Source organism: Streptomyces sp. NRRL WC-3742 (assembly GCF_000720635.1).
Taxonomy (GTDB): Bacteria; Actinomycetota; Actinomycetes; order Streptomycetales; family Streptomycetaceae; genus Kitasatospora.
In genome coordinates, this window is sequence record NZ_JOCF01000067.1 from 1 (window position 1) to 55,121 (window position 55,121).

General features: G+C 72.8%; 59 protein-coding genes and 3 pseudogenes (1 of these 62 running past the window's edge). 23 read left to right on the top strand and 39 right to left on the bottom strand.

Features of this window, described 5'->3' with window-relative positions; translation table 11 throughout:
• Positions 1-705 (bottom strand): annotated as a pseudogene (locus IH61_RS0130550) (alpha/beta hydrolase); the annotation flags it as partial.
• 199 nt (positions 706-904) lie between these two features.
• Positions 905-1,438, bottom strand: coding sequence for a winged helix-turn-helix transcriptional regulator (locus IH61_RS41730; protein ID WP_031075753.1), 534 nt, complete (start codon positions 1,436-1,438; stop codon positions 905-907).
• Between the two features lie 118 nt (positions 1,439-1,556).
• Between IH61_RS41730 and IH61_RS0130560 the strand changes: the two genes are divergently transcribed.
• Entirely contained in the window at positions 1,557-1,916 is a 360-nt protein-coding gene (locus IH61_RS0130560) for a nuclear transport factor 2 family protein (RefSeq protein WP_031075755.1), read from the top strand.
• A gap of 56 nt (positions 1,917-1,972) precedes the next feature.
• A complete protein-coding gene (locus IH61_RS0130565; RefSeq protein WP_031075756.1) occupies positions 1,973-2,815 on the top strand; it encodes an SDR family NAD(P)-dependent oxidoreductase in 843 nt (280 codons plus the stop codon).
• On the opposite strand, the gene IH61_RS49055 is transcribed toward IH61_RS0130565, so the two are convergent.
• From IH61_RS49055 to IH61_RS0130605, 9 genes and pseudogenes are all read right to left on the bottom strand, one after another.
• Positions 2,719-3,132 (bottom strand): Scr1 family TA system antitoxin-like transcriptional regulator, encoded by a 414-nt coding sequence (locus tag IH61_RS49055; RefSeq protein WP_234327406.1) that lies wholly within the window; start codon positions 3,130-3,132, stop codon positions 2,719-2,721. The two genes, IH61_RS0130565 and IH61_RS49055, sit on opposite strands and share 97 nt — an antisense overlap.
• A pseudogene (locus tag IH61_RS49060) lies at positions 3,054-3,365 on the bottom strand (DUF6879 family protein); the annotation flags it as partial. The gene IH61_RS49055 and the pseudogene IH61_RS49060, both read right to left, overlap by 79 nt.
• Before the next feature lie 364 nt (positions 3,366-3,729).
• The gene (locus IH61_RS0130575; RefSeq protein ID WP_031075758.1) at positions 3,730-4,200 is read right to left on the bottom strand and encodes a tetratricopeptide repeat protein; all 471 of its coding nucleotides are present in this window, start codon (positions 4,198-4,200) and stop codon (positions 3,730-3,732) included.
• On the bottom strand, positions 4,127-4,888 hold the full coding sequence (locus IH61_RS0130580; RefSeq protein ID WP_031075760.1) for a hypothetical protein: 762 nt from the start codon (positions 4,886-4,888) through the stop codon (positions 4,127-4,129). Before IH61_RS0130580 ends, IH61_RS0130575 begins: the two co-directional genes overlap by 74 nt.
• Positions 4,889-5,251: 363 nt before the next feature.
• On the bottom strand, positions 5,252-6,640 hold the full coding sequence (locus IH61_RS43380) for a serine/threonine-protein kinase (RefSeq protein WP_158845434.1): 1,389 nt from the start codon (positions 6,638-6,640) through the stop codon (positions 5,252-5,254).
• A 278-nt stretch (positions 6,641-6,918) separates the two neighbouring features.
• On the bottom strand, positions 6,919-7,518 hold the full coding sequence (locus tag IH61_RS0130590) for a hypothetical protein (RefSeq protein WP_234327407.1): 600 nt from the start codon (positions 7,516-7,518) through the stop codon (positions 6,919-6,921).
• Positions 7,519-7,655: 137 nt separating this feature from the next.
• Positions 7,656-7,928 (bottom strand): lactococcin 972 family bacteriocin, encoded by a 273-nt coding sequence (locus IH61_RS41745; RefSeq protein WP_051838379.1) that lies wholly within the window; start codon positions 7,926-7,928, stop codon positions 7,656-7,658.
• Between the two features lie 415 nt (positions 7,929-8,343).
• On the bottom strand, positions 8,344-8,526 hold the full coding sequence (gene dmpI, locus IH61_RS0130600; RefSeq protein WP_031075768.1) for a 4-oxalocrotonate tautomerase DmpI: 183 nt from the start codon (positions 8,524-8,526) through the stop codon (positions 8,344-8,346).
• A 100-nt stretch (positions 8,527-8,626) separates the two neighbouring features.
• Positions 8,627-9,526: a LysR family transcriptional regulator gene (locus IH61_RS0130605; protein WP_031075770.1), complete on the bottom strand. Its 900-nt coding sequence runs from the start codon at positions 9,524-9,526 to the stop codon at positions 8,627-8,629.
• A gap of 289 nt (positions 9,527-9,815) precedes the next feature.
• On the opposite strand from IH61_RS0130605, the pseudogene IH61_RS49070 reads away from it, so the two are divergent.
• Positions 9,816-9,911 (top strand): annotated as a pseudogene (locus IH61_RS49070) (GNAT family N-acetyltransferase); the annotation flags it as partial.
• A 148-nt stretch (positions 9,912-10,059) separates the two neighbouring features.
• Here the strand turns inward: IH61_RS49070 and IH61_RS0130610 are convergent.
• From IH61_RS0130610 to IH61_RS0130620, 3 genes are all read right to left on the bottom strand, one after another.
• On the bottom strand, positions 10,060-10,836 hold the full coding sequence (locus tag IH61_RS0130610; protein WP_031075772.1) for a MerR family transcriptional regulator: 777 nt from the start codon (positions 10,834-10,836) through the stop codon (positions 10,060-10,062).
• A 98-nt stretch (positions 10,837-10,934) separates the two neighbouring features.
• Positions 10,935-12,026, bottom strand: coding sequence for a serine hydrolase domain-containing protein (locus IH61_RS0130615; RefSeq protein ID WP_031075774.1), 1,092 nt, complete (start codon positions 12,024-12,026; stop codon positions 10,935-10,937).
• A 151-nt stretch (positions 12,027-12,177) separates the two neighbouring features.
• Entirely contained in the window at positions 12,178-12,813 is a 636-nt protein-coding gene (locus tag IH61_RS0130620) for a dihydrofolate reductase family protein (protein WP_031075776.1), read from the bottom strand.
• A gap of 339 nt (positions 12,814-13,152) precedes the next feature.
• On the opposite strand from IH61_RS0130620, the gene IH61_RS0130625 reads away from it, so the two are divergent.
• Positions 13,153-13,602, top strand: a complete 450-nt coding sequence (locus IH61_RS0130625) for a nitroreductase family deazaflavin-dependent oxidoreductase (protein WP_031075777.1) — start codon at positions 13,153-13,155, stop codon at positions 13,600-13,602.
• A 55-nt stretch (positions 13,603-13,657) separates the two neighbouring features.
• On the opposite strand, the gene IH61_RS0130630 is transcribed toward IH61_RS0130625, so the two are convergent.
• Positions 13,658-13,999, bottom strand: a complete 342-nt coding sequence (locus IH61_RS0130630) for a transcriptional regulator (protein WP_031075778.1) — start codon at positions 13,997-13,999, stop codon at positions 13,658-13,660.
• Positions 13,996-14,745: a hypothetical protein gene (locus IH61_RS43385; RefSeq protein WP_158845437.1), complete on the bottom strand. Its 750-nt coding sequence runs from the start codon at positions 14,743-14,745 to the stop codon at positions 13,996-13,998. Before IH61_RS43385 ends, IH61_RS0130630 begins: the two co-directional genes overlap by 4 nt.
• 97 nt (positions 14,746-14,842) lie before the next feature.
• Between IH61_RS43385 and IH61_RS0130640 the strand changes: the two genes are divergently transcribed.
• From IH61_RS0130640 to IH61_RS0130650, 3 genes are all read left to right on the top strand, one after another.
• Positions 14,843-15,301: a MarR family winged helix-turn-helix transcriptional regulator gene (locus tag IH61_RS0130640; RefSeq protein WP_234327408.1), complete on the top strand. Its 459-nt coding sequence runs from the start codon at positions 14,843-14,845 to the stop codon at positions 15,299-15,301.
• Positions 15,298-16,797, top strand: coding sequence for an MFS transporter (locus IH61_RS0130645; protein ID WP_031075781.1), 1,500 nt, complete (start codon positions 15,298-15,300; stop codon positions 16,795-16,797). The genes IH61_RS0130640 and IH61_RS0130645 overlap by 4 nt, the downstream gene beginning before the upstream one ends.
• An 86-nt stretch (positions 16,798-16,883) precedes the next feature.
• Positions 16,884-17,495, top strand: a complete 612-nt coding sequence (locus tag IH61_RS0130650) for a hypothetical protein (RefSeq protein ID WP_031075783.1) — start codon at positions 16,884-16,886, stop codon at positions 17,493-17,495.
• Positions 17,496-17,544: 49 nt separating this feature from the next.
• On the opposite strand, the gene IH61_RS0130655 is transcribed toward IH61_RS0130650, so the two are convergent.
• The 3 genes from IH61_RS0130655 to IH61_RS0130665 form a co-directional block, all read right to left on the bottom strand.
• Positions 17,545-18,783: an epoxide hydrolase family protein gene (locus tag IH61_RS0130655; RefSeq protein WP_031075785.1), complete on the bottom strand. Its 1,239-nt coding sequence runs from the start codon at positions 18,781-18,783 to the stop codon at positions 17,545-17,547.
• A 109-nt stretch (positions 18,784-18,892) separates the two neighbouring features.
• On the bottom strand, positions 18,893-19,807 hold the full coding sequence (locus IH61_RS0130660; protein WP_031075787.1) for a ketopantoate reductase family protein: 915 nt from the start codon (positions 19,805-19,807) through the stop codon (positions 18,893-18,895).
• A gap of 227 nt (positions 19,808-20,034) precedes the next feature.
• A complete protein-coding gene (locus IH61_RS0130665; RefSeq protein ID WP_031075789.1) occupies positions 20,035-21,876 on the bottom strand; it encodes a hypothetical protein in 1,842 nt (613 codons plus the stop codon).
• A gap of 305 nt (positions 21,877-22,181) precedes the next feature.
• Here IH61_RS0130665 and IH61_RS0130670 point away from each other — a divergent pair, with 305 nt between their 5' ends.
• From IH61_RS0130670 to IH61_RS0130700, 6 genes are all read left to right on the top strand, one after another.
• Positions 22,182-23,150, top strand: coding sequence for an AraC family transcriptional regulator (locus tag IH61_RS0130670; RefSeq protein WP_051838381.1), 969 nt, complete (start codon positions 22,182-22,184; stop codon positions 23,148-23,150).
• Between the two features lie 117 nt (positions 23,151-23,267).
• Complete coding sequence (locus tag IH61_RS0130675; protein WP_158845440.1) at positions 23,268-23,480, top strand: hypothetical protein; 213 nt, start codon at positions 23,268-23,270, stop codon at positions 23,478-23,480.
• A 166-nt stretch (positions 23,481-23,646) separates the two neighbouring features.
• Positions 23,647-24,342, top strand: coding sequence for a DUF1062 domain-containing protein (locus IH61_RS0130680; protein WP_031075794.1), 696 nt, complete (start codon positions 23,647-23,649; stop codon positions 24,340-24,342).
• A 205-nt stretch (positions 24,343-24,547) separates the two neighbouring features.
• On the top strand, positions 24,548-25,063 hold the full coding sequence (locus tag IH61_RS0130685; protein ID WP_031075797.1) for an RICIN domain-containing protein: 516 nt from the start codon (positions 24,548-24,550) through the stop codon (positions 25,061-25,063).
• Positions 25,064-25,235: 172 nt separating this feature from the next.
• Complete coding sequence (locus tag IH61_RS0130690) at positions 25,236-25,964, top strand: GNAT family N-acetyltransferase (RefSeq protein WP_078911517.1); 729 nt, start codon at positions 25,236-25,238, stop codon at positions 25,962-25,964.
• A 192-nt stretch (positions 25,965-26,156) separates the two neighbouring features.
• Positions 26,157-26,732: a hypothetical protein gene (locus IH61_RS0130700; RefSeq protein WP_051838382.1), complete on the top strand. Its 576-nt coding sequence runs from the start codon at positions 26,157-26,159 to the stop codon at positions 26,730-26,732.
• 17 nt (positions 26,733-26,749) lie between these two features.
• Here the strand turns inward: IH61_RS0130700 and IH61_RS0130705 are convergent, their stop codons facing one another.
• Positions 26,750-27,376, bottom strand: coding sequence for a helix-turn-helix domain-containing protein (locus IH61_RS0130705; RefSeq protein WP_031075803.1), 627 nt, complete (start codon positions 27,374-27,376; stop codon positions 26,750-26,752).
• Positions 27,377-27,514: 138 nt separating this feature from the next.
• Between IH61_RS0130705 and IH61_RS0130710 the strand changes: the two genes are divergently transcribed.
• Entirely contained in the window at positions 27,515-28,957 is a 1,443-nt protein-coding gene (locus IH61_RS0130710; RefSeq protein WP_031075805.1) for an aminopeptidase P family protein, read from the top strand.
• A 43-nt stretch (positions 28,958-29,000) separates the two neighbouring features.
• Here the strand turns inward: IH61_RS0130710 and IH61_RS0130715 are convergent, their stop codons facing one another.
• The 3 genes from IH61_RS0130715 to paaK all read right to left on the bottom strand — a co-directional run bounded on the left by IH61_RS0130715 (position 29,001) and on the right by paaK (position 31,708).
• The gene (locus IH61_RS0130715) at positions 29,001-29,438 is read right to left on the bottom strand and encodes a GNAT family N-acetyltransferase (protein ID WP_031075807.1); all 438 of its coding nucleotides are present in this window, start codon (positions 29,436-29,438) and stop codon (positions 29,001-29,003) included.
• Positions 29,439-29,494: 56 nt separating this feature from the next.
• Positions 29,495-30,157 carry a class I SAM-dependent methyltransferase gene (locus tag IH61_RS0130720; RefSeq protein WP_031075809.1) on the bottom strand — a complete coding sequence of 221 codons (663 nt, stop codon included), beginning with the start codon at positions 30,155-30,157 and terminating at the stop codon, positions 29,495-29,497.
• Between the two features lie 240 nt (positions 30,158-30,397).
• Positions 30,398-31,708, bottom strand: coding sequence for a phenylacetate--CoA ligase PaaK (paaK, locus tag IH61_RS0130725; RefSeq protein ID WP_031075810.1), 1,311 nt, complete (start codon positions 31,706-31,708; stop codon positions 30,398-30,400).
• Positions 31,709-32,013: 305 nt separating this feature from the next.
• Here paaK and IH61_RS0130730 point away from each other — a divergent pair, with 305 nt between their 5' ends.
• Together IH61_RS0130730 and IH61_RS0130735 are read left to right on the top strand one after the other, a co-directional pair.
• Positions 32,014-33,555, top strand: a complete 1,542-nt coding sequence (locus IH61_RS0130730; RefSeq protein WP_031075812.1) for a hypothetical protein — start codon at positions 32,014-32,016, stop codon at positions 33,553-33,555.
• A gap of 376 nt (positions 33,556-33,931) precedes the next feature.
• Complete coding sequence (locus IH61_RS0130735; RefSeq protein WP_031075813.1) at positions 33,932-35,098, top strand: ROK family transcriptional regulator; 1,167 nt, start codon at positions 33,932-33,934, stop codon at positions 35,096-35,098.
• 114 nt (positions 35,099-35,212) lie between these two features.
• Here the strand turns inward: IH61_RS0130735 and IH61_RS0130740 are convergent, their stop codons facing one another.
• Entirely contained in the window at positions 35,213-35,986 is a 774-nt protein-coding gene (locus tag IH61_RS0130740) for a GntR family transcriptional regulator (RefSeq protein WP_031075815.1), read from the bottom strand.
• 286 nt (positions 35,987-36,272) lie between these two features.
• Between IH61_RS0130740 and IH61_RS0130745 the strand changes: the two genes are divergently transcribed.
• The 4 genes from IH61_RS0130745 (at position 36,273) to IH61_RS0130755 (ending at position 38,986) form a co-directional block, all read left to right on the top strand.
• A complete protein-coding gene (locus IH61_RS0130745; protein WP_107057277.1) occupies positions 36,273-37,088 on the top strand; it encodes an exodeoxyribonuclease III in 816 nt (271 codons plus the stop codon).
• A gap of 226 nt (positions 37,089-37,314) precedes the next feature.
• Positions 37,315-37,809 carry a hypothetical protein gene (locus tag IH61_RS41750; protein WP_051838383.1) on the top strand — a complete coding sequence of 165 codons (495 nt, stop codon included), beginning with the start codon at positions 37,315-37,317 and terminating at the stop codon, positions 37,807-37,809.
• Positions 37,797-37,943, top strand: a complete 147-nt coding sequence (locus IH61_RS47335) for a hypothetical protein (RefSeq protein WP_158845443.1) — start codon at positions 37,797-37,799, stop codon at positions 37,941-37,943. Before IH61_RS41750 ends, IH61_RS47335 begins: the two co-directional genes overlap by 13 nt.
• Positions 37,944-38,353: 410 nt before the next feature.
• Complete coding sequence (locus tag IH61_RS0130755) at positions 38,354-38,986, top strand: RNA polymerase sigma factor (RefSeq protein WP_063763300.1); 633 nt, start codon at positions 38,354-38,356, stop codon at positions 38,984-38,986.
• Here the strand turns inward: IH61_RS0130755 and IH61_RS0130760 are convergent.
• The 13 genes from IH61_RS0130760 to acpS form a co-directional block, all read right to left on the bottom strand.
• Positions 38,983-39,171: a hypothetical protein gene (locus tag IH61_RS0130760; RefSeq protein ID WP_158845446.1), complete on the bottom strand. Its 189-nt coding sequence runs from the start codon at positions 39,169-39,171 to the stop codon at positions 38,983-38,985. The two genes, IH61_RS0130755 and IH61_RS0130760, sit on opposite strands and share 4 nt — an antisense overlap.
• A 77-nt stretch (positions 39,172-39,248) precedes the next feature.
• A complete protein-coding gene (gene fabD / locus IH61_RS0130765; RefSeq protein WP_031075822.1) occupies positions 39,249-40,220 on the bottom strand; it encodes an ACP S-malonyltransferase in 972 nt (323 codons plus the stop codon).
• Positions 40,221-40,302: 82 nt separating this feature from the next.
• Entirely contained in the window at positions 40,303-40,842 is a 540-nt protein-coding gene (locus IH61_RS0130770) for a flavin reductase family protein (protein WP_051838384.1), read from the bottom strand.
• Complete coding sequence (locus IH61_RS0130775; protein ID WP_031075826.1) at positions 40,842-41,924, bottom strand: 3-oxoacyl-ACP synthase III family protein; 1,083 nt, start codon at positions 41,922-41,924, stop codon at positions 40,842-40,844. The genes IH61_RS0130770 and IH61_RS0130775 overlap by 1 nt, the downstream gene beginning before the upstream one ends.
• Positions 41,925-42,004: 80 nt before the next feature.
• Positions 42,005-42,403, bottom strand: a complete 399-nt coding sequence (locus tag IH61_RS0130780; protein WP_031075828.1) for an acyl carrier protein — start codon at positions 42,401-42,403, stop codon at positions 42,005-42,007.
• A 252-nt stretch (positions 42,404-42,655) separates the two neighbouring features.
• On the bottom strand, positions 42,656-43,423 hold the full coding sequence (gene fabG, locus IH61_RS0130785; RefSeq protein WP_031075829.1) for a 3-oxoacyl-ACP reductase FabG: 768 nt from the start codon (positions 43,421-43,423) through the stop codon (positions 42,656-42,658).
• Positions 43,420-45,882 (bottom strand): beta-ketoacyl-[acyl-carrier-protein] synthase family protein, encoded by a 2,463-nt coding sequence (locus IH61_RS0130790; RefSeq protein ID WP_051838385.1) that lies wholly within the window; start codon positions 45,880-45,882, stop codon positions 43,420-43,422. Before IH61_RS0130790 ends, fabG begins: the two co-directional genes overlap by 4 nt.
• Positions 45,882-46,172: a hypothetical protein gene (locus tag IH61_RS0130795; protein WP_031075833.1), complete on the bottom strand. Its 291-nt coding sequence runs from the start codon at positions 46,170-46,172 to the stop codon at positions 45,882-45,884. Before IH61_RS0130795 ends, IH61_RS0130790 begins: the two co-directional genes overlap by 1 nt.
• Positions 46,169-47,488 (bottom strand): beta-ketoacyl-[acyl-carrier-protein] synthase family protein, encoded by a 1,320-nt coding sequence (locus IH61_RS0130800; protein ID WP_031075835.1) that lies wholly within the window; start codon positions 47,486-47,488, stop codon positions 46,169-46,171. Before IH61_RS0130800 ends, IH61_RS0130795 begins: the two co-directional genes overlap by 4 nt.
• On the bottom strand, positions 47,485-47,931 hold the full coding sequence (locus tag IH61_RS0130805) for a 3-hydroxyacyl-ACP dehydratase FabZ family protein (RefSeq protein WP_051838386.1): 447 nt from the start codon (positions 47,929-47,931) through the stop codon (positions 47,485-47,487). Before IH61_RS0130805 ends, IH61_RS0130800 begins: the two co-directional genes overlap by 4 nt.
• Positions 47,928-49,217 carry a beta-ketoacyl-[acyl-carrier-protein] synthase family protein gene (locus IH61_RS0130810; RefSeq protein WP_031075838.1) on the bottom strand — a complete coding sequence of 430 codons (1,290 nt, stop codon included), beginning with the start codon at positions 49,215-49,217 and terminating at the stop codon, positions 47,928-47,930. The genes IH61_RS0130805 and IH61_RS0130810 overlap by 4 nt, the downstream gene beginning before the upstream one ends.
• A complete protein-coding gene (locus IH61_RS0130815; protein WP_031075840.1) occupies positions 49,214-49,678 on the bottom strand; it encodes a hotdog domain-containing protein in 465 nt (154 codons plus the stop codon). The genes IH61_RS0130810 and IH61_RS0130815 overlap by 4 nt, the downstream gene beginning before the upstream one ends.
• Positions 49,679-49,680: 2 nt before the next feature.
• Positions 49,681-50,190: a holo-ACP synthase gene (gene acpS / locus IH61_RS0130820; protein WP_078911518.1), complete on the bottom strand. Its 510-nt coding sequence runs from the start codon at positions 50,188-50,190 to the stop codon at positions 49,681-49,683.
• 191 nt (positions 50,191-50,381) lie between these two features.
• On the opposite strand from acpS, the gene IH61_RS0130825 reads away from it, so the two are divergent.
• From IH61_RS0130825 to IH61_RS43390, 3 genes are read left to right on the top strand one after another with little or no spacing between them, the layout of a single operon-like run.
• Entirely contained in the window at positions 50,382-51,764 is a 1,383-nt protein-coding gene (locus IH61_RS0130825; protein WP_051838387.1) for an ABC1 kinase family protein, read from the top strand.
• A 50-nt stretch (positions 51,765-51,814) separates the two neighbouring features.
• Positions 51,815-52,558 (top strand): TetR/AcrR family transcriptional regulator, encoded by a 744-nt coding sequence (locus IH61_RS0130830; RefSeq protein WP_031075846.1) that lies wholly within the window; start codon positions 51,815-51,817, stop codon positions 52,556-52,558.
• A gap of 34 nt (positions 52,559-52,592) precedes the next feature.
• Positions 52,593-53,150: a hypothetical protein gene (locus tag IH61_RS43390; RefSeq protein WP_051838388.1), complete on the top strand. Its 558-nt coding sequence runs from the start codon at positions 52,593-52,595 to the stop codon at positions 53,148-53,150.
• A 67-nt stretch (positions 53,151-53,217) separates the two neighbouring features.
• Here IH61_RS43390 and IH61_RS0130840 read toward each other — a convergent pair whose 3' ends face one another.
• Positions 53,218-54,735 carry a cytochrome P450 gene (locus IH61_RS0130840; protein WP_051838389.1) on the bottom strand — a complete coding sequence of 506 codons (1,518 nt, stop codon included), beginning with the start codon at positions 54,733-54,735 and terminating at the stop codon, positions 53,218-53,220.
• A protein-coding gene (locus IH61_RS0130845; protein ID WP_031075852.1) for a cytochrome P450 crosses the window boundary here: on the bottom strand, positions 54,735-55,121 show its 3' end. Its footprint extends 996 nt past the window's final position; only the last 387 of its 1,383 coding nucleotides appear in the window; the start codon falls outside the window, past its right edge; the stop codon is at positions 54,735-54,737. Before IH61_RS0130845 ends, IH61_RS0130840 begins: the two co-directional genes overlap by 1 nt.

The following is a 55,121-nucleotide window of genomic DNA, read 5'->3' on the forward strand; positions in this document are numbered from 1 at the left end:
GCGCCACGCGGTATTGCCGTGCGTCAACTGGTCGATCACGAAGGACACGTCCGTCGCGCGGCTGGCGGTTTCGAAGTTGAAGTCGATCTGCTCCGGGTGGTCGCAGATCGCGCAAGGCGGCGTCCGACCGTTCGCCAGCGTCTCGCCGGTGTCCTCGTAGGTGTGGCCGACGAGCGCGACGACGTAGCCGTGGCTGGCCAGGTCGGTCGCGAGCGAGGTGAGCGTCATGCGGGGGTTCTCGGCCGCGGCCGAGAGGACCACCAGCGGGTACTTGCCGTGCTGCGGCCGTGCGCCGTCGAAGGCGTGGGTGGTGACGCTGGAAAGGGTCTGCGGGGTGATGCCGGAGCTCGCCGGTATCTTCGCGTGATCGAGGATTCCGGCTGCCTCGCCGAGGGTCATGTAGGGGGCGGGAGTTCCGGTCCCGGCGACGGCCGGGTAGATCATCGTGACGGCCAGCTGGCGGGGGCCGGACGACGGCACCCACGGGTCGATCCGGTTCGTGTCGGTGAGGTGGATGATCTCCTCACCTGCGGCGTAGGGCCCGGTCGGCGCGGGGAGCACGCCCTGGAAGGCCCGCGCGGGCGCGGCGGCCGTGGCCGGTGCGGCCACCGGCGTGGTCGTGGCGGCGAACCCGGTGCCGGTTCCGGCGATGACGGCGGCGAGCGCCAGGGCTGCGACGGCGCTGATTCGGCGGTTGCGATTCATGAGGGTGACGCTAGGTTCTGCGGCCCCTGCATCGAATCAACCCACGGTCCGGTGTCGTCCGTAGCCCCCGCGAGCTACCGGAGTCATACGCCGGGACTACGTCGTGCGGCTCCCTTTGCCGCCAGCCACAACGGCCGTCCACCGTACGCCCCCTGACGAACCGCCCGCCCCCCGACAGGCCCGGGGGCGGGCGGAGCGCTTACGGGCTGCCCGGCTCAGAGCCGGCGCTTCGCGATCGCCGCTGCCGATCGAGTTCGGCGTAGCGCGCGCGCATCGCCGCGCTGGCCGCCGGGCCGGCGCTGAACACGTACGCGTCATGGTCGTCGAGGCGCTTCCCGGTGCGGGCGTCGACCACGACCGGTTCCGCTTCCTCGCCGGTCTCGGCGTCGACGAGGATCATGGACCGCTCTTGCGGGGCCAGGTGCCGGTTTCCCCAGGCGGCCAGGGCGACGATCACGGGGCGCAGGGAGTGCCCGCGCTCGGTGAGGACGTACTCGTGGCGGACCGGGTTCGTCCGGTAGGGCCGCCGCTCCAGCAGGCCGTCGGCGACCAGGGTCTTCAACCGTGCCGTGAGCATGCTGGTGGAGATGCCCAGGCTCTGCTGGAACTGGTCGAAGCGCGTGTAGCCGTCGAAGGCGTCGTGGAGGATCAGCAGCGTCCACCACTCGCCGACGTGCTGGACCGTGGTCGACAGTGGGCACTCGCGATCCTCCAGCCGGATCCGGCTCGGCATGGCACCCTCCCTAGTTACTGCTAAAGTGAAAGTTACTGGCTTCTATTCTAGCAGTCGCCAGGGGCGTGCCCTTCCTGCGGCCCGGCCCGCCGGCATCCATCGCATCTGTGAGGCACCCATGACCGAACGCACCGACCCCGTCGAGGTCGCCGACCTGCCGGAGGTCGTCACCCGCTACCTACGGGCCCACGACGCGAAGGACGTCGCCACCGCCGTGGCGACGTTCGCGCCCGAGGCCACCGTCACCGACGACGGCCGTACCTACCACGGCGCGGCCGCCATCCGCGGCTGGCTGGAGCAGAGCAGCACCCAGTTCACCTACACCGCCACGCTCGTCGGAGCCGAGCGCCATGGTCCCGACCGGTACACCGCGGTCCAGCACCTCGAAGGCGACTTCCCCGGCGGGCAGGTCGACCTGCGCTACCGCTTCGTCCTCGACGAGCAGAGCCGGATCAGCGAGCTCGTCATCGCCCCCTGACGACCCCGGCCCGTCACGGAGTCCGTCGCGCCGCCACCCAAGGATCGCGAGGAAGAATGAAGACCTGGTTCATCACCGGCGGCACTCCAGGCGGCTTCGGCCCGGCCTACGCCGAGGTCGCACTGGAGCACGGCGACAACGTCGCCCTGACCGCCCGCCGCCCGCACCTGCTCGACGCCTGGGCCGCCCGCCACGGCGACAGGGCACTCGTCCTCCCGCTCGACGTCACCGACACGAGGCAGATCCACGATGCCGTCCGCGCCGCCGAGGAACGCTTCGGAGGCATCGACGTCCTGGTCAACAACGCGGGCCGGGGCTGGTACGGCTCCGTCGAAGGCACGGCCGACACCGACCTCCGGCACTCCTTCGAACTGAACTTCTTCTCCGTCACCGCACTCCTGCGCGCAGTCCTGCCGGGCATGCGAGCCCGTGGCGCCGGATGGATCATCAACATGTCCTCGGTCGCCGGCCTGCGGGGCGTGCCCGGCTTCGGCTACTACAGCGCCGCGAAGTTCGCCGTCGAGGGCCTCACCGAGGTGCTGCGGCACGAAATAGCCCCCTTCGGCATCAACGTCCTGGCCGTCGAACCCGGCGCCTTCCGCACCCGCGCGTACTCCGCCTTCGCCGACGAACCCGTGTCCGAGACAGTCGACGCCTACCTCCCGCTCGTCGAGTCGGTCCGCGCCTCCATGGTCGACCAGGACGGCCGCCAGCCCGGCGACCCCCACCGAGGAGTACGCGCCGTCGTCAGCGCCATGGAACAGGACACCCCTCCCCACCGCCTGGTCCTCGGCGCATCCGGCTACGACACCGTCCACGACCACCTGGAACACATGCTCGAAGAGCTCCGCGCCCACGAAACCAGGTCCCGCAGCGCGGACTTCCCTCCCCTGCCGTAACTCCCTCCTGCTCCACCGCACCGCCTCTCCGGCCTCCGCCGGCGCTCCCCGAAGCCTTCGAATATCCAGAAGCCCTCGACCGGCCACATCGCCCGCTGCGTGTCCTGACCGATGATGCCGAGGCTAACCCTCGGCAGCTTGGACACCTCCAGCAGATGCGCGAGTTGCTCGCGCATCGCCCCAACACCCGCCACCCGACTCCGCAGAGCCGCCTCCTCCAGTACGAACGCAAACGTGTGATCACCACGCTTCCGTCGAAGACCCAGAAGTCGTTCCCGGGAAGCGCGAGATCCGTCGTTCGCCGCCTCGGCAACCACCGGACCTGCTCCCCTGCCGCCTCGTTGTGCGGGCTGGTGGCCTCGTACTCGAACCGCGTGTACTCACTCAACGGCTCCGAGACCACACGAGCCCGCCTGACCTCCACCCCACGACTGACCGTCGAGCGAACGAGGTTCCGCCACCAAACGCTCTCCTCGTCCTCGATCACCAGCCGACCGTCCTGCTGTCAGAGCTGGAACGCCGGATCGTCGAGCATGTAGCCGTCCCGCATCTCCAGGTGCACCGCGGATTGCCGCGCGCCACGCAGCAGTTCCTCAAACGTTGCTTCCGACGCCACCGTTCACCCCCGGGAAGAACTGCAGCATGCGCTCGGGGATCTCGACCACCGTCTCGTGCCCCGGGAGCTCCAGCTGAGACAACCGCTTCTCGTCCAGCACCTTCCAGCCCTGGACGAGGTAGTTCCCCGACTCGTCGTCGAAGTACAGGGTCGGCGACCCGTTGTTCCTGCTCGGGGTCCTTGCCGAGCATGTGCAGCGCCATGACGCGCTTCCTCTCCGAAGTGGACGACCACTGAAACTGATCCTCCATCAGGCCACCCGGATCACACATCGAACGTGCGCGAACTTGCGTGGCGGCTAGCTCGGCGCGCCCAGCGCGCGAAAGCCGAAGCTGACGAGGAGCACGCTCTCCCCGGCCCCGAGGGGCGTCCGACCGTGCGGCGTGAACGCCCCATCGAACACGAGGCAGTCTCCCGACACGAGCTCGCACTCGGTATAACCGTCCGGGCCGATCAGGACGGTCGCGCTCCGGTCGACGCGGTCGAGCGCGGCCTGGGTGGATTCGATCAGCTCCATGTCCCCCTTGGCGATCCGAAGCCTGCTCGCTTCCTGCAAGTGGGCTCGGGCCGACGAGAGATCGCCGAGCTCCATGAGGTGCTTGGCCGGGTGCTGAAGCGCGAAGTCGACGAGCTCAGGATGACCGCTTCGCGCGTCATCCAGCGCCTCTCGGTAGTACGACTCCGCCTTCTCCAGCTCACCGGCGTACCGGTGCGCGTCGCCGAGGTTGACCTCGGTGGCAACGACGGCCCGGGTGTTGCCGACGCTCATGGCAAGGTCGAGCGCCTGCCGAAGGAACCCGGATGCGCCGTCGGAGGTAGCGGACCGCCGGCATGCCCTCGTCGTACGCGCGCTGGATGCATGTGCGCTCGTTGGCGCTCAGGTCATCCCGGTCGAGTTCGATCCGGCGGAACCGCAGCAGCTGGTTGTACACGCAGGTCGCGTGGAAAGCCCGGTCGACTTCCCAGTACTGGTTGCGGGCCACCCCCTGGGCAGCACGCCACGCGATCTCGATCTTGGGTGACGTTCTGGAGGAGTAGCCGTCGACGAACACCTGGTTCTGCAGGATGTGAAAGCTGACCGACTGGTGGACTCCCTCGTGCAGGATGTTCTCCGCGAGGAACAGGTGGGACGGCTCCACGCTCACCGTGTTCGGAGGAATGTGGTGCCGCGCCTTCTCGGAGAACACGATGACGAACGGCAGCGCCGGGTCACTGGAGCTGGTCAGCGACGACGAAGACACGCCCGGCTTGAGGTCCGCCCACAGCAGTCCTCGGACGAACTCTCGCACGCGGGCGAAGCCTTCGGGATGGACCGAGGCCAGCCGCTCGAGCGTCTGACTCAATGCGGCTCGGCGCACATCGGTGTGCTCGACGATCGCGTAGTCCGTCAGGTTGATCTCGTCGGCGATCTGCCGAGGCAGCTCGCCGACGAACCAACCGAACTTCGCCCCGGACACGCTCAGGGCCTCGGTGCGGAGGGCGATGACAGAGACCGTCGCGGGTCGGCTCGGCGCCCCGTGCCGAGCCGACCCGCCATGCCGTCGACCCCCCGGCATCAGTTCCGCGCCGAGATCAGATCTCGACGCTCTTGTCGTTGAGCATGGGATGGCCCTTCCTCTCACGCAAAGCCGGCCACCGCACCGCTGCGGCGGCACCGGGAATCCGCTGCCAGGGAGCCCTGGTGGTCCACGACCTGGCGGCATCAACGACGGTACGGAGTAGTGAATCGGCTACTCAACGTGCTTGCGGCTTCTTGCGGAATCTCATCCCAGGGCATCGAGCGCAGTGGTGATCAGCTGCCGGGCCGCCGACACCTACGCCTACGACGAGGGTTGTGAACCCGCCGGCGGCCGTACGTCCGTCGTCAGGTTGCCGTCGTCGCGGGGGTGGACGGTGCAGTAGGCGTAGTGGCCGGCGCCCGAGAGCCAGTCCGCCTTGGTCGGGCCGAGCACCGCGCGGGAGAGGCTCAGCGAGGGGTGGGCGGAGGTGACGGACGTGACGGCCGTGAAGCAGTCGCTGCTCAGGAGGGCCAGGGCGGTGGGCCACTTCGCGGCGAACTCCGGATCGGTGAGGGTGAGCACCTTGACGACCTGCGCCTGGTGCGGGCGCGCGCAGTCGAGCCGCGTCCAGCCGAAGCCCGCGTCCAGGTTCGTGTCCAGGTACGCGTCCGGCGCACCGGTCGGCCTGGTGTAGGAGAGGCACTCGCCGGGCTGCAGCTGCGCCGGGAGTGCGGTGGCGGTCGGGTGGTTGGGCTCCCACCCCGGGGTCACCGAGCTGTCGGAGGTGGCGTACGGCAGGTCGATGACCTTCACGGCGGCCAGGGCGAAGAGGAGTGAGGCCACGCCGCCGAGGGCGGCCCGGCGCGCCCGCTGCTTCCGGACCTGGGCCTTCCTCGGATCGCGGGCCGTGGGAATCTGCCGCACCGTCTTCGGGGCCCTGCGGCCGCCGTGGCGCTCGGCCAGGCGTCGCAACTGCTCCGCCACGGGCGCGGCCTCGGCCGGGCGCTGCGCCGGGTCGGGCCGGAGGAGGTCGGTGATCAGCTGCGCCAGGTCCTTGGGGACGTCCGGGCGGAGCTCCCGCAGCGGCGGGCCTTCGGTGGTCGGCGGCGATCCGGTCAGCAGGGCGTGCAGGGTGCCGCCCAGCGCGTACAGGTCGGCCCGGGCGTCGACGCTGCGGCCCGTGTACTGCTCGGGCGCCATGTAGGCGAGGGTGCCGACGGCCGTGGTGCGGTCGGTGAACCCGGGGTCGTCGACGACCTGCGGGCGCTCGTGGACGAGGCCGAAGTCCAGTAGTTTGACGGCGCCGTCCTCGGTGAGGAAGAGGTTGCTCGGCTTGACGTCCCGGTGCACCAGCCCGGCGGCGTGGGCCACCGTCAGGGCCTGCGCCACCTGCGCGCCCACCTCGGCGGCCCACCCCACGGCGACCGGGCCGTCGCCCCGGCGGGGCTCCAGCGAACGTCCGGCCAGCAGTTCCATGACCAGGTACGACATGTCGTCGACCTCGCCGAAGTCGTGCACCACGACGATCCCCGGGTGCTGGAGCCCGGCGACGGCCCGCGCCTCGCGCAGGAAGCGCTCCCGGGACGTGGCGTCGGTCTCGTGCAGCAGCTTCACCGCCACGCGCCGACCGAGCAACCGGTCCTCGGCGGCCCAGACCTCGCCCATCCCGCCGGCGCCCATCGGACGGTCCATCACGTACCGTTCTGCCACGACCGCGCCGCTCTGCACCGGGCCCGCCTTCCGCTCTTGTGATCATCGGAGAGCGGTCCAGCATAGAGCCCCGGCACCAACCACCGCCGACGCGGCCGGGCGGCCGGGCGGGCCGGCGGAGACATCGGCGATCGAGGTGCCACGGAGTGGGAAGTCGGCCGGGCCGACTTCCCACTTCGGGGCACGGGGCGGGTGGTTGCGCGTCGCCCAGGTGCGGGGACAGCCGGCCGACATCACCCTGACCGCCGTCACCAGCTCGACGCATTGCGGATCACGACCTACAACTGCCGTGACTCTCCGGCCGGCCGCGACCTCCGTGCGAGCAGCGCCCATCCCGTCACGACGACGACCGCCACCACCGCCACGATCCGGACCACCTCCCAGGTGGCCCTGGCGACCGACCCTTGCAGCGTTCCTTCGAACTGCAGCCGCTGCGACGTGTCCACGATCGCGATCAGCGGCACCACCAGCCGGAACACGACCCCGAGAAGACCACCGCGCCGTGCCAGGTTCCCGCACAGACCCAGCAGGGAGCCCAGCAGGCAGGCGGCCACGGACCACACGACCATCTTCGGCAGGACCCCCGCCCAGTCGGTGTGTGTCGTCGCGCCGGACGGATCGCTCAGGTCGGCTCGCAGGAAATCCCCATGATTCAGTTTCACCGCGTAGTAGGCGATCACACCGGCGATCAGGGACGCGGACGCCAGAACTGCGGAACCGGTCTTGGACTTCTGGGCGAGACCGACGAAGAAGGCCAGTGCCGCCCACGTCCATTCGGCGGACAGGACAAGACTCGCCGCGTGTGTTGCCGATCCGTCCGCCGCCCCGGTGACAGGGCCGAGAACCCCGAGGAGCGCACCGGCCGTCAGGGCGGCCACGGGTGCCAGGACATTGGATCGCGAGAAATTCATGGAGCTCGGGGCTTCCTTTCCGATAACGGGGAAAGGTCCCGGTCATTTCTCCGGCGAGCCGAAGGAATGACCGGGACCTCATAGAACTGAAGAGCTAGGGGACTTTAGTACGTTCCCCAGTACACGTTGCACGTGTACGCCCAGCCGGCCGTGGCGTAGGCGTACGACCAGCTGCCCGCGTTCGCGTACCCCTTGTCGTTCGAGGACGCGATGATCGCCGTGGACGAGTGGTACTTACTCGGGTGCGTGTACTGCGAGTAGCACCCCTTGAACCCGCCGTTCGGCTCGGTGCCGTAGTTCCACGTACCGCCGCCGACGTTGACGGTGGACGCGAGGGACGGCGTCTTGGCGGACGGGTCGATGGTGAGGGTCACCATCCCCCACGCCTTGGGGTGCCCCAGCGCAGCTGGCGCCGCCGCCTGGTTCACCCCATGACCAATAGATGACCCTTCGGAGTATCACCAGCGAGGCATGAGCGACAGTTTCTGCCCATACAGACCGTTTTATACCCCGGCCATCCGTCAACCCATCGGTCACGGCAGATGCAGGTTGTGATTTATGGCGGCTGCAGTGGTTGTTGCGTTCCGCCCGGGTGCGGGGGTGGCCGTCGGTGAGCGGGGAAGCAGTGACGCGGCGATCTCGCCATCCGCCCCACCTGCACCGGACCGGTCAACGGCACGGTCCCGCCCGGCGAGATGGGCTCCTTCGACTTCGGGTCCAGCGTCTCCGTGCCGTGACGGCTCGTTGACGCCCGGGGCCGCCACCGGTCGGTGGCGGCCCGCGATGTGGGGGCTACTTGTCGGCGGTGAGGGTGCCGGCGGCGCCCCAGTTCTCGGGCTGGTGCTCCTGGACGAAGACGATCACGCTCTCGGCGGGGACCTCCAGGGCCTCCACGAACGCGTCGGTGACCTTCTTGACCAGCTCGCGCTTCTGCTCGACCGTGCGCGGGCCCTGCTGGATGGTGACGACGGGCATGTTCGGCTCCTCACCGGGTAGTTGTGCCGGTTCCTCCGGCTGGAACCAGTTCACCGCGTGGAGGGGTCCCGCACCCAGAACCGAATCGCTCTGGCAGCGATCACGAATCCTGATCGTCACTGGTCATAGCCGGGTCGCGGCGGCAGGCGTCCAGGAGGAGGCGAGGGACCGGTGCGGAGCGGCGCACGGCGAGGGAGGTCGGCAGGGCCAGCGGGGTGCGGCAGGGCCGGAACGCGATCCGGGTGGTGCTGGTCATCCGGGCGGTGGCGGCGTACAGCACCGTCCAGGTCGGGGTGCCGGTGCCGATCGCGGCCAGGGTGTCCTGGAGGCTGCCCTGCAGGGGGCTCCGGGTCGGCTCGAAGCCGGCCCGCGCGCAGGCGTCCAGGACCAGGTCCACCAGGGCGGGGTGGTTCTGGCGCTCGGTCATCCGCAGGGGCAGTCCGGCGAGGTCCGCGAGGTCGATCTCGGGCCGGTCCGCGAGCGGGTGCCGGGCGGGCAGGGCCACCACCAACTCGTCCTGCCAGACCGGCAGGAAGCGCAGCTCGGGGCTCTGCTCAGCGACGGCGCTGCGGACGAAGGCGGCGTCGAGCCGTCCGTCCGCGAGCCGGGCGAGCCGCTCCCGGACGGGGATGGACTGCATCTCGACCCGGACCTCCGGGGCGCCGCGCTGGTAGGCGTCCAGGATCGCGTCGAGCCGCTCGCCGAGCCCGGTGATGGTGCCGAGCCGCAGAACGGCGGGGGCTGCCAGGTCCGCGGCGAGCGCCCGGGCGGTGGCCTCGGCGGCCAGGACGTCCAGGGCGGCGGGCAGGAAGCGCTCCCCGGCCGGAGTCAGCCGGACGTGCCGGGGCGAGCGGTCGAACAGCTCGACCTTCAACTGCCGCTCCAGCAACCGGACCTGCTGACTCACGGCGGGCTGCCCCAGCATCAGCCGCTCAGCGGCCCGCCCGAAGTGCAACTCCTCCGCGACAGCGACGAAGCAGCGCAACTGGCGCAGCTCCATAGACCTTTTCTCCTCACTCCGCTCGCACAGTCGGCTCCCGTGCCGAGCTACTCGGCTTCGGTCGTGCCCGCCTCGGGAAATCCCCCCGGATTGCCCACCCGTGCCTCCTCGTTGGCCGCGTCTCGGGGCAATCCTATGGACCGCCGGACGGGCGGGCAGACGGTTCCCGGCCTCCCTGCCCCGCCGTCCCCGCTGGTTCGGCGAAGGTCGGATCTCCCTCACGCCCCGGGTCGTGGCCTGACCTCATCCTGTCCGCCCTCGCTGGGAGCGTGAGCTCGCGAGGCGTTCGGACGTCCCGGACGAGGCCCTGACGGCCCTCGCCCTCGACGCCGGTCACCCGCTGCCCGGCGGGACCGTCCGGCACGCGGCGCCGTTCGGCATCTGACCCACCCGCGGTGCGGGGCCCGGCTCGCTCGGGCCCCGCACCGGCTCGCTCGGGCCCCGCACCGGCTCGCTCGGGCCCCGCACCGGCTCGCTCGGGCCCCGCAACGGCTCGCTCGGGCCCCGCAACGGTTCGGGCAGACCGAGGAGCCCTACTGGCGGGGGATGGGGACGCCGGCAGCGCGGAGTTTGGCTTCGGTGAGGGCGGTCAGGCGGGCCGAGACGGGGGCCTGGTCGCCGCGGTGGGTGTTGATGAGGCGGTACTGGGTGGAGGCTCTGGCCCAGGCCCGCTGGCTGGTGGGGGTGCCGAGGAGGGTGGGGTTGGCGAGGTAGTGGTCGGCCATGGCGGTGGCGAGTTCCTCGATCCGGGGGTCGTCCGGGTCCCAGGTCTCGGCTTCTTGGCCGCGCTTGGCCAGGTCGACGAACTCGGGGTCCTGCATTCGGTGTTCGAGTTGGGCGAGGAATCCGTCGAAGCCGTCCGGCACCAGGACGCGGGCGAGGACCAGGGCTTCGCGCTGTGCGGCGACGTAGTCGGGGGCGAAGCCGAGGGCGGGCATGCGGTCCAGGACGGCGCAGGCGCGGTCGGGGAGCAGGGCGCGGTCTCCCTCGGCGAGGCGGTGGAGTTGGTCGAGGCGGGCGGTCAGGTCGGCGATGCGGTCGGTGAGTTGTCGGGCGACGTCGGCGAGGGTGTCGGTGAAGCGGTCGGTGTCGGCGTCGAGCAGGGGCCCGGTCTCGGCCAGCGGGACCCCGGCGGCGGCGAGGGTGCGGACCTGGACGAGCCGCAGCAACTCCTCTGACCCGTACCGGCGGTAGCCGGAAGTGTCGCGCTGCGGCTCCTCGACGAGCCCGAGCCGGTGGTAGTGCCGCACCGTCTTCACCGTGACGCCGGCGAAGGCCGCCGCCTGCCCGATCGTGACCCCGCTCGTCATCCGCTGTGCCTGCTTCGTGTTCGGGCTCGGCCACGGCGCTTCGACGTGGCCGAGCGGGTGGCCTGGCGTACGACCGAAAGCGTAAGGGCCGAGGACGTTCAGCCGGTCGGCTGCCCCGCGCCGAACACCTCGCTGACGAGCCGCTGTTGGGCGGCCTGGAAGGCCGGTGCCAGCGACATGTCGGCGTCGTCCACGTACGTCAGCCCGGCGGTCATGGTCGTACGGCCGTCGGGCGTGCCGTACATGAGCGCCGCCGAGCCGATGGTGGCGCCGTTGTGGTGGTAGACGGTGCCGCCGTCCGGGCCGAGGTCCTGGGCGAACAGGCCGAGGCCGTAGCCGATCGTGGCCTCCGGGGTGCGCATCTCGGCCAGCAGGTCGGCGGGCAGGAGCCTGCCGCCCATGAGTGCGGAGAAGTAGGTGTGCAGGTCCTCGGTGGTGGAGATCATGTCGCCGCCGGCCGCGACCCAGGAGGGGTTGTGGCGGGTGACGTCGACCGTCGTCTCCTGCCCGGCGTCCTCGTAGCGGTAGTAGCCGTGGTTGTGGGGCGCGGGGACCTCCGGCGAGGCACCCGGCGCCACGGTGCCGGTCATCCCCAGCGGCCCCAGGACCAGCCGCTGCAGCTCCTCGGCGAACGACCGGCCGGTGACGCTCTCGATCACCAGCCGGGCCAGCACGTAGTTGGTGTTGGAGTAGCTCCAGCCCTCCCCCGGCGCGAACCGCGCCGGCCTGGACAGCGACAGCCGCACCAGCTCCTCGGGCGGGTAGGTGTGGAACCGCTTCTCCACCCACTCCTTGCCGCGCCAGGGGATGCCAGGCACGATCGTCCCGTCCTCGTACAGCTCGCCGGTGTGGCTGAAGATCCCGCTGGTGTGCTGCAGGAGCATTCGTACGGTGATCCGCCGGTCCAGGCCGAACCCGGGCAGGTGGTCGTCTGCCGGAGCGTCCAGGCCGAGGCGGCCCTCGGCGACCAGCGCGAGCACCGTGGTCGCGACGAAGCTCTTGGTGCTGCTGCCGATCCGGAAGTGCCCGTCGGTCAGCGCCTCGCCGCTGCGGCCGAGTTCGCACGCCCCGGCGCTGCCGACCCACTCGCCCTGCGCGTCGTTCACCCGCAGCTGTACCGCGAGGACGCCGGACTCGACGATCTCCTCGATCGCCTGGCGGAGCTGCGGGCGGTCCTGGTTGACGAACATGGTTGTTGCTCCCTCGGAGACGCTTGGCCCGCGTCGGTGTCGGGCCGTTGCGACGAGCCTCCACCCTGACCCGAGGTCAACCTCAACAGTGATCCGGCTCACATGCGAAGCCGTGGTGCCCCCGCCCGGAGACGGGGGCACCACGGTCTCGTCACTGCTCCGGCCCGCCGTTGCGCAGCAGCTCGTCCATGTCGCCGGTGCCGGGCGTGCCCTCCGCCAGGCCGTACCGGAGGTGGACGGTGCCCTTCGGGGTGGCGGCGGGCGGCTCGAGGAGGGTGAGGTTGGTGGGGACGGCGCCGTCGGCGAAGACCTTCTTGCCGGTGCCGAGGAGGATCGGGTGGACCCAGAGGTCCAGGTGGTCGAACAGCTTCTCGCGCAGGAGGGTCTGGAACAGGTCGAGGCTGCCGACGACCTTCACGTGCTGGTGCCGGTCGCGGATCTCCCGCACCGCGGCGGGCAGGTCCGGGCCGAGGTGCGTGGAGCCCTCCCAGGTGAGGTCGGGCTCGCTGCGGGAGGCCACGTACTTCGGGATGCTGTTGAAGAGCGCGGCGAAGGGGCTGTGCTCGGCCTTCGGCCAGTAGCCGGCGAAGATCTCGTACGTCCGCCGGCCGAGAAGGAGCGCGTCGACGCCCTGGTAGGCGGCGTCGACCTGCGCGCCTGCGGCCTCGTCCAGCAGGGGGACCTGCCAGCCCCCGAAGGGGAAGCCCTCCGGGTCCTCGTCGGGGCCGCCGGGGGCCTGTGCGACGAGGTCGAGGGTGGTGAACAGGGCGACGTGGATTCGGCCCATGGTGTGCTCCCGAGGAGAGTCGGTGGTTGGCCTGTCGGGAAGGTAGACCGGTCGGGACCGCCGAACTCATCGCTGCGCCGCGACCCGGTTTCCCACCTCGATGATCCCTCGATCATCCGTCGGCGACCCCCGGGGAGCGGCTCGGGGCGCGCCGCGTGCCCGGTACGGAAAGCCGCACCGGGCACGCGGGGAACGGCGGTGGGGCGCCGACGGTGAGCGGGGCCCGGTTGGTGCGTCTCCGGCGCGAGCGACGTGACCGGGCCCCGTCAGTGGTCCACGCTAGGCTGCGGGAGCGGGCGGGGAGTCAACGGAAACGCACACGGGAACAGGGTGAACGCGATGGCTCTTGAGGGCGAGTACCAGCCGAGTCCGGCGCAGTGGGTGCGTGAGCAGGTCGAGTTGTACGAGAGCTCGGGCGGCACGAAGGGCACCACGCTCCGGGACACGGGGCTGCCGGTCGTGATCGTCACGATGCGCGGCGCGAAGAGCGGGAAGATCCACAAGGCGCCGGTGATGCGCGTGGAGCACGAGGGCCGCTACGCGGCGGTGGCCTCCAAGGGCGGCCATCCGCAGCACCCGGTCTGGTACTTCAACCTCAAGGCCAACCCGCAGGTGGACCTCCAGGACGGGCCCGAGCGCCGGAGCATGGTCGCCCGCGAGATCAGCGGGGACGAGCGGGCGCAGTGGTGGGAGCGCGCGGTCGCCGCGTTCCCGCCGTACGCCGAGTACCAGGAGAAGACCGACCGCCTGATCCCGGTCTTCGTCCTCGAACCCGAGGACCTGGGCTGAACAGGTGCCGCAGGACCGCCGCCCGGCGGTCCTGCGGCAACTCGTACGACACCTCCTACGCCTCCGAACCGCCCTGCTCGATCTGCTCGATCTGCTCGATGAGCCGCTTGAGCTGGGTGACCTCGTCGCGCAGGGCGCGGCCACCCGCCGGGGTGAGGGAGAGCCAGGTGCGGGCGCGCTTGCCCTCGTAGCCCTTCTCGACGGCGACCAGTCCGGCCTTCTCCAGGACGGCCAGGTGCTGGCTGAGGTTTCCGGCGGTGAGGCCGAGGGCGGTGCGCAGGAAGCCGAACTCGACGCGGCGCGCCTGGTGGGCGACGGTGAGGATGCCGAGGCGGACGCGCTGGTGGACGACGTCGTCGAGGCTGTTGACGGGGTGCCGGCCGGGCTCGATGCTCATCGGGCGTCGCGCCGCCGAAGGGGCCGCTCGGCCAGGGCGAGGCCGAGGGCGCCGACCAGGAGCAGCAGGCCGGGCACGGCCAGCCCGGGCAGGGCCGACCAGGGCGAGGTGGCGGAGATCCCCGCCCAGCCGGTGCCGAACGGCACCAGCACCACGGCCAGGTACGTCACCGCGAGGAGCAGCAGACCCCGGCTGCGTTCCACCCGGGCCAGCACCAGCAGCGGCACCCCGACGGAGGTGGCGCTCCCGGCGAGGCGCTCCAGGAACCGCGTCGCCCCGGAGGCGGGGTCGAGGTGCAGGCCCCAGAGGTCCAGCGAGGCTCCGGGCTCCGGCATGCCGTCGCGCAGGGCCCACAGGGCGGGGGCGGCGCCCAGGCCCACCAGGACGATCCCGGTGACGATGTACGGCCGCACCGGCGTGCCGACTCCCCGGCTGCGGGCGCGGCGGATGTAGAAGACCGCCGTCGCGACGTAGGCGAGCGCCAGCCCGAGGGGCCAGTACAGCGGCGCCCCCTGGCTGACCAGGGCGCAGTCGGCGGCGACCCCGGGCGGGGCCCCCGGGCAGCGAACGTGCTGGATCTCGAAGGTGAGCCGGCCGACCAGGATGCCGCCCAGGGTGAGCACCCCCAGCAGCAGGAGGGGGAACCAGGCACCGCGCTGGGCGGCGCGCACTCGACGGGTCAAGTCGTCGAGCCCGGCGAGGAGTTCGCGAGGGGTGCCCGGAGACGGCACCGATGCATCTGTCATGCCATCAGCTTTGCATCACAAACCAGTTGTGACAAGAGACCTCTCCATCGAGCGAGAGATGTATAAAGCATTCATATAAATCTCGTATGCTTCTCGCATGAGCCGTCAAGACGCTACTCATGGCGCTTCCGCCGCGATCGGTTCGGCCCTCTACGGGCTGGCCACCAGCGCGGTGAGACGCCTTCCGCGCGACATGAGCATCACGTCCGCCGCCACCCTGGCCACCCTGCACAGGACCGGCCCGCGACGCATCACCGATCTGGCCGCGATCGAGGGTGTCACCCAGCCCGCGATGACCGTCCTGGTCCGGGTGTTGGAGGAGTCCGGACTGGTCGAGCGCAGGGGCGACGCCTCCGACAAGCGGGTCACGCTGGTGTCCCTGACCGAGGCCGGCGCGTCGTACGTTCGGACCCGGCGCCGGACGGGCGTCGACGCGTTCGCGCGGCTGATCGGCGAACTCGCCGACGACGAGGTCGAGGCCCTGGTGGCGGCGCTTCCGGCGCTGGCGCACCTGGCAGAGCTCGAAAGCCAGGACCGCGAAGGGCCGAAGCGGTGACGGGGCGCACCCCGGAGCGCTCCGAGGCGCCGCTGCTGGTCCCCGCCCTGATCTTCATCGCCCTGGTCGTGGCGGCGGTCGCCAGCCTCGGTACGCCGCTGATCACCAGTGTGGCGACCACGTTCCACGTCTCGCTCGACAGCGCGCAGTGGACGCTGACCGTCGCACTGCTGAGCGGCGCCGTCGCCACGCCCGTCCTCGGCCGGCTCGGAGCCGGCCCGCACCGGCGGGCCACGATCCTCGCCACGCTGGCGATCGTCGTCGTCGGCAGTGCGCTGACCGTGCTGCCGCTGCCGTTCGCGGGGCTGCTCGTCGGCAGGGCGGCCCAAGGCGTCGGGCTCGGTCTGACGGCGCTGATGATGGGCGTGGCCCGGGACCACCTCCCCGAGGAGCGCAGCACGGCGACGATCGCCCTGATCTCGGTGGTCTCGGTCATCGGCGCCGGCGTCGGCTACCCGCTCACCGCACTGCTCACCGAGATCGGCGGCGTACGGGCCGCCTACGGCTTCGGCCTGCTCGTCACCGCTCTCGCCCTCCTGACCGCGTGGCGTTCCGTGCCCGCGGCTCCCGAGGGGCGCTCCGCCCACGTGAGCGTGGCGGGCGCGCTCGTCCTCGCGGGTGGACTGTTCCTCGTCCTGTTCCTGGCCGGCCAGCGGAGCCTGTGGAGCCGTCACCTCGCCGTGGCGGTGATCCTCGCCGTCCTCGCCGTGCTCCTGCTGTGCGTCTGGACCTTCTCCGAGCTGCGCAGCAGGACGCCCCTGGTCGATGTCCGGGCGGTACGGCACCCGGCGGTCGCCGGAGCGAACATCGCCATGTTCGTCGGCGGGAGCGGCATGTACCTCCTGCTCACGCTCATCACGCGGTACGCGCAGACGCCGCACAGCGCCGGCTACGGCTTCGGGTTGACCACCTTCGTCGCCGGGCTGGTCCTCGTCCCGTTCTCGGTGCTGGGGTTCGTCGCCGGCAGACTCACGCCCCGGATCCGGACGCTGATCGACGCACCCGTGCTCCTGGCCGGCAGCGCCGTCATCGTCGGCGGCGGGTTCGTCCTCTTCGCCACGGCCCGTTCGAACCTGGCCGAACTGCTCGTCGCGATGGGTGTGCTGGGCTTCGGCGTCGGCAGCTTCTCAGCCGCCGTGCCCGGCGTCATTCTGGCCGTCACGCCCAAGAGCGAGACGTCGAGCGCGATGAGCTTCAACTACGTCGTGCGCAGCGTCGGGTACTCCCTGGGCAGCGCGACAGGCGGCCTGTTCCTGGCCACCGGCACCGGCACCGGCACCGGCCACCTCTTCCCGGACGACCACGCCTACACCACCGCCGCACTGGTCGGCATCGCCGCGATGGCACTCACCGCCCTGACCGCCATCACTCTCGCCCGCCGACACCCGCCCGAGACCAACCCCGCCGCGGCGATCGACCCCACCGCGGCCACGGGACACCCCGGTGGCGGTCCGTCTCAGCGCCGGTCACGGCCCGGGGCCCGCAATACCCCTTGATTCCACCGTGGTTGGGTGACGGAGATCGCACGGAAGCTCGGGGGATCGGGCGCGAACGCGCCCCGGTGCGTGGGAAAGTCGTGGGCATGCCCATCACCTCCCCCGGGCGCGCCCGCCACCGCACCCTGGTGTCCGTCGCCCTCCTCCTCGCCGCCGCGACGGCGCTCACCGCCTGCGGTGAGCGCCGCGCCGACACGACCGCCGGCGCCGCCGGGCCGTCTGTCGTCCCCGCCGAGACCGCCGGCTCCACCGAGGCCACCCCGTACGTCGACCCCGGCATCGCGGACGGCGCCCCGCACAACCGGGACAACCTCGCCTACCGCCGCGCCCGCGAGATCTCCCCGGCCTCCACGGCGGACGCCAAGCGCGAGGCCGACCGGATCGAGCCCGTGCTCAAGCGGCTCTGGGAGCAGGGCTCCTGGACGCCCGAGGCCGTACGGGCGGCGATGCTCGGCCTCGGGTACCAGCTGGAGCAGACCGGTCCGAACGGCGAGATCCTCGGCGGCACCCTCGACGTCAGGGCCATGGACTCCCGCTTCGAGACCGACCACTACGTCATTCCGCCCGGCGCCCGGATCGGCCTGCGGGTGCACCCCGACACCTGTGTGTCGGCGTCCGTCGAGCCCTCCAGCTACTCGGTCTCGGTCAACGGCACCTACCCGGAGACCGGCTGCTTCCAGCCGCCGTACGGCCACTGAGTCGCGGCCAGTGAGGCGCGGCCGATGGGTCGCGGCCGCTGAGACCCGGTCACCGAGGCCGACGCCCCCGGAACGTGCGGCGCAGGTCGCCCACCCAGGCGTCGGGGTTCTCCCAGGGGATAAAGTGGCCGCCCTTCTCATGGGCGTTGACGTTGACGTGGTTGAACCAGGCCGCCTGCGGGCCGGCCCTGAACGCCTCGACGCGCGCGGCGGCGCCGTGGATTCCGGGCGGGTTCTCGTAGGTGACCAGGGTGACGCCCACCGGGGCCTCCACGACCGGGGTGCGGTCGTGGGAGGGGGTCCAGGGGTAGCGGTTGGCGTTGGCGTAGTAACGCATCGACGTGGCAATGGAGTTGTTCACCCAGTAGATCGTGGCGTGGGTGAGCAGGTCGTCCTTGCCGAAGACGGACTCGACGTCTCCCCCGTTGTCGCTCCACGCACTCCAGCGCTCCAGCATCCAGGCGAGCAGCCCGGCGGGCGAGTCGCTCAGCCCGTGGGCCAGGGTCGCACCGTCGAGCATGTGGACGGCGAGGTGGACGGCGAAGGCGCGGTCCAACTCCTGGATGCGGTCGCGGACTTCGGCGGGCTGATCGTCGGTGAGGGGCCGGTTGCGGGCGAAGTCCCAGGCGCGGGGGCCGTTGAAGAAGTCGAGCGGCAGGCCGGAGCCGATGTGGATGCCGTAGAGCTCGTCGGCGTACTTGTGTCCGAGCTGGCTGGTGATCACCCCGCCGATGTCGCAGCCGCCCGCGGCGTACTTCTCGTAGCCCAGGGTCTCGGTCATCAGGGTGTGCCAAAGTTCGGACACCTTCCAGAAGTTGACGTCCGGGAAGCCGCTGAGCGGCCCGGGGAAGCCGAAGCCGGGCAGCGAGGGCACGATGACGTCGAACGCGTCGGCCGCGTCGCCTCCGAAGGCCGCCGGGTCGGCGAGCGGGTCGATGACCTTCGACCAGTGCCAGAACGTCCACGGCCAGCCGTGGGAGAGGATCAGCGGAATCGGACGCGGCCCCCGCCCCGCCCTGCGCATGAAGTGCACGGGCACGCCGGAGACGGTGACCCGGTAGTGCTCGTAGGCGTTGATCGCGGCCTCGGCCCCGCGCCAGTCGAAGCCGTCCCGCCAGTACGCGACCAGCTCCCCCAGGTAGCCCGCCGGAACCCCGTACGACCAGTCCTCGTTCCCCTCGTCCACCGCCGCCCGCGTCCGCCCGAGCCGCTCCCGCAGATCGTCGAGCACCTCGTCCGGCACATGGATCGGGCTCGGTTCCAGGGGGAAGGCGTGCGGGGCGGCCATGGCGTGACTTCCTTCCGGCGTACGGGCGGTGCGGATCACCCCCACCCTGCCACGCGGGCGGCCGGAGGGCAGGACAGCAGCGGGCGACCGAGGAGTGGAAGTCGGCGGCTCAACTCCGGGCGTTGTGGACCCGCACGCGGACGGCCACCGCGCCAAGGAGCGGCACCGGCACGTTCAGCGCCTCGGCCCGTGCCACCAGGTCGCCGAAGATCTGCTCCGCCTCGACCGGGAGGCCCGCGCTCAGGTCCCGGAACAGCGAGGAGGTGTCGTCGGAGCCCTGCTTGGTGACCATCGCGCGCGTCCGCGCCAGGTCCGCCTCGGGGATGGGGTACCCGGCCGCCGCCGCGACGGAGGCGGCCTCCGCGACCACGGCCTCGGCGAGTTCCGCGCCGCCCGGCGCGGCCGCGACCTCGCCGACCGTGCCGTTGCCCAGCACGTTGACGGCGCCGAGGCTGGCGATGAAGGCCCACTTCGACCACATCGCGGCGTCGATCGACTCGGAGAGCGCCGTCCTGAACCCGGCGCCGGACAGCGCCTCGTGGACCTCCTCGACCCGCGCGTCCGTACGGCCGCCGCGCACGCCGTGGACGAGGCTGCCCATGTCCGCCAGCATCGCGACGTCGCCGTTCTCGTCGAGCTTGGCCATCACCAGCGCGACCCCGCCGAGCACCGCCTCCTCGCCGAACCTCTCGACCAGGACGTCGATCTGGTGCAGCCCGTTGAGCACGGGCACGATCCGCGTCCGCGGCCCGACCGCCGGCGCGATGTCCTCGACCGCCCCCGCCAGGCCCGCCTCCTTGACCGTCAGCAGCACCAGGTCGTAGGGGCCCTCGATCCCGCCCGCCGTCACCAGCTGCGGCTCGATCACCGTCTCCTCGCCGAGCCCGACGATCCTCAGCCCCCGCTCCCGCAGCACCCGGGCCCGCCCCTCGCGGACCAGGAACGTGACGTCCCGCCCGGCCTGCGCCAGCCGCCCACCGAAGAACCCGCCCGTGGCTCCGGCCCCGACGATCAGAATCCGCATCGTGCCCCTTCCATGGCCGCACCTTCCCAGTGGTCAACCGCACCGGGGCCCAGATCATTCCAGCTGGAAGCTTTCTGAAAATCGCGACCCCGGCCACGCCCGGACCGGGCCGAGGTCCTCCTCGCCCGGCTCTCCGACGCGGCCCGCTACGGCCGAAAGCCCCGGGAACTACGCAAGTAGTGGCACTACTTGCGTAGTTCCCGGGGCCCGGCGCCGTACGAAGGAGGTCAGTCCTTCGAACGTCCGCACACGATGTCCCGCTGGCTCCAGGCGTCGCCGCACCAGAGCTTCTTCTCGTCCGGCCCGGTGACGTACTGGGACAGCCCCCGGTTGGCCGGGCTGCACGCCGCCTTGCCCTTGAGCGGCGAGTACTCCGGGCACTCCCCGTTCTCCAGTGCCAGCAGGTGCGCGCGCAGCGCGTCCAGGCCCATGTCCTCGACGCCCGGGTTGGTGGACGGCATGAACCGGTTGGCGGACCAGGAGCCGCCCATGGCCCCGAACAGGGCGATCGCGCACACCAGTCCGGCCGCCAGCTGGGCCGTCGCCCGCGGTGCGATGATCCGAGCGGTCCGCTCCGGGGCCACCTCGCCCAACACGCCCCGCAGCCAGCCGAATCCGCGTTCGTAGGCGAGCATCGCGCCGAGGACGGCCAGGACGAGCAGGCAGTAGAAGATGATCCAGGTCGTGCGCGGGTACAGCTGGACGGCCTGGTTCTCCTCCATGTGGGAGGCGAACCAGAAGCGCAGCAGCCAGGCGCCCGCGAGGACGAAGCCGACGGTCCGTACGACGATGTGGCGCAGGCCCAGGCCCACCGCGACGCCCGCACCCAGGAGCAGCAGCACCCCGAAGCCCGTCTGGCCGGCCAGCTCCCCGGACTCCGGCCAGTTGTGGTAGTCCTGCAGGCCGGCGCGGTCGGAGGCCCAGCCCATGACGTAGGCCGGGTCGATGTAGGTGTTGATGTAGGCGTAGCGGTCCGTGGTCGTGGCTCCGAGGCGCACCAGCTGGTAGAGCAGCGGCGAGCCGATCACCCCGGCGGTGACGAGCACCGTCCCCGCGAAGAGCGCGGCACGCTTGAGGACGGCCCCGCCCCGGCGCCACGGGAAGAGCAGCAGGGCGAGGACGAAGGCGCCGGGCGCCGCCCAGATGAACCAGCCCGAGTACCAGAGGAACAGCACACCGAACGCGGCGCCGAAGCCGAGCCCGCGCCGAACCGCCGTGCGGGCCGGGAGTTCGCCGGAGCGACGGATCTCCCGGAAGCAGGCGGCCAGCAGGGGCAGCAGCACCAGCATGGCGCCGTGGCTGTAGGGGCGGATCGGGTCGAGGAAGACGATCGACGTCGGTACGGCGACGGCCATCGCCCAGAACGGGCGCAGCATCAGACGCCAGGCGGCGTACGTCATGGGCCCGACCAGGGCGCTGAGCAGGAGTTGCAGGTCCTTGAGCGCGTGGCCCGTGCCGACGCTGCCGTGGTGGAAGAGCTTGGCCCAGACGGCGAGCAGGGCCGGGAACAGCGGCGGGTAGACGCCCGGCAGGCCCTTGCCGCGCATCATGTCGATGGCCATGCCGATGAGGTTGCCGGGGTCGCCCTCCTGCCCGCCGAGGCCCCACGGGGTACCGTTCAGGGCCACGGCGATGCCGCCGGCCACGACGCCGGTGCCCAGGCCCGCGACGGCGGCGCAGACCAGCCGCTGGGCGGTGCGGTAGTGGCGCAGCTGGCCCCGGTAGGCGAGCAGGAGCAGCACGGCGAGGAGGGGGATACCGAGGACCGCCGCGTACTGCTGGACCTTGGCGAGGCCGCTCACCTGGCCGATCCGGATGATCGGATTGACGCTGATCTGCGTGCACAGGAGCATGAATCCGACACCGACCCCGGCGCTGACCGCGATCTCGGCCAGCGGCGGGACGTAGCGCTTCGCCGCCCAGCGGGCGACCCGGCCACGGGGCCCGCCGGTCGCCGGTCCGCCGGTCCCCGGATCGGCGGACGACCGATCCGCGGACGACGGTACGGGCCGCGCGTCGGGGGACGCCTCGACAAGGCCGCCGGCTGCGTACGGAGCCGTATCTGTCATGTCAATTCGCTTTCGTGAAACGGCGCGGGTCGTTACAGGATGACGGCAGGAACGGGCCGCTGTGAACGGCCCGGGATGCCGTGGGCCGGGGGTGTCACGGATACGCGCTCGCGCATCTCCCCCGAAAGAGCGTTGTTCTGATGATGTGTTGACGAAGGAGTGAGTCCGCCGCCCTCATCTGATGAGACGTCCGGCCCCGGCCGAGGTTGCAGGTGGATCGGCTACGACCCTATCCGGCCGGGTAGCGTGCTCCCGCACCCGCTGCGCCCGGCAGCGGACCGGGAGACGGGCAGGGGCGAGGCGCCATGGCGACGGTGCTCTTCAGCGGCGGCGACGTACGGGACCTGCACGACGCGGTGGCCGCGGAGTTCGCGCCGCACAAGCTGCGGGTGCGCCGCGGTGACGGCTCCGGCGGGCGGCTCGTGCGGCACTGGCGCGGCGAGGTGTCGGTGTACGAGCTCGGCTGGGGCGCGGACGTGGACGTCGTGCCGGGCGAACTGCCCGACCTGTACAGCCTGCAGGTGCCGCTGACCGGGACGGGTCTGGTCACGGTGGACGGCCGCCCGCTCTCCACCCGGCTGAGCATCGCCGGGCCGGGCCAGCACCTCGCCATGTCCTACGACCGGGGGTGCGTGAACCACGTGCTGCTGATCTCCCGCCAGGTGGTGGACGAGGCGGTGACCGCGCGCCGGGGCGAGCCGAGCAGCGCGGCCGTGCGGTTCGACCCGTCGCTGGACCAGGACGGCGACGCGATGGCCGCCTGGCTGGAGCTCGCCCGCGCGTACGTGCGCGCGACGGGCAGCGGCCTGTTCACCCGTTCACCGCTGGCCGGGCGGCACCACGAGCGGCTGCTCGTCCACGGCCTGCTCGACCTCCAGCCGCACGACCTGGTGCGCCCCTCCGCCCTGGGCGCCGCTCCGGCCGCGGCGCCCGCCGCCGTACGCCGGGCCGTCGCCTTCTGCGCCGAGCACGCCCACGAGCCGATCATGGTCGCGGACATCGCCCGCGCGGCCCGGGTCAGCGTGTCGAGCCTGCGTCAGGGGTTCCGGACGCACCTGGACACCACGCCCATGGCCTACCTGCGCCGCCTGCGCCTGGACCGCGTCCACCACGACCTGCTCGCGGCCGCCCGCGGCGGCACCGAGGAGACGGTGACCCAGATCGCCCTGCGCTGGGGCTTCACCCACCTGGGCCGCTTCTCCCAGGAGTACCGCCGCGCCTACGGCCGCCTGCCCTCCCAGGTCCGCGGGGGCGCCTCGGGGTCATCGGGGTAAAGTGCTGCCGATCTTGCGCGTGACCGGCGAAGCACCGGGATGACGGCCAGCAGCAGGCCGGACAGCGGGACGTCCTGGTTGAGGACCGGCCCGTGGGCGGCGGCGACGAGGATGCCGATGCTCCACCAGGTGCTCGGCTTCGACGAGACGGCCACGGGCCCGGGCATTTTCCCCGTCTACGTCGCGATCGGCGCCCTGCTGCGGACCCCCGCGCGGCAGCCGGCTCCCGAGAAGGTCGCGGCCCAGGACGCGACCGCCGGCCGAGAGCACGGGGAAATTCGGTTGTCGCGGGTCGCCGTTTCGATCATGATCGCCCGCATGGACTTTTGATGACTGCCACGTAGTACGCGCCTGTCGCGCGACCCATCGCCCCGGAGCCTGACGACCCGGCCCCGGGGCGATGTGTCGCGCCCCTCGTGAGCATCCGTCAGAGAGCGGGAGCCGCCGAGCGAGTTCGGCATGCCCTCCTGCTGAGTCCTGAAAGCACCGAACACACATGAATACCGACCGCAAGGCCCTGTGGGCCGTGCGTCAGTGCGCCCTGCCCACCGTCATCCGGTCCTGCCCGGACTGTCCCGGCATGCGGCACCGCGCCTCGGGGAACATCCGCGTCAACGCGAGCGGCAAGCTGCTCGACGTCTGGCTGCTGTTGAGCTGCGCGTCCTGCGACCGCACCTCGAAGGTGCCCGTCCACGAACGCGTCCACGTCTCGGCGCTGGACCCGGCCCGACTGGTGGCGTACGAGATCAACAGCCAGGCATCGGTAAGGGAGTTGGTGACGAGCGCGTCGCTCGCGGCGAAGAACCGCTACCGGCTCGACTGGACCGGGACGTGGGAGCTGGAGACCCGGATGCCGCTGTACGCGCTCGACGACCCGAACCCGCTCTCGGTGCAGGTGCGCTTCGAGCTGCCCGCGCCGGTCCGGGTGGAGCGGCTGCTCCAGCTCGGTCTCGGCCTGAGCCGGGCCGAGGTCCGCCGTCTGGTCGCGGACGGGCGGATCCGCCTGCCGCTCGCTCCGGACGCCAAGGCGCACCAGGACTTCGAACTCACCATCCACGGACCCGGTTCCGTCGATGCGGCCAAGCACGCGAAGTCCCCCGGCGCACCCGTCGCCGAACGCACCGACCTGGCTCGGATCGGGCTGCCGCCCGCACCCGGCCGGGAGCTCCCACGCCGGGCCACGGCGCGATAGGAGCCGCCCGCTGTCCCCGGTCGTCACGCCGGGGCAGCGGGCGGACTGCACCCAGTTCGGGCCGGTCCTGGCCGTGACGTAGCCCCGGGCCGTAGACGGATCGTCAACGCGGGCGTCGATCGTACGTCCACGCCCGTCCCCCAGAGTCCTCCTCAGCGCCGCGAAGGACACCGGCGGCACACACCTGAGAGAGGACGGGACGACCATGAGGAACCTCGTACGCAAGCGCCACGTGCTGGGCGCGCTGGCGGCGGCCGCGATCGCGATCACCGCGATGCCGGGTACGGCGAGCGCCAACACCAGCGGCACGGTCAGCGTGGGCGGCACGAGCAAGTGCCTGGACGTGCAGGCGAGCAACTCGGCCAACGGCACCCCGGTGCAGATCTGGGACTGCAACGCCTCGGGCGCCCAGAACTGGTCGGGCACCGACCAGGCGGACGGGATGGGCATGACCCTCTCCGCGCTCGACAAGTGTCTGGACGTCAGCGGCAGCGGCACCGCGGACGGCACCCGGGTCCAGCTGTGGGACTGCAACGGCAGCGGGGCCCAGCGCTGGGTGCGCTACGAGGGCAACGTCCTCATCAACCCGCAGTCCGGCAAGTGCCTGGACGTCCCCGGCGGCAACTTCTCGAACGGCAACCAGCTGCAGCTCTTCACCTGCAACTACACCGCCTCCCAGCAGTGGTACTTCGCCCCGCCGCGTATCCCGCACGCCGGCTGACACCACCGAGCCGACGCGGCGGCGGCCCGGCACTCCCCCGTCCCGACCGCCCCCGCGTCACCCGGGGCCCGACTTCGCCCACCCCGCAGGCCGGGGCGCGAAGCCGGGCTCCACCCATGTCCGCACCCGGAAATCGGATGCCCTCCCCGGCCTTCGCCGCCGACAATGGCCCATGCTGATCGACCACTGGCCCCTGCTGGGCTTGCGCCTGACCACCCCCCGCCTGGAGCTGCGGCTGCCCGGCGACGAGGAGTTGGCGGCCCTCGCCGACCTCGCGGCGCAGGGCGTCCACGAGCCGGACCGGATGCCGTTCCTCGTGCCGTGGACGGACCTCCCGCCGGCGGAACGGGCCCAGTCGGTGGTGCGCCACCACTGGCTGCGCCGGGGGAACTGGTCGCCGCGGGACTGGGCGCTGAACCTGACGGTGTTCGAGGAGGGCCGGGTCGTCGGGCTGCAGACGCTCGCGGCACGGGAGTTCGGCGTCCTGCGCGAGGTCGAGACAGCCTCCTGGCTCGGGGCGCGGCACCAGGGCCGGGGCATCGGCACGGAGATGCGCGCCGCGGTGCTGCACCTGGCCTTCGAGGGGCTGGGCGCCCGCGAGGCCCGGTCGGGTGCGCTCGAGGACAACGCCTCCTCCTTCGCTGTGTCCCGCAAGCTCGGCTACCTCCCCGACGGCGTCGAGCAGCACACCGTCCGCGGCCGTCCGGTGACCAACCGCCGACTCCGACTGCCCCGCGCCCACTGGCAGGCGCACCGCAGCCTCCCCGTCACGGTCGACGGACTCCCGCCCTGCCTCCCGATGTTCGGCGCCCAGGAGCCCGCCGATCCCTCCACCCCGACGGTCACGACGGTCACGGCGCCCCCGGCGGTCACGGCGCGGGGGCCGCGTTCACGGCCGTGAGGGCGCGGATCGCGGCGCGCAGGTCCTCGGGGGCGACGGCGGAGAGGGTCTCCGTCCTCCCCGCGGCCGTCCGCACCTGAGACGCCCTCCCCCTGCGGGGTGAGGCGGGCCGTTCCGGCGGCGGATGCCGGTGGGCGTCGCCGCGCGGGATCGTCGAGGCGTCAACCAGCGCTTCGTCCGCAGGAGTTCCCGATGACCTCGCACACCCTTCTCGCCCGTCTGCACGGCCGCCCGGCGGCGGGGGTGCCCCGGTGGGCGGTGCGGGCGGCCTGGGCCACCTCGCTGACGGTGCTGCCGGCCGGGCTGTGGCGCATCCTCGCGGTGGATCTGCGGCTGCCGCTGATGGAGGTGCCGGCGGACGCGCCCGCGCCGCCTGAGTGGTTCGGGTTCGAGTGGTGGTACGTCATCGGGCTGAGTGCGGTCAGCGAGGCGCTGGCGTTCCTGGCGGTCGGGCTGGTCAGCGAGTGGGGCGAGGTGTGGCCGCGGTGGATCCCGTGGGCGGGCGGGCGCCGGGTGCCGGTCCTGGCGGCCGTGGTCCCGGCGGGGCTCGGGGCGGCGCTGAACACCCTGCTGTGGCCGTACTCGCTGACGATGATCAGTCTCGGCCACCGGATCGACGGCACGGGCCAGACCGGGCTGCACGAGAGCGGCTGGCAGCAGGCGGTCTTCCTCGGGGCGTACTGGCCGCTGGCCGCCTGGGGCCCGCTGCTGGGGGTCCTGACGGCGCACTACTACCGGCGCCGCCGCGCCCAGGATAACGTTCGCTAAAGCGAACGATCCGCCGCTCAGTCGAACCCCTCGCCGCCCGCCCCGCACCCGCGCCCGTCCCCCTCCGCCAGGTGCAGCCGCTGCCCGGCTCGGTGCTCGAGCAGCAGCACCGAGCGGACCGGCTCCCCGCCCAGCGCGGTGTACGCGTGCGGGAGCGCCGCGTCGAAGCCGACATAGTCGCCCGGGCCGAGTTCGAACGCCCGCCCGTCCACCCGCACGCCCAGCCGCCCGGCCTGGACGACGGTGTGCTCGGTGCCGCTGTGGCCGCCGGAGTCCTGCGGGGTGCCGGTGCGCACCAACTGGTCGTAGACCTCGAACACCGCCTCCCCGCAATCGATCCGGCGCAGCGGCCGCAGGTCGACCCCCTGTCCGCTGAGCACCTGGGCCTGCGCCGCGCGCACCACCGTGACCTCGGCGGCCGGCCGGGCCTCGACGAGGTCGGAGATCGGCACGCCGAGCACCCGGGACAGGCAGAGCACCGTCTCCAGGGTGGGGTTGCCGGCGCCGGACTCCAGCTGGGAGAGCGTCGCCTTGCCGATCCCGGCGCGGCGGGACAGTTCGGAGAGGGAGAGGCCGTGCTGCGCCCGTACCCGTTTGAGGTTGGCGGCGAGGACGCCCTTCACCGAGCTCTCGGAGTCGTTCACGCTCGACCTCTTCTCTCCGGACACTGTTCGCTATACCGTACGGTGCGTCTGCACGCGGCCGTGGCAGGCAGGTCAGCGTAGCGAAACGCGTCGCGACACCATCCGCTCTCACCACCCGCCCTCGTCAGGAGCCGCAGGATGACCGATCCCACCGCCACTCCGCCCATCAAGTACCGCAAGAACGGCCTCACCCGCGGCGTGACCGAGGAGCTGGCCGAGAGCATGAAGCACGGCTGGGCCGACACCGAGCGCCACGAACTGGAGCCGATCCCCCAGGCCGCGCACACGGCCCGCCGCCGCGCCGAGCTGTCGGCCGCGTACCCGGGCGAGCTGCTGGTGGTGCCCTCGGGCAACCCGAAGGTGCGGGCCAACGACAGCGACTACGCGTTCCGCCCGTCCTCCGACTACGTCTACCTGACCGGCGACCTCACCCAGGACGCCGTGCTCGTCCTGGAGCCCACGGGCGAGAGCGGGCACCTCGCCGTCGCCTACCTGCGGGGCCGATCCTCCGTGGACAACGGCGAGTTCTGGCTCGACAACCACGGCGAGCTGTGGGACGGCCGCCGCAACAGCCTGACGGAGAACGAGCGTCTCCTGGGCCTGCCCTGCCGCGACGTGCGCACCCTCGCCGCCGACCTGGCCGCCTCCACTGCCCCCGCCCGGGTGCTGCGCCGCCACGACGCGGGGGTGGAGAGCGCCCTGGAGGGCCGCACGACCGCCGAGCGGGACGCGGAGTTCGAGGTCCACCTGTCCGGACTGCGCCTGGTCAAGGACGAGTTCGAGATCGCCGAGCTGCGGTTCGCCTGCGAGGCCACCGCCCGGGGCTTCGAGGACGTCGTGCGCGTCCTCGGCACCGACGCCCCGACCCCCGAGCGCCTGATCGAGGGCACCTTCTTCGTCCGCGCCCGCCTGGAGGGCAACGACATCGGCTACGGCACCATCGCCGCCGCCGGCCCGCACGCCACCACCCTGCACTGGGTGCGCAACGACGGCCAGGCCCGCCCCGGTGACCTGCTGCTGCTCGACGCGGGCGTGGAGACCAACCGCCTCTACACCGCCGACGTGACCCGCACCATCCCGGTCAGCGGCCGCTTCGGCGAGCTGCAGCGCAAGGTCTACGACGCCGTGTTCGACGCCCAGGAGGCGGGCATCGCGGCCGTACGGCCCGGTGCCGACTTCCGCGACTTCCACCACGCCGCCCAGCGCCGCCTTGCCGAACACCTCACCTCCTGGGGCCTGTTCGGCGACCTGAGCGCCGACAAGGTGTACGAGCTCGGCCTCCACCGCCGCTTCACCCTCGCCGGCACCGGCCACATGCTCGGCCTGGACGTCCACGACTGCGCGCACTCCCGCACGGAGGAGCACGTCGACGGGCCGCTCAAGGCGGGCATGGTCCTCACCGTCGAGCCGGGGATCTACTTCCAGGAGAACGACCTGACCGTCCCCGAGGAGTACCGGGGCATCGGCGTACGCATCGAGGACGACATCCTCGTCACCGAGGACGGCAACGAGAACCTCTCCGCGGGCCTGCCCCGGCGCTCGGACGAGGTCGAAGCCTGGATGGCCGGGCTCCGCGGCTAGGCACCGTCCGGGCCTGGGCGGTGAACGGCTGGGCGGTCAGCGGCTAGGCGGTCAGCGGCTTGACCCAGCGGCTCCACCGGGCCTCCGGCCGGTAGCCGGCGGCCTTCCAGGTGCGGTGGCCGAGTTCGTTGTCGTCCAGCACCATCGCGTCGATCCGGCGGCCGCCGAGGGCGGTGAAACGTTCCTCGGCGGCCTCGAGCAGCGCGGCGCCGATGCCCCGGCGGCGGTGGCCGGGGTCGACGGCGAGGCGGTAGAGGTGGCAGCGCCAGCCGTCCCAGCCGGCGATGACCGTGCCGATCGGGCGGCCCGGGTCGTCCGCCGGGGCGGCGACGATCAGGCACTCCGGGTCGCGGGCGAGCAGGGCGGCCACGCCCGCCTCGTCGTCGGTGATGCTCGTGCCCTTGGCGGCGCGCGCCCAGAGGGCGAGCAGCGCGGGGATCTCGTCGGGGGTGGCGGGGCGCAGAACGATCTCGGAGGTCATGTCGGCCTGTTCTAACAGGCCGCCCGCCCTGCCCGCCTCTGAATTCCGGTGAGCGGTCACCCCAGGCGCCACACCGTGGTTGTCTTCACCTCGGTGTCCTCCAGGTCCGCGACCACCGGCACCTGGTACGCCGCGACGGCGGTGAACCGCTCGCGCGGCAGGTACGCCCGCCCCGGGTCGCCGACGATGACGGTGGCGCCGCGCGCGACGGCCCGCTCCAGGAACGGCAGGAAGCGGGCGGCCATGGCCCGTTCGTAGAAGACGTCCCCGGCGAGCACCACCTCGGCGGGAGCGCCGTCGCCGTCGACGAGGTCGACGAGCGACGCGTCCACCCGCACCCCGTTGGCCCGGGCGTTGAGCCCGATCGAGGCGACGGCGTAGGCGTCGATCTCGGCGGCGCTCACCTCCCTCGCCCCGCGCAGCGCGGCGGCGATCCCGACCAGTCCGGAACCGGCGGCGATGTCCAACACCGCCCGCCCGTCGACGAGTTCGGGATGGTCCAGCACGTACCGCGCGACGGCGACCCCGCCCGCCCAGGCGAACGCCCAGAACGGCGGGGCCAGTCCGGCCTCCCCGCGCTGCCGCTCGGTGGTCTCCCACAGGGCGATGGCGTCCTCGGCCATGTGCAGGCTGATCTCGGGGACGAACGGGACGGGCTTCAGCTCGGTCGCGCTCCGGATGAAGTCGAGATCGGAGAGGGTTCGCAGCTCACTCGGCATGCCCGCAGCATAGGGCCCGTACGGAGGTGCCCGCGCACGCTGCGTGGCCGGGCGCCCACCGGACGGGGGGCGGCTCGGGAGCGACCCGGGAGCGACCCGAGGGCGGCCCGGAAGCAGCCCGGGGGCGGCCCGGGGTGGACGTCACCGCCATCGAGCGTCTACATTGCTGTAGTCGCCGGAGGCGCACGAATCCACCCCCCGGACAGCCGTCCGCCTCCGGCGCCCGACCACCCGACGGGCTCAACTCCGCTCGTCCACCACCCGTTTGATCTTCCCGACCGACCGCTCCAGCGTGTACGGCTCCACCACCTCCACCTCGACGGTGACGCCCACCCCGTCCTTGACCGCCCGAACGACCTCCGCCCGCGCCGCCTCCCGCACCGGCCCCGGCGCCTCCGGGCGGGCCTCGACCCGCACCGTCAGGTGGTCCATCCGCCCCCGCCGGCTCAGCCGCAGCTGGAAGTGCGGCGCGACGCCGTCGGTGCGCAGCAGGATCTCCTCGATCTGGGTCGGGAAGAGGTTCACCCCGCGCAGGATGATCATGTCGTCGCTGCGCCCGGTCACCTTCTCCATCCGCCGGAACGCCGGGCGGGCGGTGCCGGGCAGCAGCCGGCTGAGGTCGCGGGTGCGGTAGCGGATGACGGGCAGGGCCTCCTTGGTGAGGGTGGTGAAGACCAGTTCGCCGCCCTCGCCCTCGGGCATCACCTCGTCGGTGAAGGGGTCGACGACCTCGGGGTAGAAGTGGTCCTCCCAGATGTGCAGGCCGTCCTTGGTCTCCACGCACTCCTGGGCGATGCCGGGGCCGACGACCTCGGAGAGGCCGTAGATGTCGACGGCGTGCAGGTCGAGTCGGTCCTCGATCTCCCGGCGCATCTCCTCCGTCCACGGCTCGGCGCCGAAGATGCCGATGCGCAGCGAGGTGGTGCGCGGGTCGACGCCCTGGCGCTCGAACTCGTCGAGCAGGGTGAGCAGGTAGGAGGGGGTGACCATGATGATCTGGGGCCGGAAGTCCTGGATCAGCTGCACCTGGCGGGCCGTCATGCCCCCACTGGCGGGGATGACGGTGCACCCGGCCCGTTCGGCGCCGTAGTGGGCGCCGAGGCCGCCGGTGAACAGGCCGTAGCCGTACGCGATGTGCGCCTTGTCGCCGGGCCGCCCTCCGGCGGCACGGATCGAGCGGGCGACGACGTCGGCCCACATGGACAGGTCGGCGTCGGTGTAGCCGACGACGGTGGGGCGGCCGGTGGTGCCGCTGGAGGCGTGGATGCGGCGGACGTCGGCCATCGGGACGGCGAACATGCCGAAGGGGTAGCCCTCGCGCAGGTCGGCCTTGGTGGTGAAGGGGAAGCGGGCGAGGTCCTCGAGGGTGCGGCAGTCCTCGGGGTGGACTCCGGCGGCGTCGAACTTGCGGCGGTAGAGCTCGACGTTGTCGTACGCGTGGCGCAGGGCGGCCCTCAGTCGGGTGAGCTGGTGGGCGCGCAGCTCGTCCGGGCCCAGGCGCTCGCCGGCGTCGAGCAGGGCGGGGGGCAGGGGCTCGCCGAGGCGTCGCATCGTCGCTCCTTCTCGCCTTCTCGCCTTCTCGTCGGCCGACCAGGCTCGTCGACAGCCGGCCCGTCGCCGACCGGTCGTTCGGTCAGAGTGGGTCAGGGCCAGGTAAACCGGCCCCCGGCCTGCCTGTCAAGACCACCGACCATCGTTCCGGAATGAGAAGTTCCGGCAACTTTGCCTCAAGTCCTCCCCTCGACCCGGTTGGCCGATATGAAAATCATTACGGAAATTTGACCCACGCGGCCCCTCTCCCGCCCCGGCCGCATGGTTCAGTAGTGCGGCTTCTCCCCCGCACCCCGGAGTGAACCGTGTCCTCGACTTCTGCCCTGGTCAGCGCGCTGCGCGACCTCGGCGACCGGCCCGCCGTCGTCGCCGACGGCCGCGCGATCAGCGGCATCGGCCTGCTGCTCGGCGTCTCCCCTCCCGGCGGCCTGCCCAGAGCCCTCGCCGAACGGGTCGCCGCACACGCCGCACTCGCGCCCGCCGCCGCCCGCACCGCCGAGGCCCGGCTGCGCCACTGGGCGGGCGTCCTCGGCCCGCCGCCCATCCGGCACACCGTGCTGCACCCCACCACCGAACTGGCCGTCGAACTCGGCCTCGCCACCCTCCTCGCCGGCGGCACCGTCCACTGCGGCGACCCCGAGCAGCAGCCCGACGAGCAGCTCGCCGCCCTCGCCGCCACCGGCACCACCCACCTGAGCCTGCCCTCCCCGCTGCTGTGGCGGCTCAGCGGCCGCCCCGGCCTCCCCGGCCACGACCTGCGCGCGCTGCGGCTGATCCTGCACGTCGGCCCCGAACCCCGCCAGGACGACGTGTACGCCGCCGTCGACGCGCTCGGCGCCGTCCTCGCCCACGTCCGCGCCCCGCAGAACGAGGACGAGAACGCCGACCACCGGCTGCGCGCCGACGCGGAAGCCGCCGAGGCGGCCGCCTGGAAGTACACCATCGGCCTCACCGCCGACCAGACCCGCGCCTTCGGCGCCCACCTCGACCGGGCCGTCCTCACCTCCCTGCTCCTGACCCTCCAGCAGGCCGGCGTCCTCACCGACCCCGCCCACGGCCACCACGAGGCCGAGATCCTCGCCGCCGCCCTCGTCACCCCCGCCGAAAACCCCCGGGTACGCGGCTGGCTGGACGCCCTCACCCGCCACGGCCTGATCACCCGCCGGGGCCCCCTCTACCACGGCGCCCCGGCCCTCACCGCCGCCGACGCCCGCGAAGCCTGGCGCCCCGCCACCGACGCCTGGGCCGACGGCCTCGGCCCCGCCACCGCCCTCGAGCGCGTACGGCGCGGCGCCACCCGGCTGCCCCGCCTCATCACCGGCGAGGAACCGCCCCGCCCGTACACCGCCCCCCTGCGCTGGGCCGCCGCCCGCGGCTACCTCGGCGCGGTGCTCGGCGCCCTGGTGCGCAGCAGCGCCGAGGCCCGCGCCGAGGCCCACGACGGGCCGCAGCCGCTGCGCGTCCTCGAACTCGACCGCGAGGGCGTCGAGACCACCGTCGCCCGCGCCCTGGCCTCCCGCCCCCGCCGGCACACCGAGCACCACCTCGCCCCGGACGGCGGCCGCTACGACCTGGTCGTGGCCACCACCACCGCCGGGCCCGAGGAGGAGGCGTCCGCGCTCGTCGACCTGCTCGCCCCCGGCGGACGGCTGCTGCTGCTCGCGCCCGTCGCCGAACACCTGGACCTGCTCATCACCGGCGACGCGCGCGGGGCGGGCGCCGCACCCGACCAGGTCTGGCGCACGGCGCTCGCGCGGGCGGGCTGCCCGCAGGTCCTCGGCCTGCCCGGCGCCGGGCACCCGATGGCGCCGCTGGGGCTGGGGCTGTTCGTCGCCCGGGCGGAGTGAGGGCAGGGGTTGAGGGCAGGGGGCTGGGGGCTGGGGGCTGGGGCACGTCGGCCGCCACCCGTCGGCCGTTCGCGCTGGTCAGAAGCCGCGCCGGGGCCCCCGTACCCGAGCCTCGTGGCCGCGCGGTGAAGCCCGGATCACACACTGCCACCCGATCCGTACCATTTCGATACCGAAGCCCGGATGAGCTGCGGGAATCCTCGCCGCGCGGGCCCGCCCCCGGGTAGGCTCCGGACAGTCCTCCGGCCCCCGCGCAGGCGGCCCCGCGCCGCCGTGCCGCGATCCGGTGGTGCATCCCCGCGGGCCGTCACGACTGGTCTCCGCGCACTCGACATCGCGCGCCAGGGCAGTCGCGCGAACGGCGAAGGGCAACGCCTTGGCGGATCGGCTCACCGGAGGAGACTCCTCACTCCTGCGGCGCATCAACGCGGCGGTCACGCTGCGGGCGCTGCGGACGGGCCACGCGGTGACCCTCACCCAACTCGTCGGCGAGACCGGGCTCTCCCGGCCCACCGTCGAAGGCGTCATCGAGGGCCTGGTCGAGACCGGCCTGGTCGCCGAGGTGGAGCAGCCGCGCGAGGACTGCCCGCCGGGCACCAGCGGGCGCCGCGGACGCCCCGCCCGCTGGTTCCGCTTCCGCGCCGAGGCCGGGCACATCCTCGGCATCGAGATCGGCGTGCACGACATCCGCGTCATCCTCGCCGACCTCACCGGCGAGGTGGTGGGCAGTCACTTCAAGCCCGTCGACGAGACCCTGGAGGCCGAGGACCGCCTCGCCGCCGTCCGCACCGCCGTCGCCGAGGTGCTGAGGAAGGGCGCCATCTCCCGCGACAACCTGTGGGCCGTCGGCGTCGGCACCCCCGGCATCGTCGACCGCGAGGGCACCATCAGGCTCGGCACCGCGATGCCCGGCTGGACGGGCCTCGACCTCGGCACCCGGCTGCGCCGCTCCTTCCGCTGCCCCGTCCTCATCGAGAACGACGCCAACCTCGCCGCCATCGCCGAACACTGGCAGGGCGCGGCCGTCGGCGCCGACGACGTCGTCTTCGTCATGGCCGGCCTCAGCCCCGGCGCCGGCTCCCTCATCAACGGCCGCCTGCACCGCGGCTACGGCGGCGCGGCCGGCGAGATCGGCGCCCTCCACCTGCTCGGCCAGGAGGTCACCCCCGAGCGGCTGCTCTCCACCACCGGCAAGCCGCTCAACCCGCTCGACGAGGCCGCCGTGGCCCGGGTGCTGCGCCTGGCCCGGGAGGGCGACGAGGTCTCCCAGGTCGCCATGGACCGCTTCCTCACCCGGCTCGTGCAGAGCGTCGCCGCGCTCGTCCTGGCCATCGACCCGCAGCTGGTGGTCATCGGCGGCTGGGCCGCCGGCCTCGACGGCGTCCTGGAGCCGCTGCGCGAACGCCTCGCCCAGTTCACCCTGCGCGCCCCCGAGGTGGCGCTCGCGGCGCTCGGCTCGGAGGTCGTCGCCATGGGCGCCCTGCGCGTCGCCCTCGACCACGTCGAGGACCAGCTCTTCGCGGTGGACCCGCCGCGGCTCTAGGAGCCTCCCGACGGCCTCCCCCCACGGCCTCCCCGCAACGGCCTTCCCCCAACGGCCGAGGCCCGCACACCGGTTGGTGTGCGGGCCTCGCCCTGAGGGTTTTCGGGAAGTGGTTCAGGAGGCGCTGCGGACGCCTTCCGCCGCACCGACCGGGGTGACCTCGACCAGGCCCGTCTCGCCGAAGGTCAGCTTGCAGGTGTCCGCACGGTAGGTGGAGACGGCCAGCGCGACCAGGCGGCCCGCGGCGGCGTACTGGGTGGTCATGACCAGCACCGGCGAGCCCGGAGGACGCTCCAGCAGCGCCGCCTCCTCGGCCTCGGCCACGCCCAGCTCCACCGCACGCGACTCGCCGTCGACCTCCAGGCGCTCCAGCTGGCGCAGCACCGAGCGGGCCCGGTCGCTCTCGGCCCGGAAGCCCGGCAGGTGAGGCAGCGCGGCGGCCGGCACGTGCAGCGACTCGCTGGCCACCGCCCGGCCCTCGACCAGCCGGACCCGGCGCACGGTGTGGACGGTCGCGCCCTCGGCCACGCCCAGGCCCTTCGCCAGCTGCGCGGAGGCCGGGGAGGTGGTGCAGTCGACCGTGCGCCAGGAGTGGCTGCGGACGGCGCCCGGCCAGCCCTCCTCCTGCCGGTTGACCGGCACACCCACGCGCGGGGCGGCGATCAGCGTGCCGATCCCGCGGCGGCGCACCAGGCGGCCCTCCAGCTCCAGCTGGTCGAGGGCCTGGCGCAGCGTCGCCCGGGCCACGCCGAAGCGGGCGGACAGCTCGCGCTCGTTGGGCAGGACCTGGCCGGTGGAGAACTCCGTGTCGATGGCCTTGAGAAGCACCGTGCGCAGGTGCCAGTACTTGGGCTCCGGCACCGCCGAGAGCTGTCCTGTCGTCCCCACCGTGTCCTCCACCTGTTTCCGGCCTGCCCTGCGACGAGGGCGGATCTCCGGCCCGCTGTCCGCTGTTGCGGCAGGTGGGAGAGCGGGCTTTTATCCGTCCTTCTTTATTAAAGGTCCTTGCAGTAAGCGACCCTAGGGGCTCCGTCCGGAGATGGTCAAGACCAATGACGGCGCACGATGCGGAGCCCGCGCATCTTCATGCCGTGTTCACGTCGGGGGCCCCCGCTCCACCCCGACGCGACCGTGTCACGAGTCCCGGCACCGACCCAGCCGGTAGGCTGCCCGAGTGACCGTGGTGACGACAGTGAACGTGAACGGAATCCGTGCGGCGGCCAAGAAGGGCTTCGTCGAATGGCTCGCCGGCACCGAGGCGGACGTGATCTGCCTCCAGGAGGTGCGCTCCGAGCCGGAACAGCTCCCCGTCGAGCTGCGCGACCTCGACGGCTGGCACGCCGTCTGGGCCCCCGCCGCCGCCAAGGGCCGCGCCGGCGTGGCGATCCTCTCCCGCCAGGCGCCCCAGCGCACCGTCATCGGCTTCGACTCCGACGAGTTCGACGGCTCCGGCCGCTACATCGAGATCGACCTGCCCGGCCTGACCGTCGCCAGCCTCTACCTCCCCTCCGGCGAGGTCGGCACCGAGCGCCAGGACGAGAAGGAACGCTTCATGGCGGAGTTCCTCGCCTACCTCACCACCCTGCGCACCCGCGCCGCCGCCGACGGCCGCGAGGTCGTCGTCTGCGGCGACTGGAACATCTGCCACCGCCCCGAAGACCTCAAGAACTGGAAGTCCAACCAGAAGGCCGCCGGCTTCCTCCCCGAGGAACGCGCCTGGCTCTCCCGCGTCTACGACGAAGCCGGCTACGTCGACGTCGTCCGCGCCCTCCACCCCGACACCACCGGCCCCTACTCCTGGTGGTCCTACCGCGGCCGCGCCTTCGACAACGACTCCGGCTGGAGGATCGATCTCCTGACGGCCAGTCAGAAACTCGCGGACACCTGCACCAAGGCGTACGTCGAGCGCCCCGCCTCCCACGCCGAACGCTGGTCCGACCACGCACCGGTGACAGCCGTCTTCGATCTCACCCAACTCCCGCAGCACTGAGGGGAGATCGGGCAACTCGCTCCAGCTGCCGCGAGGCCGTCGCGCTGCTCATCCAGAGCATCGGCCGCGGCCGCCACTTTCCTGCAACGGGACTGCCGGCGATCCCCAGCCACCCGGCCCGGGCCACCGCCCTCGCCTTGGTTCCCGCCACCGCGACCGCGCAGCGTCGATCCCGCTCTCCGCACGTACCCAGGCACTGTGGCGCAGGGAGAAGGAGGACGGACCCGTGCGATTCCTCGACCGCGTCTCCGCCGGCCGCCGGCTCGCCGAGGCGGTGGCCCCGTTCGTCGGCGACCGGAGCGACGGCCAGGTGGTCGTCCTCGCTCTGGCCCCCGGCGGACTGCCCGTCGCCGCCGAGGTCGCCGAGGGACTGGGCGCCCCTCTGGACGCCACCGTGGTACGGCAGTTGAGCGTGCCCGGCCACGACCGCCCGATCGGCGCCGTCGCCGACGGCGACCCCCCGCTGTTCGACCACGACTCCCTGAAGGGCCTCGGCCTCACCCCGATCGAGGTCGGCGCCAGCCTCAAGCGCGAACGGGCGCTCCCCTGCGCGTCCGGGGCCGCACCGCCGTCCTCGTCTCGGACGGCCTCACCTACGCCCTCACCGCCCGCACGGCCGTGCGCACGCTCCTCGCCGACCGCCCGGGCCGTCTGCTCCTCGCGGCCCCCGTCTGCGACGCCCGGATCGCCGAGGAGCTCCGGCGTGAGGTGGACGCCCTGATCTACCTCCACCTGCCCGACTACGCCCACGCCGCCGGCCCCTTCTACGGGGACTTCCACACCGTCACCGACCGCCACCCGCAGCGGGTAGCGGCGCGCGGGGGCGTGCGAGGCGTGCGGCGGGCAGGGGCGTGACGGCCGGACCTCTCGGAAATCCCCCACCGGACCATTTATGCGATCCACCGGATCTCCGATTCCGCAGCGCGCCGCAGCCATCACCCGGTGTGACATTCCCTGGTCGGCGTGGCCGTGAAATCCGGGAAATGCCCGCCGGTCGGCCCCGATTATCGCCGGAAGCTTGGCATATGCCTTTCAAATCACCGGCCTCCACCCGCATACTCCCAGGTCATGAAGTAGACATCCAGGCAACCCAGTTGAAGGTTGACACCGGCTCGGATCGCCACCGTATAGTTAGCACCAGTAGCCCAAGTGATATCCGTTTCACAAAAGTTACTAGTCAAAAGATCCCCTTCCGGAACGTTCCTGGCCTGGCGGGAGGCCCGGGCTCGACGAGGGATCAATGACAACACATACGGGGGTATGCGTTGCACGTCACCACACTGAACGAACTCGTCGACAGATGCCTCGCCGGGGATCAGGACGCATGGAGTCAACTGGTCGACCGGTACACGCCGTTGGTGTTCGCCATCGCCCGTGGGCACCGGCTCGGTCGGGCGGACTGCGAGGACGTCGTCCAGACCACCTGGCTGCGGGCGGTCCAGCACCTCGGCAAACTCCGCTCGCCCGAGCGGATAGCCCAGTGGATCGCGACCTCGGCCCGCCGGGAGAGCCTGAAGTGCCTGGAGAAGAGCGGGCGGAGCGTGCCGGTCGGCGAGCCGGCCGTCTTCGACCGGCCCGAGCCCTCCGAGAACCATCCGGAGGAGCGGGTGCTCACGGCCGAACAGGGTGACGAAGTCCTGCTCGCCTTCTGCGAGTTGACGCCGCGCTGCCAGGCTCTGCTGAGCCTGCTCGTGGCGGACCCGCCGATGCCCTACGACGAGATCGTCGTCACGCTCGGCATGGCCCGCGGTTCCATCGGGCCGATCCGGGGCCGCTGCCTGGCCCACCTGGAGAAGATCATGCGGCAGCGCGCAGGCCGCTCGCCGCAGGATGCGGAGTTGATCCGAACGGTGCGGGAAACCGGACTCCAGGCGTTCTCCATGCAGCGGGCACGTTAACGCGAAATGGCATCAGGCGCAGGCGGGTCGGTGAATTCGACCCGCCTGTCGCCGTGCGCATTCCCGGCGGCGCTTCCCTCTGCCGTGGCCTGCTGGATGAGCTGCTTCACCTTCGCGGTCAGATCGGCCGGCATGGGGCCGATGGCCTGGGACAGTCTCTGCAGCGTCTCCTCGGACTCGTCCACCCTCGCCCCCACAGAAGAAGTTTATGACTCAATGACAGAATCAGCGTAGAGCTTGCTCATCGCTTTCGGCAAGAGGTTCAAATCTTATATCCGTTCTCAGGCGGACTTTCGTTCAGTGCCCCGATCGTCGCCCTGAGCCGCCGCCATTCGCCGGCCGCGTGGTGCGGGATTTCCGGCAGCACCGCGCGCGAGAAGCCCGCGAGCACCCGCCCCGGGCCGACCTCGGTCAGGCCGGTCACCCCGTACGTGCCGATCCGGCGCAGGGTGTCCGTCCAGCGCACCCGGTCGGCGAGCTGGCGCCGCAGCCGCTCCCGGGCCTCGGCACCGGTGCGCACCTCGTCGGCGGTCACGTTGGCGAGCACCGGGATCGCGGGGTCGCGGAACTCCACCGCGTCGAGCTCGGCGGCGAACTCCTCCTCCATCCCGGCCATCAGACTGCAGTGGAAGGGCGCGCCGACCGCCAGTTGCACCACCTTGGTCGCGCCCGCCTCCTTCGCCCCGGCCATCACCAGGCGCACGGTGTCCACCGTGCCGGACACCACCTGCTGGCCGGGCTCGTTGTCGTTGGCGATCTCGACCACGCCGCCGCCGCGTTCGCGGGCCTCGGTGCAGAGCTCCTCGGACCGTTCGAGGGACAGGCCGATCAGCGCGGCCATCGCCCCGGGATTGTTCTCGTTCACCTTGGCCATCAACTCGCCGCGTCGGCGGACGAGTTGCAGCGCGTCCCGCCAGTCGAGCACCCCGGCGCACACCAGCGCGGCGTACTCGCCGAGGCTGTGCCCCGCGGCCAGTGCCGGGCTGATCCCGTGGGCGCGCAGCACGTCCAGGGCCACCAGGCTGGTGAGGAAGACGGCCGGCTGGGTGATGTCGGTCCGCTGCAGTTCCTCGGCCGATCCCTCCCAGCACAGCGTGGACAGCGGCAGGCCCAGCAGGTCGTCGGCCGGCCGGTAGTAGCGCTCCACCAGCTCGGGAAACCGCTCGGCGAGGTCCCGGCCCATCCCGGGCCGCTGCGAGCCCTGGCCGGGGAACAGGAAGGCGACGGAGGTCATCTGGCTCCTCAGGAAAGGGTGGTGGGAGTGAAGGGGCAGAAAAAGGAGCCGGGGCCGACCCGGGTCGGCCCCGGCTCGCGGGTCATCCCAGACGGGCGAACTGCCCGCGGTAGAACAACAGGGGTTCGTCCTCGGGCCCGGTGCCCAGCTCGCACACCCTCCCGAGGAAGATGGTGTGGTCTCCCCCGGGCAGCTCGCGTTCGACCAGGCAGCCGAAGTACGAGAGGGAGCCGGACAGCACCGGGATCCCGCGCCACCCGGGCCGGTGCGGGACGCCCTCCAGGGCGCGCTCCCCCGACGGCCGCCCCGCCGCCGCGCACCCGGCCGCCGTGGCAGCCTGGCCCCCGCTCAGCACGTTGACGGTGAACGCCCCGGCGGCGGAGATGGCGGCGGCGGTCCTGGACCCCTCCTTCAGACAGATCAGCAGCAGCGGCGGTTCCAGGGAGACCGAGGTCAGGGAGTTGACCGTGGTCGCGCTCGGTCCGCCGGGGCCGGCGGTGGTGACCACCGCGACCCCGGTGCCGAACCTCCCGATCGCCCGGCGGAAGGACCGCTCGTCCGGCCGCGCGCCCCGGACGCTGGTCCCCGGGCCCTGGTGGCCGGCCGTCACGATGCCGGCCATCAGCGCACCGGAGCCTGGGCGGTCCAGTCCACGACCGCACCCGCGTAGATCCACTTGGTGCTCTCGACCCCGATCAGCATCAGCCGGTCGCCGGGGCGGATCCGCCCGGAGCGCCAGGCGTCGTCGAGGAAGAGCGGCACGGCCGCGCACCCGACGGCGCCCATGGTGGAGAGGCTGTCGAAGATCCTGCCGTCGAGCGCCTTCCACTCCGTGGTGTCCAGCCCGAGCTCGTGGAGCGAGTCGAGCATCCAGCCGACGTTGCCCTCCGGCACCAGGCACAGGTCCACCGACTCCACGTCCACGCCGCTGCGCTGCAGCGTGCTGCGGATCGCCTCCGTGACCATCACCGGGGTGAAGTCCCCGGCACCGACCACGTCGACCTTCAGGTCGACCAGCCGCTTGGCCTTGAGCTGCTGGTGGATCGGGGCGTGGGTGCCACCGCCCACCGAGTGGATGCCCGGCTTGCGGTCGCCGCCGATGCAGGCGGTGGCACCGGCCCGGAGCCCGCCCTCGCCCTCCTCCGCGCGCAGCACGATCGCGCCGGCGCCGTCGCCGAACATGTAGACCGGCATCCGGTCGCGCATCCGTATCCGGTTCGGGTCCTGGCCGAGGAAGACCGGGGCCAGCACCGGGGAGATGGCCTCGCTGCCGATCACCAGGGCGGTGCGGTAGGTGCCGGCCTCCAGGTACATCCGGGCGATGTCCAGGCCCTGGACGACGCCCGCGCCGCCGGAGCGCAGCTCCATGGTGGCGCAGCTGACCAGGCCCAGGTGCTCCTGGACCAGGTTCACCACCGGCGGCAGCGGGAAGTCCGGGGTCCCGGTGGCGAGCACCATGAGGTCGACCTCCGCGGCCTCGACGCCGGCCGCGTCGAGCGCCCGGACGGCGGCGCGGTACGCCATGTCCGAGTTGTTCTCGCGGTGTTCGCCGGTCTTGGGGTCGATCATCCAGAACCGCCGCTCGATGGAGAGGCCCTCCAGGACCTCGTCGGGCAGCGGCCCGACCAGGCGGGTGATCTCTTCGGTGGGGATCGGATCACCGGGCTGGTAGCCACCGGTCCCGATGATGCGGATCGAGGTCACGCCGTCGCTCCTTCGGTTCGCTGCTCGTGGTGACGAGGGGTCGGACGAGGGGTCAAGGGTGTCGGAGGGGGAACCGGGGATCAGGCGGCCACGGACGACTTGTGGACGACCAGCTGCACCAGGTTGGCGACCGTGAACAGGCCCATCACCTGGGTCGCCTTGAGGGTGCCGCTGAGCGCCTCGACGTCGATCTGCGGCATGACGCTCTTCAGCTGGGCGAGCGCGCGGTCGGTGACGATCTCGTTCTCGTCGCCGAACTCCTCCTCGGGGATGCCGCCCTGGACGTACTCGGCCAGCTCGGCCGCCTGGATCTTGACGCCCAGCGAGCGCTCCAGGCGGAACAGGATGTCGAGCAGGTCGATCGACTCGGCGCCCAGGTCGTCCAGCAGGGTCGCGTCGTCCACGACCTCCTCCGGCTCCGCGCCGAGCGCGTCGGCGACGGCGGTGCGGACGGCCTCGGTGATCTGGGTGAGGGACATGCTGTGCTCCATCGTTTCGGTCATGGGCCCGCTGCCGGTGCGGCACGCGGGGCTGAGGGGCCGTGCAGTGGTGCGGTACCGCGGTACTGCGGCACTTCGGTACTTCGGTACTTCGGTACTTCGGTACTTCGGTACTTCGGTACTTCGGTACTTCGGTACTTCGGTACTTCGGTACTTCGGTACTTCCCGCCACCGGGCCGGCGGGATACACCGGCCCGGCCCGCGGGTCCGCCGGGTGGACGGGCCGCGCGGCTACGGGCGGCCGAGGCCCAGGGCCGTCATCGCGCCGCCGTCGACGTTGACCAGCGCACCGGTCATGTACGCCGACTCGGGACCGGCCAGGAAGCGCACCACCTCGGCGATCTGCTCGACCGGGCCGAAGCGGCGCATCGGGATCTGCTTCCTGATGGACCGTCCGGTCTCGCCCTCGGTCAGGCCGGCCACCAGCTCGGTCGGGGAGAAACCGGGCAGCACCGCGTTGACCCGGATGCCGAACCGGGCCGACTCCATCGCGCAGCAGCGGGTGAAGGCGTTCACCGCGCCCTTGGAGGCCGCGTAGTTGGACTCGCCGATCCAGCCGCGCTCGCCCATCACGGAGGAGACGTTGACGACGACCCCGGACCCCTTGGCCATGAAGTGCGGCAGCACGGCCTTGGTGCAGTGGAAGACACCGCCGAAGTTGACCTTCATGGTGTCCAGCCAGTCGTCCATGCCCATGTTGTAGATCAGCGCGTCCTGGGCGATCCCGGCATTGTTGACCAGGATGTCCAGCCCGCCCAGCTCCTCGACGGTGCGGGCGACCATCGCCTGGGCGTCCTCCGCCTCGGCCACGTCGCCGGCGATCGCCACCGCCCGGCCGCCGGCCTCCTCGATCGCGCGGACCAGCTCCTTGGCGGGCCCCTCCGAGGCGCGGTAGTTCACCGCGACGGCGGCCCCGTCGGCCGCCAGGGCGCGGCAGACCGCCGCGCCGATGCCCCGTGACCCACCGGTCACCAGGGCCACCTGTCCGGCCAGCTTCACCGGCTCTCTCCTTCCGTCAGGATCCGCGACTCGCGCGCGGTGGTTGCGGCGTCCGCGGCACGGACCGCCAGCGTGATGTGGGTGCCGCCCAGCGAGGCGCTGTTGACGAGCGCGGGCGTGCCGTCGCCGGCGTGGAGCGCGAGGGCGGTGCAGAGCGCGCCGCCCACGCCCATCGGCTCGCCGAGGACGGTCTTGGGCGCGTGCAGCCTGAACGGCGCGGACGCGTTCAGCGCCGGGTCGGCCCGCAGCCGGGCGACCGCGGCCGTCTCCGCCCGGTCGGCCGCGGCGAGCCCGGCGGCCGCGAGCCAGATCTCGCCCACCCCCTGCGCCGCGGGCCCGGCGTCGAGCAGGGCGGCACGCATCGCCCGCTCCACCCCGCGGCCCCGGGCGTCCCACAGGCGCGCCCGGCTGGCGTCCGAGGCCATGCCGTACCCGAGCACCGTGCCGAGGACGCGCGCGCCCCGGGCCTCGGCCGTCGAGCGGCGCTCCAGCACCAGGGCGACGCTGCCCTCGGCGAGCAGGAACCGGCCGTCCGCCGCACCGCCGGCCCCGCGCGAGCTCGCCGCGCCGACCGCCGCGTAGGCGCGGGCCACCTGGGCGGTGAGCGTGTCGGTGGCCGTGGCGACCAGGACGTCGGCCCGGCCGGCCGCCAGCAGGTCGGCGGCATAGCCGATCGCCGCGGCCCCGCTGGCGTGGCCGACCGACACGGTCGACGTCGGTCCGCGCAGCCCCAGGTGGAGCGCGACCTGCCCGGCGGCCTGGTTGTAGACGGTGTTGGGGAAGACCGCAGGGTCGGCCGCGGCCGGCCCCTCCCCCAGCACCGGCACGGTGAAGCGTTCCATGGCCTCCATCGGCCCGGTCCCGGTGCCGAAGACCACCCCGACGGTACGGGCCGCCTCGCCGCCGGGCTCGATGCCGGCCGCCTCCAGCGCCTTGGCCGTGGCCACCACGCTGAGCACGCCCAGCCGGTCCATCCGGCGCCTCGTGCGCCGGGCGAGGTACGGCTCCGGGTCGAGTTCGACCTGCCCCACCCGGACGCCGGCCAGCTCCCCGCCGGGCTCGCGCCGCGCGACGAAGTCCTGCCAGGCGGCCGACGGACCGTCGCCCGAGGGGCTGAGCACGCTGACCCCGGTGACCACCACCTCCTCGCGGCGCGGCGCGGGCGGGCGGTGGCGCAGCTGCGGCCGGGTCAGCACCAGCGCCGCGTTGGCGCCGCCGAAGGCGAAGTTGTTGGACAGTGCGGCGCCGGCCGTGATGGGCCGCGCGGTGTTCGGCACGTAGTCCAGCGGGCAGGCCGCGTCCTGGGACCGGTAGCCGGCGGTCGGGGGTGCGATCTGCTCGGCCAGGGCGTTGGCCGTCACGATGGCCTCGACGGCCCCGGCCGCCCCCAGCAGGTGGCCGATCACCGACTTGGTGCTGCTGACCGGGATCGCGGCCGCCGTCCGCTCCCCGAGCGCCAGCCGGATCGCGCTGGTCTCCGCCGGGTCGTTCTTCGGGGTGCCGGTGCCGTGGCCGTTGATGTAGCCGATCTCGGACGCACCGAGCCCCGCGTGGCCGAGCGCGGCACGGATCGCGCCCGCCGCCCCGAGGCCCTCCGGGTGCGGCGCGGTGACGTGGTAGCCGTCCGCCGAGAGGCCGTAGCCGGCGACCTCGGCGAGCACGGTCAGCCCGTGCCGCTCGGCGAGGTCGGAGCGGACCAGCACCACCATGCCGCTGCCCTCGCCGAGCGAGAGCCCCTGCCGCTCGGCCGAGTACGGCGCGGCGGGCTCGGGCGAGAGCGACTGCAGGGAGTTGAAGCCGGCGAGGACGACGTCGGAGAGCGCGTCGCTGCCGCCGGCCAGCACCGCGTCGGCCCGGCCCTGGCGCAGCAGGTCCGCGGCCCAGCCGATGGCGTTGGCACCGGAGGCGCAGGCCGTGTTGACCGCGAGCACCGGGCCGCGCAGCCGGAACGCCGCGGCCACCGCCTCGGCGAGGGCCTGCGGGGTGACCAGCGCGGGCAGCCGGCGGTCGGGCAGGGCGCCGGAGGCGTCGGCGGCCAGCCACTCGCGGGCGGAGAGCAGCCCGGCGTTGCAGGTGCCCAGCACGACGGCGAAGCGGTCGGGGTCGACCAGGCCCGCCGGCAGTGCGGCCATCGCCTCCTCGGCGGCGACCAGGGCCAGGTCGATGGCGCGCTCGCGGAAGCCGTCCGGGCGGCGGTAGGCGCCGCGCGGCCGGACGGGCACGCCGACCTCGCCGCCCAGTTTCGTGCTCAGCCCGTCCATGGACAGGCCCTGGACCTGCTGGATCGCGACCCGGCCGGCCCGGGCGCCGTCCCAGAGGGCGGCCGCGCCGGCGCCCTGCGCGGTGATCGCGCCGGTGGCGACGATGGCGACGCCCGCCGCGCGGTTCTCGTGAAGGTCGTCCTCGTGCTGGTGGTTCCCGTGGTCCGGGCGGACGGGGGTGGTGATCGGATCGGACATCACTCGGGCCCTCCTCGGGTCCCGGTACTGCGGGCTCGGGGCAGGTCCGCGGGGCGGCGGCCCTGTGCCGTACGCCCGGCCTGCTGCTGTCTCGGGTCTCGCGCGCCGTGCCAGCCGATCGCCGTCAGCACCAGCTCCACGGGCGACAGCCATGCCTGACGTTCCTTCATCGACGGCGGCGCCGGGGCCGGGGCGGGGGCGGGCCCGTCGACCGGGATCCACCGGGCCTCGGGGCGGCCGGGCCGGCCGTGCCTGGCGGAGCGCGTGGTGGAGCGCGTGGTGGTGCTCATCTCTCCTCCGGGTCGCTCAGGACCAGCGCCACCTGCTGCCCCTCCAGGCCGCGGGCGATCGCCACGGTGTGGCGCAGCCGCAGCTCCCGGGCCTCGCGCGGCACCCAGTCCAGGGCCCGGCACTCCTGGTCCGGCCGGTCGAGGTTGAGCGTGGGCGGCACCGCGCCGGCGTCCAAGGCCAGGGCGCAGACCGCGACGTTGAGCGCGCCCGCGCCGGCCACCAGGTGCCCGGTGGCGGGCTTGACGCTGCTGGCCACGGCCGTGCTCCCCGGCCCGAACACCCGGGCCAGCGCCCGGCTCTCGCTCCGGTCGCCCAGCCGCGTCCCGCAGCCGTGCGCGGCGACGTAGGAGACCTCCGCGGCGGGCACCCGGGCCGTGTCGAGGGCCCGTTCGACGGCGGCGGCGAGCGGGCCGCCGTCCGGCTCGGGGGTGATCAGGCCGCCGCCGTCGCGGGTGGCGGCCGTGCCGCGGATCTCCGCGTACACGGTCGCGCCCCGGCGGCGGGCGGCGTCGAGGTCCTCCAGCACCAGGAAGGCCGCGCCGTCGCCGAGCACCGAGCCGCTGCGCTCCTCGTCGTACGGGCGGAACACCCGCTCGGCGGGCAGGTCGGCCGTGGCGAGCACGCCGAGGCCGTCCATCCTGGTCATGCTCCACCAGGAGGCGGCGTCGTCCGCGCCGCCGGCCAGCGCCACCCGGCACTCGCCGGCGCGGACGGCCCGGTAGGCGCGGGCGATGGCGGCGGCGCCGGCGTCGGAGGTGCCGTGGAAGTAGGCGTTGGGGCCCTTGAAGCCGTGCGCGTGGGAGAGGTGGAACAGCGCCGCCGACTGCAGGCCCTCCACGTAGTACAGCGGGTGGAAGGCGGAGGTCATCCGCTCGCCGAGGAGGCGGAAGTCGGCCCGGCCCTGCTCGTCGCGGGCCGCGAGACTGCCGCTGAGCAGGTGCTCCGGGTTGGAGATCTCCTTGTTGCCGCCGACGAACAGGCCAGCCCGCTCCGGGTCGTAGCCGGCCCCGGCGAGGCCGGTCGGGCCGGTCAGGCCGGCGTCCGCCATGGCGAGGGCGGCTCCGGCGATCGCCAGGTGGTCGTTGCGGGTGGTCATCCGCAGCGACCGGCGGTCGGCGTAGCGCTGGGGGCGGAAGCCGGGGAGCTCGGCGGCGTGGCGGGTGATCAGCGCGGACGCGTCGTAGCCGCGGATCGGGCCGATGCCGCTGCGGCCCTCCAGCAGGCCCTTCCAGGTCTCGGCACCGCCCTCGCCGAGGGCGGTGAGCAGCCCGACGCCGGTGACGGCGACCCGGCGGCCCGGCCGGTGCGGGTTCACGCCCCCACCCCGCCGATGCTGCTCAGCGCCGGGACGCGGCCGCTGACCCGGGCGAGCCGGACCTCGCGCACGGTGGTGACGGTGCGGCCGTCGACGGTGACGGTGGCCGTGCCGCGGATCGTGTCCGCGGTGGCCTCGGTGACCGTGAAGTCGACGATCATCCGGTCGCCCGGCTCGACGTAGCGCCGGTAGCGGATCCGGGAGACCGCGGTGAGCGTCCACTCGCCGGCACCGGCCGCGAGCCGGGCGGTCTCGGCGACGTCGTCGAGGATCATCACCCCGGGCAGCACCGGGAAGCGCGGGAAGTGCGTGGCGAACAGGGCGAGGGTACCGGGGACGTTGCGGCCCGCGACCGCGCGCAGCCCGGGGATGCGTTCGAGCACCTCGTCCATCCGGTGCGGCGGTTCCTGCGGGACGTCGTACAGCTGGGGTGCGGTGCTCACGATTCCTCCTGGGCTGGCAGGGGCTCCGGGGCCGGGCCGGGTGCGCTGACCACGAAGCAGGCGTTGGTGCCGCCGAAGGCGAAGGCGTTCACCAGCGCGGCACGGACCTGCCGGGTGCGGAAGCGGTTCGGGACGTAGTCGAGGTCGAGCTTGGGATCGGGGTGGTCGAGGTTGACGGTGGGCGGGACGACGCCCTCGCGCAGCGCACCGAGCGCGGCGACCAGGTTGACCCCGGCGGCGGCCGAGGTGAGGTGTCCGGTCATCGACTTGGGCGAGCTGACGAGCAGTTCGTGGGCGTGCTCCCGGAACACCTCCTTGATCGCGACGGTCTCGCTGAGGTCGTTGCCGGGGGTGCTCGTGCCGTGCGCGACGACGTAGTCGATCCCGTCCGGTCCGAGCCCGGACTCTTCGAGCGCGTCCCGCATGGCCGCGACGGCGCCGCCGCCGTCCGGCGGGGAGTCGGTGATCCGGTAGGCGTTCAGGGAGGATCCGTAGCCCGCCAGTTCCGCGTGGATGCGGGCACCGCGGGCGACGGCGGCGTCCCAGTCCTCCAGGACGGCGAAGACCGCGCCCTCGCCGAGCACGAAGCCCGAGCGTTCGGCGTCGAAGGGCCGGGAGGCGCGCTCCGGCTCGTCGTTCCAGCGGTCGGTGAGCGCACCGAGCAGGGAGAAGCCGACCACGTCCATCCAGGTGGTCAGGGCGTCGAAGCCGCCGGCGACCATCAGCGTGGCCTCGCCCTCCTGGATCGCCCGGTATGCCTCGCCGATGGCGTGCGCGGCGCCGGCGCAGGCGGTGCTCAGGCTCAGCATCGGCCCGCGGGCGCCGGCCGCCTCCGCCACGGCCCTGGTGCCGAGGTTCTGGTTGCGCCGCAGCACGTCCACCGGGGCCTGCCGGTACAGGTCGTGGTAGCCGCTGGACTCCAACTGGTGCGACATGTCGACCAGTTCCTGCAGTTCCGGACGGCCGACGGTGCCCGCCACGGCCACTCCGCGCCGGTACGGGTCGGTGGCGGCCTCCCAGCCGCCGGCGGAGCGCAGCGCCTCGCGGGCGGCGGCCGCGGCGAACAGCGCGGCCCGGGAGAGGTGGCGCCGCTCGCGGGCCGGGCCGGCCGAGGCCGGGTCGAAGTCCCGGACCTGGCCGGCGATGCGCACCGGCATGGTCGACGCGTCGAAGGTCTCCAGCGGGCCCACTCCGCTGCGGCCCGCGACCAGGGCCCGCCAGGTGGTCCCGGCGTCGTTGCCGAGCGGGGTGACGGCGCCGATCCCGGTGACGGCGACCCGGTTCACCGCGCACCCGCCACTTCGGGCAGGCCGCGGGTGAGGCGGCGCTCGAGCAGCCGGGTGGCCTCCAGGTCCTCCAGTTCGTCGGCGGGCAGCAGCGCGCACATGATCGCCTCGGCGGTCATCACCGGGCGGCCGCCGACGGTGGCGGTGCCGCTGAGGACGGCCGTCTCGTCGTTCAACGACTCGACGGTGCCGACCAGTTCGAGGACGTCTCCGGGGCGGACGGGGCCGTGGAAGGAGACGTTGTCGACCGAGAGCAGCGCCGCCCGGCGGCGCAGGTCGGTGGTGATCAGGATGAGCCAGGTGCCGGCCTGGCAGAGCGCCTCCAGGACCAGCGGGGCGGGCATCTCCGGGCCCCGGCCGGTGTCCCGCCAGTGGTCCTCCAGCCGGGAGGTCACCTTGCGGGCGCGGACGGCTCGGCCCGGTTCCAGGGCGTCGATCCGGTCGATGAGATGGAAGCGCATGGTCACCCTTCGTCGTGCGCGGTGTCCCGGGCGGGGTTGTCGTGGGTCGGGCCGTCGTGGGTCGGACCGGTGCCGGTCGGGCCGGTGTCGGTCGCGCCGGTGTCGGTCGCGCCGTCCCCGACGGGGCGGCCGTCCTCGGCCGGCAGCAGGACGGCCTGGGCGACGGCGTAGCCGCCGGTGTGCGAGAGGGAGAGCTGGGCGCCGGCCCAGCCCGCCCGGTGGCAGTGCCGTGCGGTGACACCGCTCAGCCGCACCCGCGGAGGCCCGAACGGGGCGGAGACCACCTCGACGTCCGTCCATGCCTGCCCCGGGCCCAGTCCGGTCCCGAGGGCCTTGAGCACGGCCTCCTTGGCGGCGAACCGGGCGGCGAGGTGGGCCGCCCGGTTGCGCCTGCCCTCGCAGTAGCCGAGTTCGCCCTCGGTGAAGATGTCCCGCTCCGCGCCGGTGTTCCGGGCGAGCAGGCTGTCCAGCCGGTCGATCTCCACCAGGTCCACCCCAATGGCGATTCGCACGCCGGGTCCCCCTCCCGTCGGTGCGCCGCACGGTGGGCGGCGGCGCTGCATCAGGACAGATACGGCGGTGCGTGCGGCGGATACAGCCGGATCCGGATCCACGGGCGGGCGCGCCGGTGTATCCGCGGGCCTCCGACGCCGATCTGCTCGGGGAGACGGCATCACACCGACCACCCATCGGGAGCGGCGACATGACGGACGATCGGCGACAGGTACGCACCGGACTCCCGCAGGACCCGCTGCGGCGCTCGCTCAAGCTGGCCGCGCTCCCCCTCGGGCACGTCGGACGCAGCGCCTTCGGCCTGGCCCGTCGCCTGGCGGGCGGCGCCGAGGAGGCCGTCCGCACGCAGGTCCAGGAGCGCACCGCCCGGCAGCTGTTCCAGGTGGTCGGCGAGCTGAAGGGCGGGACGCAGAAGCTCGCCCAGGTGCTGAGCGTGATGGAGGCGGCCGTGCCGGAGCACCTGGCCGCGCCGTACCGGAGCGCGCTGACGGAGTTGCAGGAGGCCGGGCCCCCGCTGCCCGCCGCCGTGGTCCACCGGGTGCTGCGGGGCGAGCTGGGCCCCGGCTGGCGCGCGCTGGTACGGGAGTTCGACGACCGCCCGGTGGCCTGCGCCTCGATCGGCCAGGTGCACCGGGCGCGGTGGCGCGACGGCACCGAGGTCGCCGTCAAGGTCCAGCACCCGGGCGCGGAGCGGGCGTTGAACGCCGACCTCGGGCAACTCAGGCGGCTCGGACGGCTGTTCGCCCCGTTCGCCGACGGCCTGCCGGTCGAGGAGCTGGTGCACGAGGTGCGGGACCGGATGGTCGAGGAGCTCGACTACGGCAGGGAGGCCGGGACGCAGCGCGCGTTCGCCGCCTCCTTCGCCGGCGACGAGGACTTCCTCGTGCCGCCGGTGGTCCACGGCACCGGCCGCGTGCTGGTCACCGGCTGGCTGGAGGGCACCCCGGTCTCCGCCGTGATCGCGGACGGCACCCGGGAGCAGCGCGACCGCCTGGGCCTGCTGCTGGTGCGCTTCCTATTCGCCGGACCGCAGCGCTGCGGCCTGCTGCACTCGGACCCGCACCCGGGCAACTTCCGGCTCCTCCCGGACGGGCGGCTGGGCGTCCTGGACTTCGGAGCCGTCACCCGGCTCCCGGACGGCCTGCCGGGCTGGATCGGCGGCGTGACGCGGGCCTGCGCAGACGGCGATCCGGACGGCATGGCCGAAGTGCTGCGCCGGTACGGCCTGTTGCGCCCCGGCGTCGCCCACCGGGACTTCGGCTGGCTGTACCGGGCGATGGCCCCGATGGCGGCGCCCCTGGCCGAGGAGGAGTTCGCCTTCGACCGGCCGTGGATGCGCGAGGTGATGCGGACGGCGACGCTCACCAAGGAGTCGGCCGCCGTCCGCTCCCACGTGCGGATGCCGCCGGAGCAGGCCCTGGTCCAGCGGGTGTGGCTGGGCACGCTGGCCGTCCTGTGCCAGCTCGGCGCCCGGGTGCCGATCCGCGCCGAGGCGCTGAAGGGGCTGCCGGGCTTCGATGCGCGAACAGGCATCAGTTCCGTCACGGGTTCTCACTCGCGCGACAGCCGGTAGACTTGGCACCGGTTACTGATGAGTCAGCCTGGCGTAGTGGAGATGACTCGATGGTCAGGCAGGTGGCGGAGGCGCCGGTGCTCTCGCGCCGGGAACGCGCACGACAGGCGACGATTGACGAGATCAAGTCCGTGGGGCGCGATCTGCTCGCCGTGGACGGCGAGAACGGTGTCACCATCCGTGCCATCGCACGGGAGATGGGGATGACCGCTCCGGCGGTGTACCGCTACTTCACCTCCCACGAGTTGCTGATCAGGGCGCTGCGCGCGGACGTCTTCGCCGAGGCGGCCCACGCGGTGCTCGCAGGCGCCGCCGACGGGGCGGCTCACGACGACGCGCTCAGGCGGCTGCTCGACGCCGCGCGGGGGCTGCGCAACTGGGCGCTGTCGCACCGCCACGAGTTCTCCTTCGTCCTGGGCCGCTCCCCGGTGAGCCCGGAGGCCCAGGAGGACCAGGAGGCCCAGGACGCCGGTTGGGTGTTCGGCTCGGCGTTCGCCGGTCTGCTGTGCGAACTGTGGCTGCAGCGCCCGTTCCGCGTCCCGGCCGAGTCGGAGCTCTCCCCGGAGCTGGTCCATCAGCTCAACGGGCTGCGCATCTCCCGGCAGTTGGACGTGCCGGTCGGCGCCATCGCGGTCATGCTGAGCAGCTGGGCCCGGCTCCACGGTGTGATCTGCCTCGACGTGATGGGCCACCTGGCCTTCGTTCTGCCGAACGCGGACGCCTTCTTCGAATACGAACTCTTCAGGCTCTGCGCCGAGTTGGGCATGGCCGACGGTTACCGGCCGCCGCGGTAGACGGGCCGGCCCCCTCTGAGAGACAGGAGCCGCCATGACCGGTCCACTGGACCGCCTCATCCCCGATCCTCAGTACACACTGACGCACGAGCGCCACATCCCGCGCAGCCCCGCCACGGTCTGGCAGGCCCTGGAGACCCTGCGCTTCAGCGACCTGCCGTTCGTGCGGGTGCTGCTCGGCGCCCGCATGGCCACCTCCAGGGGGCCGCACGACACCGCGGACAACCACGCCACGCTGCGCGAGCACATGACGCAGCGGGGGTACACGATCCTGGCCGTCGAGCCGCCGCACCTCGACGCCGTGGGCGCCGTCACCCGGTACTGGCAGTTGCGCGTTCCGCCGCCCGAACCGATCGGCTCCGCCCAGGAGTTCGCCGACTTCGACCGCCCCGGCTACGCCAAGGCGCTGTCCGCGTTCATCCTCACACCGACGGACGGCGGCACGCTGGTGCGCTGCGAGACCCGGATCTCCGCCACCGACCAGTCCTCCCGGCGCCGCTTCGCCGCCTACTGGTGGGGCGTGCGGCTGGGCAGCTCGCTGATCCGGCGGGTGATCCTGACGGCCTTGGCCCGCAAGGCCGTTCAGCTCTGATCCGGGCCCGGTCCGGCCGGGCACGGGTGGGGCCCCTCCCTCGCGGGAGGGGCCCCACCCGTCGTCCTCAGCCCGCCGCGGGCGGCCGGTACGGGCAGCCCGGCGCCGGGGGCGGCTCGGCCGGTGCGTGCGCGACCGGGCAGCCCCCGGCCGGCGCGGCTTCCTCCGCGGGTACACCCGCCCCGGGTGACGCGTCGGCCGCCGTACGCTGCTCGGTGGTGACCTCCTGCAGGGTCATCCGGATGCCGTACCTGGCGCGCAGCGAGATGTCCGGCTGCATGACGACCGGGTGCCCCGGCACCAGGTGGAGGCCGTAGCGCTGGAGGATCGAGGCCAGCACGATCGTGAGCTCCATGTTGGCGAAGGCCAGCCCGACGCAGTTGCGCGGGCCGCCGACGTAGGGCACGTAGGCGTAGCGCGGCCGCCCCGCCGAGCGTTCCCGGGTGAAGCGCTCGGGGTCGAAGCCCTCGGGGTTGTCCCAGAACGCCGGATTGCGGTGCGTGATGTAGGTGTTGAGCAGCAGGAACGACCCGGCCGGGATGTGGTAGCCGCCCAGCCGGTCGTCTCGCAGCGGCATCCGGGCGACCTGCCAGAGCGGGGGGTAGAGCCGCAGCGCCTCCTGGACGAAGAGCTTGAGGTACTTCAGCTGGGGCAGGTCCGCCATGGTCGGCGGGCGGTCGCCGAGCACCTGGAACACCTCCTGCCGGGCCCTTTCGGTGGCGGCGGGCTGGGCGGAGAGCAGGTAGCAGATCCAGGACAGCGTGGCGGCGACCGTCTCGTGGCCGGCGATGAACAACGTCACCACCTGGTCGCGGAGTTGCTGGTCGGTCATGTGCCGGCCGGTCTCCGGGTCGGCGGAGTGCATCAGCATCGACAGGAGGTCGGCGTCGGCGCTGCGGTCGGGGTTGCGGCGGCGCTCGGCGATGAGCCGGTAGACCGTCTCGTCGAGGACCTTGCGGGCCGCCAGGAACTCCCGGTTGCGCCGGGTGGGCACCCGTTCCGGCAGGTCCGCGACGGCGATCAACTTGGCGTTGATGTGCTCCAGTTGGATTCGCACGGCGTCGCCGAGCACCCGCGCGTCGGCGGACCAGTCGGCCCGGAACAGGCAGCGCGCCAGGATCTCCAGGGTGAGGCTCTGCATCTCGATCCTGGCGTCGATCGAGGCGCCGCGGCGGCAGACGTCCTCCCAGCGGTCCAGCATGCGGCCGGCGCTGTCGGCCATCACGTCGGCGAAGCGCTCCAGCGACTCGCGCCGGAACGAGGGCGCCACGGTGCGGCGTTGCCGCTGCCACTCCTCGCCCTCGCTGGTGACCAGGCCCTCGCCCACCGAGACGCTCACCTTGCGGTTGAAATCGTCGGGGTGGGGATAGTTGGCGAAGTTGTCGGCGAGGATGTGCTTGAGGTGGTCGGGGTGGGTGACCAGGATCACCGGGACGGGCCCGCGGAAGCGGACCAGGTCGCCGTGGTCGCGCCAGGCGGTGACGAAGGTGCGCAGCGGGTCGCGGCGGAAGTCCAGCGCCGAGCCCAGCAGCGGCAGTCCGCGCGGGCCGGGCGGGCGGGTCGGCAGGATCGAGGTCGCGGCCATCAGCCGGTCACCGTCCGCACGTGCTGGATGCGCATCGGCATGCCGTCGCGCGGGTACAGGAAGACGTTCGAGGTGGGCTCGCAGACGTGGCCGGGGGCCAGGGTCAGCCGGTAGGACTGGAGGATCCGGGCGATCACCAGCGGGGCCTCCAGGACGGCCACCGAGGAGCCGGGGCACAGCCGGGGGCCGCGCGAGAACGGGATGTAGGCGTACAGCGGCCCGCCGCCGGTGGCGCTCTTCTCGAACCGCTCGGGCCGGAAGCCCTCCGGGTTGGGCCAGTAGGCGGGGTGACGGTGCATCAGGTACGGGCTGATGAACACCTGGGAGCCCGCAGGGATGCGGTAGCCGCCGATCTCGTCGTCCTCGATCGGGCTGCGCGAGAGCGT

Coding starts and splice junctions, on each gene's coding strand:
- IH61_RS0130605 (WP_031075770.1), bottom strand. CDS start 9,526: ATGGAGCTGCGCCAGTTGCGCTGCTTCGTCGCTGTCGCGGAGGAGTTG.
- IH61_RS0130625 (WP_031075777.1), top strand. CDS start 13,153: ATGGCTCTTGAGGGCGAGTACCAGCCGAGTCCGGCGCAGTGGGTGCGT.
- IH61_RS0130560 (WP_031075755.1), top strand. CDS start 1,557: ATGACCGAACGCACCGACCCCGTCGAGGTCGCCGACCTGCCGGAGGTC.
- IH61_RS0130770 (WP_051838384.1), bottom strand. CDS start 40,842: ATGGCCGGCATCGTGACGGCCGGCCACCAGGGCCCGGGGACCAGCGTC.
- IH61_RS0130790 (WP_051838385.1), bottom strand. CDS start 45,882: ATGTCCGATCCGATCACCACCCCCGTCCGCCCGGACCACGGGAACCAC.
- IH61_RS0130720 (WP_031075809.1), bottom strand. CDS start 30,157: ATGCCGAGTGAGCTGCGAACCCTCTCCGATCTCGACTTCATCCGGAGC.
- IH61_RS0130780 (WP_031075828.1), bottom strand. CDS start 42,403: ATGTCCCTCACCCAGATCACCGAGGCCGTCCGCACCGCCGTCGCCGAC.
- IH61_RS0130640 (WP_234327408.1), top strand. CDS start 14,843: ATGAGCCGTCAAGACGCTACTCATGGCGCTTCCGCCGCGATCGGTTCG.
- IH61_RS0130665 (WP_031075789.1), bottom strand. CDS start 21,876: ATGACAGATACGGCTCCGTACGCAGCCGGCGGCCTTGTCGAGGCGTCC.
- IH61_RS0130700 (WP_051838382.1), top strand. CDS start 26,157: ATGACCTCGCACACCCTTCTCGCCCGTCTGCACGGCCGCCCGGCGGCG.
- IH61_RS0130655 (WP_031075785.1), bottom strand. CDS start 18,783: ATGGCCGCCCCGCACGCCTTCCCCCTGGAACCGAGCCCGATCCATGTG.
- IH61_RS41745 (WP_051838379.1), bottom strand. CDS start 7,928: ATGGTGACCCTCACCATCGACCCGTCCGCCAAGACGCCGTCCCTCGCG.
- IH61_RS0130660 (WP_031075787.1), bottom strand. CDS start 19,807: ATGCGGATTCTGATCGTCGGGGCCGGAGCCACGGGCGGGTTCTTCGGT.
- IH61_RS0130830 (WP_031075846.1), top strand. CDS start 51,815: ATGGTCAGGCAGGTGGCGGAGGCGCCGGTGCTCTCGCGCCGGGAACGC.
- IH61_RS0130715 (WP_031075807.1), bottom strand. CDS start 29,438: ATGACCTCCGAGATCGTTCTGCGCCCCGCCACCCCCGACGAGATCCCC.
- IH61_RS41730 (WP_031075753.1), bottom strand. CDS start 1,438: ATGCCGAGCCGGATCCGGCTGGAGGATCGCGAGTGCCCACTGTCGACC.
- IH61_RS0130650 (WP_031075783.1), top strand. CDS start 16,884: ATGCCCATCACCTCCCCCGGGCGCGCCCGCCACCGCACCCTGGTGTCC.
- fabD (WP_031075822.1), bottom strand. CDS start 40,220: ATGACCTCCGTCGCCTTCCTGTTCCCCGGCCAGGGCTCGCAGCGGCCC.
- IH61_RS0130710 (WP_031075805.1), top strand. CDS start 27,515: ATGACCGATCCCACCGCCACTCCGCCCATCAAGTACCGCAAGAACGGC.
- IH61_RS0130670 (WP_051838381.1), top strand. CDS start 22,182: ATGGCGACGGTGCTCTTCAGCGGCGGCGACGTACGGGACCTGCACGAC.
- IH61_RS0130690 (WP_078911517.1), top strand. CDS start 25,236: ATGCTGATCGACCACTGGCCCCTGCTGGGCTTGCGCCTGACCACCCCC.
- IH61_RS0130815 (WP_031075840.1), bottom strand. CDS start 49,678: ATGCGCTTCCATCTCATCGACCGGATCGACGCCCTGGAACCGGGCCGA.
- IH61_RS0130615 (WP_031075774.1), bottom strand. CDS start 12,026: ATGTTCGTCAACCAGGACCGCCCGCAGCTCCGCCAGGCGATCGAGGAG.
- IH61_RS0130680 (WP_031075794.1), top strand. CDS start 23,647: ATGAATACCGACCGCAAGGCCCTGTGGGCCGTGCGTCAGTGCGCCCTG.
- IH61_RS0130610 (WP_031075772.1), bottom strand. CDS start 10,836: ATGACGAGCGGGGTCACGATCGGGCAGGCGGCGGCCTTCGCCGGCGTC.
- IH61_RS0130795 (WP_031075833.1), bottom strand. CDS start 46,172: ATGAGCACCACCACGCGCTCCACCACGCGCTCCGCCAGGCACGGCCGG.
- IH61_RS0130575 (WP_031075758.1), bottom strand. CDS start 4,200: ATGAGCGTCGGCAACACCCGGGCCGTCGTTGCCACCGAGGTCAACCTC.
- dmpI (WP_031075768.1), bottom strand. CDS start 8,526: ATGCCCGTCGTCACCATCCAGCAGGGCCCGCGCACGGTCGAGCAGAAG.
- IH61_RS43390 (WP_051838388.1), top strand. CDS start 52,593: ATGACCGGTCCACTGGACCGCCTCATCCCCGATCCTCAGTACACACTG.
- IH61_RS0130675 (WP_158845440.1), top strand. CDS start 23,268: ATGCTCCACCAGGTGCTCGGCTTCGACGAGACGGCCACGGGCCCGGGC.
- IH61_RS43385 (WP_158845437.1), bottom strand. CDS start 14,745: ATGACAGATGCATCGGTGCCGTCTCCGGGCACCCCTCGCGAACTCCTC.
- IH61_RS0130685 (WP_031075797.1), top strand. CDS start 24,548: ATGAGGAACCTCGTACGCAAGCGCCACGTGCTGGGCGCGCTGGCGGCG.
- IH61_RS0130565 (WP_031075756.1), top strand. CDS start 1,973: ATGAAGACCTGGTTCATCACCGGCGGCACTCCAGGCGGCTTCGGCCCG.
- paaK (WP_031075810.1), bottom strand. CDS start 31,708: ATGCGACGCCTCGGCGAGCCCCTGCCCCCCGCCCTGCTCGACGCCGGC.
- IH61_RS0130840 (WP_051838389.1), bottom strand. CDS start 54,735: ATGGCCGCGACCTCGATCCTGCCGACCCGCCCGCCCGGCCCGCGCGGA.
- IH61_RS0130620 (WP_031075776.1), bottom strand. CDS start 12,813: ATGGGCCGAATCCACGTCGCCCTGTTCACCACCCTCGACCTCGTCGCA.
- IH61_RS0130825 (WP_051838387.1), top strand. CDS start 50,382: ATGACGGACGATCGGCGACAGGTACGCACCGGACTCCCGCAGGACCCG.
- IH61_RS0130630 (WP_031075778.1), bottom strand. CDS start 13,999: ATGAGCATCGAGCCCGGCCGGCACCCCGTCAACAGCCTCGACGACGTC.